The organism is Gordonia sp. JH63, assembly GCF_009856645.1.
In the GTDB taxonomy this organism is placed as follows: domain Bacteria; phylum Actinomycetota; class Actinomycetes; order Mycobacteriales; family Mycobacteriaceae; genus Gordonia; species Gordonia hongkongensis.
The window spans coordinates 1,086,854-1,144,524 of record NZ_CP047235.1; the positions used below are offsets into that span (position 1 = coordinate 1,086,854).

General features: G+C 69.1%; 41 protein-coding genes, 4 tRNA genes and 1 riboswitch (2 of these 46 running past the window's edge). Of the genes, 26 read left to right on the forward strand and 19 right to left on the reverse strand.

Annotated features, from left to right (window positions below; translation table 11 throughout):
• Both GR168_RS04940 and GR168_RS04945 read right to left on the reverse strand, forming a co-directional pair.
• Nucleotides 1–517: the 5' portion of a GDP-mannose 4,6-dehydratase gene (locus tag GR168_RS04940; protein ID WP_159370181.1), read on the reverse strand. Its footprint begins 473 nt before the window's first position; only the first 517 of its 990 coding nucleotides appear in the window; the start codon lies at nt 515–517; its stop codon lies off the left edge, out of view.
• Nucleotides 514–1,509: a GDP-mannose 4,6-dehydratase gene (locus GR168_RS04945; protein ID WP_159370182.1), complete on the reverse strand. Its 996-nt coding sequence runs from the start codon at nt 1,507–1,509 to the stop codon at nt 514–516. Before GR168_RS04945 ends, GR168_RS04940 begins: the two co-directional genes overlap by 4 nt.
• 229 nt (nt 1,510–1,738) lie before the next feature.
• Here GR168_RS04945 and GR168_RS04950 point away from each other — a divergent pair, with 229 nt between their 5' ends.
• From GR168_RS04950 to GR168_RS04990, 9 genes are all read left to right on the forward strand, one after another.
• Nucleotides 1,739–2,749 (forward strand): hypothetical protein, encoded by a 1,011-nt coding sequence (locus GR168_RS04950; RefSeq protein ID WP_203235895.1) that lies wholly within the window; start codon nt 1,739–1,741, stop codon nt 2,747–2,749.
• Between the two features lie 198 nt (nt 2,750–2,947).
• Nucleotides 2,948–4,093 (forward strand): glycosyltransferase, encoded by a 1,146-nt coding sequence (locus GR168_RS04955; protein WP_159371831.1) that lies wholly within the window; start codon nt 2,948–2,950, stop codon nt 4,091–4,093.
• A 2-nt stretch (nt 4,094–4,095) separates the two neighbouring features.
• Complete coding sequence (locus GR168_RS04960) at nt 4,096–4,734, forward strand: acyltransferase (RefSeq protein WP_159371832.1); 639 nt, start codon at nt 4,096–4,098, stop codon at nt 4,732–4,734.
• Nucleotides 4,734–5,900, forward strand: a complete 1,167-nt coding sequence (locus GR168_RS04965; protein WP_159370184.1) for a glycosyltransferase — start codon at nt 4,734–4,736, stop codon at nt 5,898–5,900. The genes GR168_RS04960 and GR168_RS04965 overlap by 1 nt, the downstream gene beginning before the upstream one ends.
• Entirely contained in the window at nt 5,897–7,111 is a 1,215-nt protein-coding gene (locus tag GR168_RS04970) for a hypothetical protein (protein ID WP_203235930.1), read from the forward strand. Before GR168_RS04965 ends, GR168_RS04970 begins: the two co-directional genes overlap by 4 nt.
• Entirely contained in the window at nt 7,108–8,253 is a 1,146-nt protein-coding gene (locus GR168_RS04975) for a glycosyltransferase family 4 protein (protein WP_159370185.1), read from the forward strand. Before GR168_RS04970 ends, GR168_RS04975 begins: the two co-directional genes overlap by 4 nt.
• 643 nt (nt 8,254–8,896) lie before the next feature.
• The gene (locus GR168_RS04980) at nt 8,897–23,797 is read left to right on the forward strand and encodes a non-ribosomal peptide synthetase (RefSeq protein WP_159370186.1); all 14,901 of its coding nucleotides are present in this window, start codon (nt 8,897–8,899) and stop codon (nt 23,795–23,797) included.
• Nucleotides 23,791–24,414 (forward strand): low molecular weight phosphotyrosine protein phosphatase, encoded by a 624-nt coding sequence (locus GR168_RS04985; RefSeq protein ID WP_238995022.1) that lies wholly within the window; start codon nt 23,791–23,793, stop codon nt 24,412–24,414. The genes GR168_RS04980 and GR168_RS04985 overlap by 7 nt, the downstream gene beginning before the upstream one ends.
• On the forward strand, nt 24,411–26,171 hold the full coding sequence (locus tag GR168_RS04990) for a DUF4012 domain-containing protein (RefSeq protein ID WP_159370187.1): 1,761 nt from the start codon (nt 24,411–24,413) through the stop codon (nt 26,169–26,171). Before GR168_RS04985 ends, GR168_RS04990 begins: the two co-directional genes overlap by 4 nt.
• 474 nt (nt 26,172–26,645) lie before the next feature.
• Here the strand turns inward: GR168_RS04990 and GR168_RS04995 are convergent, their stop codons facing one another.
• Both GR168_RS04995 and GR168_RS05000 read right to left on the reverse strand, forming a co-directional pair.
• The gene (locus GR168_RS04995) at nt 26,646–27,905 is read right to left on the reverse strand and encodes an HNH endonuclease signature motif containing protein (RefSeq protein ID WP_159370188.1); all 1,260 of its coding nucleotides are present in this window, start codon (nt 27,903–27,905) and stop codon (nt 26,646–26,648) included.
• Nucleotides 27,906–28,786: 881 nt separating this feature from the next.
• Nucleotides 28,787–29,761: a 1,4-dihydroxy-2-naphthoyl-CoA synthase gene (locus tag GR168_RS05000; RefSeq protein ID WP_159370189.1), complete on the reverse strand. Its 975-nt coding sequence runs from the start codon at nt 29,759–29,761 to the stop codon at nt 28,787–28,789.
• 178 nt (nt 29,762–29,939) lie between these two features.
• Here GR168_RS05000 and GR168_RS05005 point away from each other — a divergent pair, with 178 nt between their 5' ends.
• Both GR168_RS05005 and GR168_RS05010 read left to right on the forward strand, forming a co-directional pair.
• Nucleotides 29,940–30,173 (forward strand): hypothetical protein, encoded by a 234-nt coding sequence (locus tag GR168_RS05005; protein WP_175401057.1) that lies wholly within the window; start codon nt 29,940–29,942, stop codon nt 30,171–30,173.
• Nucleotides 30,174–30,207: 34 nt separating this feature from the next.
• Nucleotides 30,208–30,858 (forward strand): PaaI family thioesterase, encoded by a 651-nt coding sequence (locus GR168_RS05010; protein ID WP_065629233.1) that lies wholly within the window; start codon nt 30,208–30,210, stop codon nt 30,856–30,858.
• Here the strand turns inward: GR168_RS05010 and GR168_RS05015 are convergent.
• Nucleotides 30,849–32,996, reverse strand: a complete 2,148-nt coding sequence (locus tag GR168_RS05015) for an Rv1355c family protein (protein ID WP_159370190.1) — start codon at nt 32,994–32,996, stop codon at nt 30,849–30,851. The genes GR168_RS05010 and GR168_RS05015 overlap by 10 nt on opposite strands.
• A gap of 213 nt (nt 32,997–33,209) precedes the next feature.
• Here GR168_RS05015 and GR168_RS05020 point away from each other — a divergent pair, with 213 nt between their 5' ends.
• Nucleotides 33,210–33,926, forward strand: a complete 717-nt coding sequence (locus GR168_RS05020; RefSeq protein ID WP_189340026.1) for a hypothetical protein — start codon at nt 33,210–33,212, stop codon at nt 33,924–33,926.
• Here GR168_RS05020 and GR168_RS05025 read toward each other — a convergent pair.
• The gene (locus GR168_RS05025) at nt 33,872–35,077 is read right to left on the reverse strand and encodes a GGDEF domain-containing protein (protein WP_223258822.1); all 1,206 of its coding nucleotides are present in this window, start codon (nt 35,075–35,077) and stop codon (nt 33,872–33,874) included. The genes GR168_RS05020 and GR168_RS05025 overlap by 55 nt on opposite strands.
• A gap of 462 nt (nt 35,078–35,539) precedes the next feature.
• Between GR168_RS05025 and GR168_RS05030 the strand changes: the two genes are divergently transcribed.
• On the forward strand, nt 35,540–36,745 hold the full coding sequence (locus GR168_RS05030; RefSeq protein ID WP_159371834.1) for an EAL domain-containing protein: 1,206 nt from the start codon (nt 35,540–35,542) through the stop codon (nt 36,743–36,745).
• Between the two features lie 356 nt (nt 36,746–37,101).
• On the opposite strand, the gene GR168_RS05035 is transcribed toward GR168_RS05030, so the two are convergent.
• From GR168_RS05035 to GR168_RS05050, 4 genes are all read right to left on the reverse strand, one after another.
• Nucleotides 37,102–37,548 (reverse strand): Hsp20/alpha crystallin family protein, encoded by a 447-nt coding sequence (locus GR168_RS05035; RefSeq protein WP_058253341.1) that lies wholly within the window; start codon nt 37,546–37,548, stop codon nt 37,102–37,104.
• A 251-nt stretch (nt 37,549–37,799) separates the two neighbouring features.
• Complete coding sequence (locus tag GR168_RS05040; protein WP_159370191.1) at nt 37,800–39,092, reverse strand: saccharopine dehydrogenase NADP-binding domain-containing protein; 1,293 nt, start codon at nt 39,090–39,092, stop codon at nt 37,800–37,802.
• Between the two features lie 57 nt (nt 39,093–39,149).
• Nucleotides 39,150–40,235 (reverse strand): AbrB family transcriptional regulator, encoded by a 1,086-nt coding sequence (locus GR168_RS05045; RefSeq protein WP_159370192.1) that lies wholly within the window; start codon nt 40,233–40,235, stop codon nt 39,150–39,152.
• Between the two features lie 45 nt (nt 40,236–40,280).
• Nucleotides 40,281–40,898: a class I SAM-dependent methyltransferase gene (locus GR168_RS05050; protein ID WP_159370193.1), complete on the reverse strand. Its 618-nt coding sequence runs from the start codon at nt 40,896–40,898 to the stop codon at nt 40,281–40,283.
• A gap of 64 nt (nt 40,899–40,962) precedes the next feature.
• On the opposite strand from GR168_RS05050, the gene menD reads away from it, so the two are divergent.
• Together menD and GR168_RS05060 are read left to right on the forward strand one after the other, a co-directional pair.
• Nucleotides 40,963–42,666: a 2-succinyl-5-enolpyruvyl-6-hydroxy-3-cyclohexene-1-carboxylic-acid synthase gene (menD, locus tag GR168_RS05055; RefSeq protein ID WP_159370194.1), complete on the forward strand. Its 1,704-nt coding sequence runs from the start codon at nt 40,963–40,965 to the stop codon at nt 42,664–42,666.
• Between the two features lie 77 nt (nt 42,667–42,743).
• On the forward strand, nt 42,744–43,301 hold the full coding sequence (locus GR168_RS05060; RefSeq protein WP_159370195.1) for a hypothetical protein: 558 nt from the start codon (nt 42,744–42,746) through the stop codon (nt 43,299–43,301).
• Here GR168_RS05060 and GR168_RS05065 read toward each other — a convergent pair.
• Nucleotides 43,282–43,902, reverse strand: coding sequence for a Type 1 glutamine amidotransferase-like domain-containing protein (locus tag GR168_RS05065; RefSeq protein WP_065629241.1), 621 nt, complete (start codon nt 43,900–43,902; stop codon nt 43,282–43,284). The genes GR168_RS05060 and GR168_RS05065 overlap by 20 nt on opposite strands.
• 107 nt (nt 43,903–44,009) lie before the next feature.
• Here GR168_RS05065 and GR168_RS05070 point away from each other — a divergent pair, with 107 nt between their 5' ends.
• Complete coding sequence (locus GR168_RS05070; RefSeq protein WP_159370196.1) at nt 44,010–45,164, forward strand: glycosyltransferase family 1 protein; 1,155 nt, start codon at nt 44,010–44,012, stop codon at nt 45,162–45,164.
• 75 nt (nt 45,165–45,239) lie between these two features.
• Complete coding sequence (locus tag GR168_RS05075) at nt 45,240–45,974, forward strand: demethylmenaquinone methyltransferase (RefSeq protein WP_058253357.1); 735 nt, start codon at nt 45,240–45,242, stop codon at nt 45,972–45,974.
• Here the strand turns inward: GR168_RS05075 and GR168_RS05080 are convergent.
• Complete coding sequence (locus GR168_RS05080) at nt 45,971–46,927, reverse strand: oxygenase MpaB family protein (protein ID WP_159370197.1); 957 nt, start codon at nt 46,925–46,927, stop codon at nt 45,971–45,973. The genes GR168_RS05075 and GR168_RS05080 overlap by 4 nt on opposite strands.
• A gap of 124 nt (nt 46,928–47,051) precedes the next feature.
• A complete protein-coding gene (locus GR168_RS05085) occupies nt 47,052–48,311 on the reverse strand; it encodes a geranylgeranyl reductase family protein (RefSeq protein ID WP_159370198.1) in 1,260 nt (419 codons plus the stop codon).
• A 117-nt stretch (nt 48,312–48,428) separates the two neighbouring features.
• Between GR168_RS05085 and GR168_RS05090 the strand changes: the two genes are divergently transcribed.
• Entirely contained in the window at nt 48,429–49,445 is a 1,017-nt protein-coding gene (locus GR168_RS05090; RefSeq protein WP_159370199.1) for a polyprenyl synthetase family protein, read from the forward strand.
• A gap of 33 nt (nt 49,446–49,478) precedes the next feature.
• Here the strand turns inward: GR168_RS05090 and htpX are convergent, their stop codons facing one another.
• From htpX to GR168_RS05120, 6 genes are all read right to left on the reverse strand, one after another.
• Nucleotides 49,479–50,336 (reverse strand): zinc metalloprotease HtpX, encoded by an 858-nt coding sequence (gene htpX, locus GR168_RS05095; RefSeq protein WP_058253356.1) that lies wholly within the window; start codon nt 50,334–50,336, stop codon nt 49,479–49,481.
• A 166-nt stretch (nt 50,337–50,502) separates the two neighbouring features.
• Nucleotides 50,503–50,994, reverse strand: coding sequence for a YajQ family cyclic di-GMP-binding protein (locus tag GR168_RS05100; RefSeq protein WP_058253332.1), 492 nt, complete (start codon nt 50,992–50,994; stop codon nt 50,503–50,505).
• A 51-nt stretch (nt 50,995–51,045) separates the two neighbouring features.
• Nucleotides 51,046–51,873, reverse strand: coding sequence for an ABC transporter ATP-binding protein (locus tag GR168_RS05105; protein WP_159370200.1), 828 nt, complete (start codon nt 51,871–51,873; stop codon nt 51,046–51,048).
• The gene (locus tag GR168_RS05110) at nt 51,866–52,660 is read right to left on the reverse strand and encodes an ABC transporter permease (RefSeq protein ID WP_058253330.1); all 795 of its coding nucleotides are present in this window, start codon (nt 52,658–52,660) and stop codon (nt 51,866–51,868) included. Before GR168_RS05110 ends, GR168_RS05105 begins: the two co-directional genes overlap by 8 nt.
• Entirely contained in the window at nt 52,635–53,672 is a 1,038-nt protein-coding gene (locus GR168_RS05115; protein ID WP_159370201.1) for an ABC transporter substrate-binding protein, read from the reverse strand. The genes GR168_RS05110 and GR168_RS05115 overlap by 26 nt, the downstream gene beginning before the upstream one ends.
• Nucleotides 53,669–54,379 carry a TenA family protein gene (locus GR168_RS05120; protein ID WP_159370202.1) on the reverse strand — a complete coding sequence of 237 codons (711 nt, stop codon included), beginning with the start codon at nt 54,377–54,379 and terminating at the stop codon, nt 53,669–53,671. The genes GR168_RS05115 and GR168_RS05120 overlap by 4 nt, the downstream gene beginning before the upstream one ends.
• Nucleotides 54,367–54,461: riboswitch (TPP riboswitch) on the reverse strand. Its footprint overlaps the gene before it by 13 nt.
• A 155-nt stretch (nt 54,462–54,616) precedes the next feature.
• Here GR168_RS05120 and GR168_RS05125 point away from each other — a divergent pair.
• The 8 genes from GR168_RS05125 to nusG form a co-directional block, all read left to right on the forward strand.
• A tRNA-Tyr gene (locus GR168_RS05125) sits at nt 54,617–54,697 on the forward strand.
• A 117-nt stretch (nt 54,698–54,814) separates the two neighbouring features.
• Nucleotides 54,815–54,887 (forward strand) — tRNA-Thr (locus GR168_RS05130).
• Nucleotides 54,888–54,908: 21 nt separating this feature from the next.
• Nucleotides 54,909–54,982: transfer RNA gene (locus GR168_RS05135), tRNA-Met, on the forward strand.
• A gap of 93 nt (nt 54,983–55,075) precedes the next feature.
• Nucleotides 55,076–55,243, forward strand: coding sequence for a 50S ribosomal protein L33 (rpmG, locus tag GR168_RS05140; RefSeq protein ID WP_045823858.1), 168 nt, complete (start codon nt 55,076–55,078; stop codon nt 55,241–55,243).
• A 94-nt stretch (nt 55,244–55,337) separates the two neighbouring features.
• Nucleotides 55,338–56,435 carry a fused (3R)-hydroxyacyl-ACP dehydratase subunits HadA/HadB gene (locus GR168_RS05145; protein ID WP_058253328.1) on the forward strand — a complete coding sequence of 366 codons (1,098 nt, stop codon included), beginning with the start codon at nt 55,338–55,340 and terminating at the stop codon, nt 56,433–56,435.
• Between the two features lie 246 nt (nt 56,436–56,681).
• A tRNA-Trp gene (locus tag GR168_RS05150) sits at nt 56,682–56,754 on the forward strand.
• Nucleotides 56,755–56,793: 39 nt separating this feature from the next.
• Nucleotides 56,794–57,267, forward strand: a complete 474-nt coding sequence (gene secE, locus GR168_RS05155) for a preprotein translocase subunit SecE (protein WP_137809758.1) — start codon at nt 56,794–56,796, stop codon at nt 57,265–57,267.
• A 70-nt stretch (nt 57,268–57,337) separates the two neighbouring features.
• Nucleotides 57,338–57,671, forward strand: partial view of a transcription termination/antitermination protein NusG gene (gene nusG / locus GR168_RS05160; protein WP_159370203.1) — the start only. 545 nt of this gene lie beyond the right edge of the window; 334 of the gene's 879 nt are visible here — the first part of the coding sequence; the start codon lies at nt 57,338–57,340; its stop codon lies off the right edge, out of view.

A 57,671-nucleotide genomic window follows, 5' to 3' on the forward strand; every position in this document is an offset into this window, starting at 1 on the left:
TGGCGTTCGCGACCTCGACGCCTCTCGCCCGTGCGACCGCTCCCATCGTGTGGCCGTAGGCCTTTGCGGCGCCGTACGGTGAGTTCGGCGCGATGGGGGTTCTCTCGTCCTGCGGAGTCACCGCCGCTCCCGCGAAGATCTCGGCGCTCGACGCGTTCACGACATGCACCGGGTGGCCCCGGTCGCCGAGATCCGCAGCGGCTTCGAGCACCGCGACCGTCGACATCCCGTTCACCCGGGTCGTGGTCAGGGGATCGGCCCAACTCTGCGCCACCGAGGACACTGCCCCGAGGTGAAAGATGTGGTCCGGGGCATGATCCAGGATCACCCGACGGGTCGCCTCGGCGTCGCCGAGGTCGACCGGGCTCGTCGCCACGATGCCCTCGGCCGGAGGGCCCCCTGCGTGCCCGGGCCTCACCACGGCGATGACGTCCCATCCCCGGGCGACCAAGGTGCCGGTCAGAAGCCGCCCGTCCTGCCCGTTCGCGCCGGTGACAAGCGCACGTGGCGGGGTCATGCGACCTTGCCGGCCAGCTTCTCCGACTCGAGGCCGAGGTCGGCTTCGACCATCATCGTGACGAGGTCGGTGAATCCGACCTCCGGCTTCCAGTCGAGGATCTCGCGCGCCTTGGTGCTGTCACCGATCAGCAGATCGACCTCGGCGGGCCGGAAGAAACGCGGATCGAGATGGACGAACGGCTCCCAGTCGTCGATGCCCGCGACCCGGAAGGCGACATCGAGTAGTTCGCGGATCGAGTGGGTCTCTCCGGTGGAGATCACGTAGTCGTCGGCGACGTCCTGCTGCAACATCAACCACATCGCTCGCACATAGTCACCGGCGAAACCCCAGTCCCGCTTCGCATCCAGGTTCCCGAGCGCGAGCGAGTCGTCGATCCCGAGCGAGATCCGCGCGACGGCGCGCGTCACCTTACGGGTAACGAACTCCGGGCCACGCCGAGGTGACTCGTGGTTGAACAGAATCCCCGAGCTCGCGTGCATGCCGTAGGACTCGCGGTAGTTGATCGTCATGTAATGACCGAACACCTTCGCCACGCCGTACGGGGACCGCGGCCACAGCAGGGTCGTCTCGCGCTGCGGGACCTCCTGGACCTTGCCGAACATCTCCGAGCTCGACGCCTGGTAGTACCGCACGGCTTTGCCGGACGTATCCTGGTACAGACGAACAGCTTCGAGCATGTTCAGTACGCCCGTACCGGTCACGTCACTGGTGAGGCGCGCGTTCTGCCACGAATAGGCGACGAACGACACCGCGCCGAGGTTGTAGACCTCGTCGGGGTCGGCGTAGTTCATCGCCTGCATCAGACTCGACAGGTCGAGGAGGTTGCCGCTGACGATCTCCACATACGGGTGGGACTCGGCGAGACCCTCCGCCTTCGGATTGTTCTGTCCCCGAACGAGACCCACGACCCGGTAGCCCTTCGAATGGAGGAGTTCGGCGAGGTAGAGGCCGTCTTGTCCGGTGATTCCGGTGATCAACGCTGACTTCATCACACTTCTCCCAGTGCGCGGTGAAGGGACAACGGTGTTCCCCCACCAAGATCCGAACACGCACTGATTCCTCGACCAGAGCGTGTGTGTGTGCGAACATTTCTGAACGCAACCGTGATCAGAGACCGCTACCCGTGTGGGTTCCCCATCCCGGCGGTATCCTCTGCGCATGACAATACGATCCTTTAGGGGATTTTGCTTTCCGAGAACCCGACTCTTCGCCGCAGCTGTGGTGAGTATCTCTTTGGTACTCGGTCTGGCCGTCGCTGCGTCCGTCCCCGGAAAGGCCCCTGCGGCAGTGCCGGCCACGTCCGGTGGCTTCGGATTCGCGGGGGGTTCGGGGTTTCTCTGGGCGACCGATGCCGACCTGAACCGCGAGCTCGACGCCGCGGCGCGCACCGACGCGACCTGGCTGCGGGTCACGCTCGACTGGAATGCGATCGAGGCGACCAAGGGCGCCTACAACTGGTCCGGCCCGGACCGCCTGATCAACGGCGCGCGGGCACGAGGCCTCAAGGTGCTCGCGAACGTCGTGTCCTCGCCGGCATGGGCACGCCCGGCCGGTAGCTTCTTCACCGCGCCCCCGACCCACAATGCCGACCTGAACACGTTCCTGCGCAGGTTCATCGCCCGATACGGGAACGCGGTGACCCATCACCAGATCTGGAACGAACCGAACCTGCCCATCTTCTTCGGTGGAGGGATCGACGCCGTTCGGTACACCTCGCTGCTGAAATCGGCGTACAGCACCATCAAGTCGGCCCAGCCGGGCGCCACGGTGATCAGTGCCGGGATGAGCCGCTCCGCCGGCTGGAACTCGCCGGTCAATTTCCATACCGCGATGTACAACGCCGGCGCAAAGGGCGGTTTCGACGCGCTCGCCATGCACCCGTATGTCTTCCCCTCGGGGCTCCACGCCAACCCGGAGAATGCGATCTCCGACGTCCCGGCGGTGCGGAATCTGATGGTCGCGCGCGGCGACGGGAACAAGAAGATCTGGTTCACCGAACTCGGTGCGCCCACCGGCACCGCACCCGAGGCGGTCTCGGAATGGGAACAGGCCAAAGAGATCACGGATGTACTCGGTTTCGCCTCGTCGGCCGGATACGTAGGACCGACCTTCATCTACAGCATCCGCGACAACGGACCGAACGCCGCCGACCGGGAGCAGAACTTCGGTTCGATCTACAAGCACGACTGGACGCCGAAGTATGCGGCCGGAGTGCTGGGTGCCACCTGACAAGCACGTCCGCCCAACCGTTCTCGCGCCCGTCGCACGTCGGCAAGGTCACATTCGATGATCCTGCCGCGCATGACGCGCGCGAGCGCATTACGATCTGGGCGAGCGGACGTCGACGTCCGTACGAGTGCGTTCACGCGTTAGTCGCGGGAAGAATTCTCGGAGTTCGTCGGGGGGAAAGTGATTGTTGTGGTTCACATGATGGATGCCGGTCGTGGCGGGAGGGGATCGCCGCGCGTGGCGATCGCTCACGATTATCTGACCCAGCGGGGTGGGGCCGAGAAAGTGGTGCTGTCCCTCAGCCGGGCATTCCCCGACGCCCCGATCTACACGCTTCTCTACGAGCCGGACCGGACTTATGAGGAGTTCCGCGACAAGACGATCATCACCTCACCGGTGAACCGGGTCGGCGCCCTTCGCCGCGATCACCGGTCCGCGCTTCCGCTGTTGCCGTCTGCGGCATCGCGTCTGCGCGTGGATGCCGATATCGTCGTGGTGAGCTCGAGTGGTTGGGCACACGGATTCGACATCCCGGGGTACTCGCTCGTCTACTGCTATTCACCTGCCCGCTGGCTGTATCAGACCGAGATCTATCTCGGCGAGTCCGCGAGTACTCTGAAGAAACTCGCGATCCGGGTGCTCGGCGGCCGGATGCGGCGATGGGACCGCGCGGCGGCGCTCGGATGCGACCGCTATCTGGCGATCTCGAGTGCCGTCCGGGATCGCATCCGGGACACGTACGGTCTGGAATCGACCGTCGTTCCGGCGCCGGTGATCCCCCCGGTGGAACCGGCGACCGCTCAGACCCCGCCCGCCGGGGTGCCTCAGCGCCCGTTCCACCTGTGCATCTCTCGCCTGCTGGCCTACAAGAACGTCGACGCCGTCATCGAATCGTTCCGGGGGACAGACGATCACCTCGTCGTCGTCGGTCGTGGGCCGGAGGCCGACCGGCTGCGCGCGAGTGCCCCCGACAACGTGACGATGCTCTGCGACCTCACGGACGCGGAGATGGGATGGTTGTACGAGAACTGCACCGCGGTGGTGGCCGCGAGTTTCGAGGACTACGGTCTCACCCCGCTCGAGGGAGGCATGCGCGGCAAACCCTGTGCCGTGCTCCGCTGGGGCGGGTTCCTCGACACCATCGACGAAGGCGTGAACGGGGTCTTCTTCGATCGACCGGACCCGGCGAGTATCCGTGCGGCCGTGTCGGAGCTGGCGACCCGGGAGTGGGATGCCGAGCAGATCAAGTCGCACGTGGGCCAGTTCGGCGAGGAGACCTTCATCAAGGAAATGAGAAACCTTGTGTCCGCCGTGGCGGGTGTGAGAGAAGCGGAGTGCGCGTGAGCATCGAGAGCGACGACACCACGATACCGGCGGCAGGACCGGCCGGACCGACGGTGCCCCGACGCGCGGACTTCGTACCGCGGCACACCTTCACCGGGATCTCCACCGTCGCCAAGGCGAAGAACCGGGTCGGGATCCTGCTGTACAACAACCTGATCACCTACCTTCCCTCGCATAGCGTTCGTCAGGCGTTCCTGCGTCTGTTCGGCGCGAAGATAGGCAAGGACACCTCGATCCTGCGGGGGTGCCAGGTCTTCGACATCGACCAGATCCGGATCGGCGAGGCGTGCTCCATCGGGTTCCGCGTACTGTTCGACGCCCGGTCGGGAATCTGCATCGGTGACAACGTGGTGATCGCCAGCGACACCCAGATCATCGCGGGCAAGCACGATCCCGCGAGCCCGGAGTTCGCGGCCATCCTCGAACCGGTGTACATCGGCGACTACGCGTGGATCGCCAGCCGCGCCACCGTCACCAGCGGTGTGAGCATCGGCCGCGGCGCGGTCGTCGCCGCCTGTGCGCTCGTCAGCCGCGACGTCGCCGATCTTGACATCGTCGGCGGGGTACCCGCTCGAACCATCTCGCAGCGCCCGGAGTCGGCACTTCGGTACCGGCCCAAGTACCGGCCGCTGTTCTACTGATGGGGAGACCGATCGATGAGCGGAGCCTGACAGCCCGAGGTCCCGAACAGCTCCCGGGCGTGCGGGTCGTCTACGTCGCGGCCGAACATTGCGCCGGCGGGGTCGGTGCGTACGCGCAGGTCTTCGCCGACATGGTGCGCTCGCGCGTCGCCGACTTCCATGAGGTTCGGCACCCCCGGCCCGGGAGCGACTCGATCGGGGACCTGCGTGCGCGTCGGCGAGAGATCGCCGCGATCATCGACGATGCGGGCGCACGACCGGTCGTGGTGCACTGTGAGCTCTCAGGCGGGTCAGTCGAATCCTTCTGGCCGACTGCGGGGCTCGAGCGCCGGCGCCCGAATGTTCTGGTCAGTGCCACCGTCCACGACCCTCCGGGCCTCGTGTGGTGGCCGGGTCGCGTCGCCGCCCTGGCGCAGCGACGGGTCCTCAATCACGCCATCCACTTCCCGCTGCGTCCGCTCTCGCGCGGGATCGAGCGCCGTGTCACGGGGGCGCGGACGTTGTTCGCGATGAGCGACGTGGGGGCGCGGTCGTTGCTGCGGGCCTATCCGGACGCGGATGTGCGGCACGCCTACATGCCGGTGTGGACCCGGGGCGAAGTGGTCCCCGCGCCGGATCGGCCCCGGGCGATCGGACTGTTCGGACTCGTATACCGCGGCAAGGGTTTCGAACATGTGACCCGGCTCCGCCGCGCCGTTCCCGAGGACATCGCGATCCGCATCGCCGGACGCGGGACCGAGGATCTGCCCGCGGTCGACGGGGTAGACATCCTCGGCGGCCTCGACGACGCGGATCTCCCGGACTTCTTCTCGTCGATCCGTGCGCTCGTCGTGCCCTACGGTGCGCGCAGCCCGTACGGTGAGGCGTTCCCGGGGTCGAGCGTCGTCAACGACGCCATTGCTCACCTCACCCCGGTGGTGTGCACCGGTCACGGCGCATTGGCGGAACTTCGCTCGGAGGGTGGCGCTGTCGTCGTCGACGAGGAGGGTCGTACACCCGAGGTCCTGGTCGAGGAGCTCGCGGCCGCGGCCACCGCACTCGTCGGATCGCCCGATCGTCTGTCGGTGATGGTCAACGCCCTGCGGCGGATGCGCGAAGTCCGTCAGCCTGACGCGGTCGTCGACACCTACCTCACCACGTGGTCGGGTGTGCTGTGCCGAAGATGATGGGGCTCACCGAGGCCGAGCCGACCCCGGGGCATGCGAGAACCGGTCGGCAGCAGATCGCGAAGGCGCTGATCGCCGCGGCGTGGACCTATGGCGGCCGGGCCGCGGGTCTGGCCTGGACGCTCGTCCTGACCGTCCATCTCGGTGTCGGTTCCTACGGTGAGTACGCGATGGCCTTCGCCCTCGGCGCGATCATCGCAGCGCCACTGGACAATCCGTTCGCGGTACGTGCCATCCGTGAGTCCGAGCGCGCCTTCGACGGTGAGCGCGTCACCCGGGTGCTGCTGGGGCTCGGTCTCATGGTGGCGGGCGCGGCATGTCTGACGACGTCGTATCTCGTGTGGTTCGCGTTGTTCGTGGCCGGCGGCGAGATCGTCTTTAACGCCGTCAAGAGCCGGGCCCTGCGCGACGGACACCCCGACCGCGTCATGCGGTACGACACCACGAGACAGCTGCTGAGCATCGCACTCGCCGTCGGTTACCTGCAGTTCGCGGAGTCTCCGGATTTGGAGATCGCCAGCTTCTGCTATCTCGCACCGTATCTCGTTGTCGCCGTGTACTCGGTGACCCTCATCCCCGGTCACCGGCCGGCGATCCCCGGGTCGGCCCGGCTCATCGCGATCCTGTTCGGCGAGCATCTCGCCAATGCGCTCTACATGCAGGGCGACATCCTGCTCCTGGGCGCGCTGACCGATGCCGATGTGGCCGGATACTTCGCGATCGCGAGTACGGTGGGCTGGGCCGCCGGACAGGTCGGGATGTCGTTGGCCAACACGTACCACGAGTCGCTGCGCGCTGCCGGCGGCGCCGTGTCGGCGGGGCCACCGAGAAGTCACGTCCTGGTCGTCGCGGCAGTGACGTCGGCACTGGTCATGACGGCCGGCGCTGTTCTCCTGGCGACGTCGATCGCTGATGAACTCGCGTGGGCGCTCGTCGTCATCTCGCTGTTCGTCGGACTGCGCATCGTCAACAACGTACTCACGACCATCCTGTATGTGCAGCGCCGCGACATCGTCCGGAGCGTCGCCGCGGCCGCACTGGTCCCAATCAAACTCGGGATGGTCTGGGCACTGGTCGGTTTCGGCGCCGTAGGAGCGGCAACGGCGTCGGTGATCACCGACGCCGTACTCCTAGTGATCTTCCTGCGATCGGTACGACCGGCGGGACTGTCTCGGGAGAGAACCCGAATAACGAAGGAGGGCAACGCATGACGACCGTGACGTTCATGGTGGCCAAGGACATCGAGCTGGACCACGGTGGCGATGTGGCACTGGCCCGGGTGGTCCTCGACATCGCAGCCGAGTCGTTCGACGTCCGCACGGTGTGCCTGTCCAACCATCTCGCAGCGGGTACGGCGCCGCCCACCTCGTCCGACGGTTCGGTGATCCGGGTGGCGAAACCGCCGGTGAAGGCGCCGGCACTGCTCGCAGACAGTCTCCGGACACGACGCAGCGTGTGCCACACCCGCTTCGACGTCGACGAACTCGTCCGCGTTCTCGACGAACTCGACAGCGACGTCTTCGTCGCCGAGCACTCCTACATGGCCGAGTCCTATCTGCGCTCCTGGCAGGTGGGTCGCAGCGAACTCGTCGTCAACACCGTCAACTCCGAGTCGCTGGTGTGGCGGCTCACCCGCGGACTCCCCGGAAGGATCGAAGCGCCGCGGATACTGGCCGACGAACTCGGGGTTGCCCGAGCGGCGTCCGCGGTCGGTACCTACGACCTCGGTGAAGCGCAGTTCTACCGCGACGAAGGGTGCCCGGGGGCACGCTGGATCGATCTGACCCTCCCGCCCGGCCCGCGTGCCGGCTCCGAGGCGGACGTGCCGCGGCTGGTGTTCATGGGCACGCGGGACTGGCCGCCGAACCAGGAAGGCTTTCTGGAGATCCTCGAACTGTGGCCGCGGATCGGCGACGGGATCGACGGTGCCGAACTGTGCATCATCGGGGCACCCAAGCCCGGCGCAACACCGCCGCCGCTACCCGCGGGAGTCCGCGATCTGGGTTTCGTCGACGACCTCGACTCGTTCCTCGGCTCCTGCCGTGCCCTGGTCGCGCCGATCTCGACCGGCGGCGGGGTCCGGGTGAAGCTTCTCGACGCGGCGAGCCGGGGTCTACCGGTGGTGGGTACGACGGAGGCGATCGGTTCCCTCGGGCCCGTCTTCGGTCTGACCGCCTACGACGATCGGAACGAGTTCGTCGATCGGTGCCGACAGTTCCTGCTCGACGCCGATCTCGCCCGCAAGGAGGGGCAGCGGATCTTCGACACCAACGCCGATCGATGGCAGCAGCGGGTTCCGCAGGAAGCCGTGGAAATGTTGCTGAGTCGCGGCCCCGTGCCTGCCGGTCACTAACAGATGGGGCAATTCCGTGCTCGATTGTCGGCTCTCTCTCGCATGATTCACATACGTTCAACGGCAGTCTGTGAACGCTAATATCGAGCATTGCGCGGGAATTCTTTTACGATAACCAGGGCTGATGTCGGGAATTCTCCCGGAACTCTGCCGGGGGGTTTTTCGATGCGCCCCGCCGAGTTGTGAGCGGACAATGCGTCCCATAGTCTCTTGGTATTCCGCTCGGCGTACCCAGATGGTTTCGCCGAGCGCCGGTCTGACGGTGCAGGCCGGGCGAATGGCTGTTGGCACTCGTACGGCAGATGTCAAGTGAAATGTAGTGCCATGGCGCGCGGTCACGCGACAACAATTACTGTTATCGAGAATCGGGTGCCGGTCGGTGACGACAAACTCGGACAGGAGAAGGCTGCGCGTGGTCAGTGGTGAGGCAAGGCGTTGAATTCTTTCGTGTCGGTGTTTCGATCACAGGGGCGACGCATATGCGTGCGTTTCACCCATGAGTCGGACCAGCGCGAGGTGGGAGTTCGCGCGCGCACACATCGAATGGTGATGAAGTCAGTTACGGGACCGGGGGGATCAGACGGTCGGCCCGGCCCGTGAGCCCGGGTCTGCCCGGCCGTGGCTGTGAACGCCGGGACATCGTATGAACAATTCGTCCAACCCGGAGGTCGCGGCACCGGACGCCCCGCGTCGTTTCACCCTCAGCGCGGCCCAGCGATCGCTGTGGTTCACCCAGCAGGCGGCGCTCGATGTGCCGATCAACGTCGCCCAGTACGTCGAGATCGACGGTCCCATCGACGCCGAGCTCTTCGTGCGGGCGACCAGCACGGTGGTGCAGCGCGCGCAGTTCACCCAGCTCCGGTTCGTCGACACCGAGGACGGGCTGGTCGGCGTGTACGACCCCGCCCTGCACTACTGGGCCGACATCATCGATCTCCGTGACCGGCCGGACCCGCGCGCCGTCGCCGAGGAGATGATGGCGCAGGACTATTCGCGACCCCTCGACCCCCGGGTGGACCGGACCGCACGCGGGTGCCTGTTCCGGCTGTCCGACGACAAGGCGCTGGTCTACAACCGCGGTCATCACCTGCTCTCGGACGGGATGGGCGGCAAGGACCGGATGGTCGAGGCCCTCGCGGCCTATCACGCGGCGGTCACCGGCGAGCCCGCGCCGCCCCAGAAGCCGGTCGACCTGGACCTTCCGGCCCGCGCCGACGCCGAGTATCGCCAGTCGAAGCGCTTCGCCACCGACCGCGCGTACTGGCGGGAGAACATGGCGGGCGTGGGGATCGCCGCGACCCTGGCGCACCGCCCGGGGCGTCCCGCAGCCGTTGCCAGACGCGTCGCCTCCGCGGTGCCCGCCGACACGATGGCGCGGTTACGTGCTGCCGCACAACGCGGTTCGACGATCCTGCCCAACGTTCTCGTCGCCGCCTTCGCGGCCTATTTGGGCCGCGCGGCCGCGCAGGGCGACGAGGTGATCTTCCAGTTCCCGGTCGCCGCGCGCACGACCGCGGCGCTGCGTGCCACCCCGCTCCCGGTCGCCAACATCGTGCCGCTGCGCACCGGGGTCACCGGATCGGGCAGCGTCGCCGACGCGCTCGCGTCCACCCAGGCGGCGCTCATGGGCGCGCTGCGGCACCAGCGCTACCGCGGCGAGGACATCTGGGCCGACCTCGCCGCCGACGAATCCTCCGGGGCGACACCGCGCACGGCGGCTCAGGAACGCTCCGGCCCGATGCTCAACCTGATGCTGTTCGACCGCGAATTCCCCTGCGGCGAAGCACGAGCCACGTTTCACATCCTGACCGTCGGCCCAGCCGACGACCTGACGATCAACATCTACCCGGTACCCGGCGAGGATCAGGATTCCTCGCTGATGATCGGCGTCGAGGCGAACCCCAACCGATACGACGACGCGGAGGTCGCCGGACACCACGGGCAGTTCCTGTCGATGCTCGACACGTTCGCCGATGCGCTCCTCCGGGCGCCGGACACCCGCGTCGACGACCTGCCGCTGCGTTTCTCCGACACCTCGGCCGGAGAGGCGCGTGAGCTGCCGGCGAACGAGGCGCCGGACGCGGGCACCGTCTGGACGGCCCTCACCGACGTCGCGCTGCGGCACCGGCGTGATCCCGCCGTCGAGATCTCTGGAACATCCTCGGACGCAACGCTGCTGACCTTCGAACAGCTGCACGCGCGGGCTCGCGATCTCGGCGCCCGGTTGCGCACGCTCGGAGCGCGACCCGGCTCGGCGGTCGGCGTCTTGGTCGGGTCGGACGCGGACCGGGTGCTGTCGTGGTGGGCCGTCGCGGCGACAGGGGCCGCCGTGATCCTGCTCGATCCCGCAGCACCGCACTCGGTGCCGCCGGATGTCCCTGGGGTGTCCGGCGTGCTGGTGATCGCCGACGACGATGCGGACGTGCCGGCCGGCGTCCGCGCGGAGGACGTGCACACGCTGGCCGGACTGACCGGGGTCGCGCCGTCGGCGGAGCCCGCGTCGCCCCGTCCGGAGGACACCGCCTGCTTCGTCGCCGGCGCCGAGGATGTGGTCGCACTCCCGCAGCGGGCCGTGGCCGCGCTCATCGTTGACGGCCTGTTCGCGCCGGAAGCATTCGGCCACAACGTATCCGACGCGGAACAAGGACAGCTCGCGGTCACGGCGCCGAAGGCCTCCTGGGCGGCCCACCTCGAGATCGTCGCCGGTGCCGCCCACGGGTTGCGGCTCGTCGAGCCCGACGCCGCCGGCGTGACGCACCGGATCGTGCCCTCCGGGCTGCTCGTCGACGACCCGGGGCACGGCGCCGCGACGACGGTGCTGATCGTCGATGCCGGCGCCGCGCCGGCGCCGGCCGTCCGACACGCCGCCGGCCGCGATGTGCGGGCCGGCTACAGCCCTCGGGGCGTGCTGGGCCCCTACACCGCAGCGAACCGGGTCCGTTCCGACCAGCCGATCGACCGGCCCCTCCCGAGCGGACACCCGCGCGACGGCGTCGGCATCGCGATCCTCGACCACCGTCTACGACCCCTGCCGCCCGGCATCACCGGCGACGTGTACGTCGTGGGAAGCGTTGTGCCACAGTACTTCGCCGAGGAAGGCTCGCGTACTTCGACGACGCTCGTCGCCTGTCCGTGGCATCCCGGCCGGCGCATGCTGGTCACCGGCGACCGCGGGCACCGCGAACCGGGGACGGGACTTCTCGTCGTCGATCACCGCGCCGGCGAGATCGTCGAGATCGACGGCATCCGAGTCGATCTCGCGCTGCTCGAACGTGCCGCCACAGAGGTCCCCGGTGTCGCGGCCGCGACCGCGACCGTACTCGGCGACAGCGACGGGCTCGGGCTCGGACTCGTGCCCGCCCGTTCCGCGTCGTCGGCGGCGACCGAACCGACTTATCCGCAACGGATTCGGGCGGCGGTTCGACGCCGGGTCAACTCGGAACTCCCGGCGGTGCTGTGGCTCCGCCGGGTCACGATCCTGGATGCGGTACCGCTCGACGGGTTCGGCGGCGTCGACCGGTCTGCCGCCGCCGGGCTGATCGCCGCGGCGCCCGAAACGCCCGCCGCGCGCCGCCGTCCGTCGACGCCGGTCGAACGCGCCGTTGCCGACGCGGTGACGTCCGTCCTCGGCGTGCCCGAGCCGTCCCTGGACGACGAACTGGTCCAGCTCGGCGCCACGTCACTGGGATTCATGCGACTGGCCACGCACCTCGGTGACACCTTGCAGGTCGTCGTCAGCGTGCGCGATCTCGGTGATGTCACGACCCTCGCCGAACTCGCCGCCGTCCTCGAGGCCTCCGCGCCGCGCCGCGCCGCGCCCGGTGATCCCGCGGGCACCGTCCGCTACCGGCCGACCCGCGCGCAGCAGGAGATCTGGCTGCTCAATCGCGCCGACCGGCAGGCGACCGTTTATCACCTGCCGGTGCATGTCGTTCTCGCCGAGGATATCTCGGCCGAAGTCGTCCGCGCCGCACTCATCGACGTCGCGGCGCGGCACGAGGCGCTGCGGACCGTGTACCCCGACAACGGCGGGGAGCCGGTCGCGGTCGTCCGCGGAGTCGACGAGGCGAGTGTGGCCGCGCCGATGACCGCGGCCACCCTCGACGCGACCGGCATCGACCTCGCCGTCGCGGCCCCCTTCGACCTGACGGTGGACCTGCCGTGGCGTGCGGTCGTCGACGAGACCGGCGAACGGACCGAGCTCGTACTCGTCGCCCACCACATCGCGATCGACGAGTGGTCGCTGCACACCGTCGTCGACGACTTCGCGCATGCACTGCGTGCTCGTCTCGACGGTGCGACTCCGGTGTGGACCGAGGACGCGGTGGCCTTCAGTGCCGCGCTGTCCGCGCGGCCGGCCGCGGTGGATGCGGCGGCCGAGGTCTATTGGGCGAAGACATTGCGGGAGGCCCCTTCTCGCATCGTGCTGCCGGAGCCGGCGCAACCGGTGCCGGCGGGACTCACCTCCGGCCCGGCGACCGTCCTGCGTCGTGACGTCGACCGCGGGGCCCGGGACCGTGCCGCTGCTCGTGCACGCGAGTCCGGGACGACGCTCAACACGATGCTGTGCGTGGCGCTCTCGGCCGTACTGGCCGAGTACTCGGATTCCGACGACTTCGTGCTGTCGGTGCCGGTCTCAGGGCGATTCACCACCGAGGAACTACGCCCGGTCGGCATGTTCGTCGAGACGGTGCCGGTGCGGATCACCGGGGTGCGGCGCAGCAGCGTTGCGGAGGCCCTCGCCCGCGTGGGCGCGGGCCTGACGGCGGCGATCACCCACGCCGACGCGGCACCGACGGGGCTCGCCGATGTCATCTTCGCCTTTCACGCCTCCCGGCCCGACGTCGCCGACCCGGCGGTGTTCGCCGAGGTCCAGACCTTGTCCGCCGGCCAGGCGCGAACCGCGTTGGAAGTAACCGTCTTCGACGAACCGGACGGGTTGTCGGTCGCGCTGACCGTCGCCGAACGCCGGGTCGACACGATGGCTGCCGGCCACCTGCTCGACCGATTCGTCGAGACGGTCGCCGCGCTCGGTGTCGCGACGCACGACTCGGTCGTCGCGGGGTGCATCCCGGTTCCCGCCGACCGGGCGCTCTCCAACCGCAGCCGCCGGACCGCTCCCGTCGACCCGATCGATGCCCTGCGACGCCGTGCGCAGGCGAAGCCGGACGCCGCCGCGGTGATAGACGACGACGCGACTCTGACCTACCGGGATCTGCTCGGTCGCGCCGAGGCCCTCGCGAACACGTTGCGGGAGAACGGGGTACAACCGGGTGACCGAGTCGCGCTGTCGCTGCCCCGGAGCGCCGAGGCCGTGATCGCGATCGTCGCGGTGCTCTTGGCCGACGCGGTGTACGTGCCCATCGAACCCGACGATCCGCCGTCGAGGACGGAGCTGATCGTCGACGCCACCGCTCCCGTCGCGGTCATCGAAGCCGGGCCGGCGGTGCGCGCCGTCGCGACGGGCGAACGTGCACAACCGGTTCCGGGTGGCGCCTACGTGATCCACACCTCCGGCTCCACCGGTGTCCCGAAAGCCGTACTGGTGACCCGCGCGAATCTGGCGGCCATGCTCGGCGCCGCGCTGGACACGATCGCCGCGTCCGACGACGACGTGTGGAGCTGGGTGCACTCCTACGCGTTCGACTTCTCCGTCTGGGAGATCCTGGGGCCGTTGGCCTCCGGTGGTGTGGTCGTCGTGCTGGAGCGCGCCACTGTGCTCGACCCGCGCTTGCTGGCGGCGGCGATCGACCGGTACGGGGTCACCGTCTGCTCGCAGACCCCGACGGCGTTCGGCAACCTCATCGACCCGACGGTGGCGGCCGTCGCCCCGGACGCCGGATCAACCGCGTTGCGCGCCGTCGTCTTCGGTGGCGAACCGTTGTCGCCGGGGCTGTTACGGGAGTGGTCGGCCGCGCATCCGGACGTCCGGCTGGTCAACATGTACGGCATCACCGAGACGACCGTGCACCTCACGGCGGTCGACGTCGACGTCGACGACGCCCGCAGCGACATCGGTGTCCCGCTCGACGGCGTCTCGACGGCGATCCTGGGGCGAGACCTCCGCCCGGTTCCGGTGGGCGCCATCGGCGAACTGTACGTGAGCGGCGATCAGGTCACGCTCGGCTATCACAACGCCCCGGCCACGACCGCCGTGCGATTCGTCGCCGACCCGCGCGGCACCGGCCGCCGGATGTACCGTACCGGCGACCGCGTACGCGAGATCGCCGGCGGCCGCATGGTCTATCTCGGCCGCAGCGACGACCAGGTCCAGATCCGCGGGCATCGCATCGAACTCGGTGAGATCACGTCGGTGCTGCGCGAGCACCCCGGCGTCGGTGACGCGCGCGTGCTCCTCGACCCGGGCAGCCGCCGCGGCGAGGAACGGCTGCTCGCATTCGTCACCGAGGACGGCCTCGCCGACTTCGATGTGCTGGACGCCCTCTCCGCGGAGCAGATCCTCGTGTCCTGTGCGAACAGGCTCCCGGCGCACATGATCCCGGCGCGACTCGCGATCGTCGACGGCTGGCCGATGACCCCGACCGGCAAACTCGACCGCCACCGGCTCACGGGCCTGCTGCCCGAGGTGCCGGCGGGATCGACCCGAGCACTGACACCGGCCGAGCAGACCGTTGCCGACGCCATGCGTGCCGTGATCGGCACGGATGCCGTGCTCGCCGCGGACACCAACTTCTTCGCGACCGGAGGGACGTCGCTGTCGGCAGCGCGACTCGCGGCCACGCTGACGGGCACCGGCGACCATGTCTCCGTCGCCGATGTGTTCGCCCACCCGACGGTGGCCGCGCTCGCCGCGCACATCGAGTCCGCGGCGAGTGCCGGACGCATGACGGCCGACGCCGCCCGGGCCGGTCTCACCGACTTCGCGGCCGCTGACGGGGTGGATCTGCCGCTCACCCCCGAGCAGATGGATCTGTGGCTCCGGTGGCGCACCGAGCCGGACTTCACCGGGTATCTGATGCCGCTCGCCCTCCCCGTCGACGCTGGCCCCGACGAGCTGCGCCGAGCCCTGCTCGCGATCGTGACGCGGCACGACGCGTTGTGCACCGTGTTCCCCTCGGGTCCCGACGGCCCGGTGCAGCGTCGCCGTCCCGACTCCCAGGTCGCAGGTGTACTGAGAGCGCAACTGGCGGAGTCGGTCTCGGTCGCAGACGTCGACTCGGTCGACACCGCGCTGGGTTTGCTGCACACGCCGATCGACCTGGCCGCCGAACTGCCCTGGCGGGTACGGATCTGCGTGGCGGACGGGCAGACCTGGCTTCTCGTCGTCGCGCACCACATCGCGGTCGACGGCGAGTCGTTCGGCATCCTGTTCGCAGAGCTGCGATCCGCCCTGTCCGGAACCCTCTCGGCGCCCGCCGATGTCGACTACCAGGAGTACTCGGCGTGGCGAGCCGGGTCGTTGGCCGCCCGGCGGACCGAGCTCGTCGCGCACTGGGTCTCGGCGTTCGATCGTGCCGTCGAACCGCTGCGCCTCCCCGAACTGAACCCGGCGGCCCCGCGTCCGTCCGCGCGGGAACGAGCGGTGGTGCACCGTGCGCTCCGGACGCTCGACCGCACTGAGACCGGAGCACTCGACGAACTGGCGGTGGCCAGACACAGCACTCCGTTCATCCTCGTGCACACCACGCTCGCGGCGGTGTTGACAAGGCAATCCGACGCCGAGGTGGTCACGATCGGCACCGCCCTGTCCGGGCGGATCGACCCGCGCCTGGTCTCCGTGCCGGGACTGTTCGCCCGTGCCGTACCCCTGCACACCCCGATCGACGTCGACCTACCGTTCGTCGACCTCCTGGCCTCGGTCACCGAGGTCGACCTCGGCGCGTTCGCGCACGCCGACCTCCCGCTCACCGAGATCACCGAGATCGCCGATCCCGGTCGGGTCAAGGCGGGCACCCCGCTGTTCGAGGTCTCCCTCGGCGCCGTCCCGGACGAGCTGGTGGCGGCGAGTCCGGCTGCGGCAGCGAGCGTCCCGTCGGACGCGAGTGCCTTCGGGGGAGTGCCGCTGTTCGGTGTGGACGTGTCGATGTACCGCCGGGACGGTGCGCTGCATCTGATGATGACGTGCACGGATGCGGTGGCGAGTGCCGCGAGACTGGACGCTCTGTGCGACCTCGTCGTCGAGACGATCCGGCGCGGGGTGCGCGAACCGAACCGGACGGTCGCGGCGCTGCTCGCCCCGTCGGACCCGACGTCGGTGCCGGACATCGCGCCGGAGAATCGGATTCGCGAGTTCGAGACGCTCGACGAGCTGCTGACCGGTGGGCTCGCTGACGATCCGGATGCGATCGCGGTCGTCGACCGGCGCCATCCGGTGCCCGGGCCGGGTGTCTCGCTCACCAATTCCGACCTCGACCGGCTCGCGACGTTCACGGCTCGCTCGCTCATCGAGGCGGGAATCGGTCCGGGGGACGTGGTGGTCGCCCTGCTGCCGCGCTCGGTCTTCGGCGTGCTCGCCACGGTCGCGGTCGCCCGCGCGGGCGCAGCGTTCGTGAACGTCGATCCGGCCGACCCAGCGGGGCGCCGGCAGATGATCATCGAGCGGTGCCGACCGCGTGCCGTTGTCACCCTCGCGGCGACCGCGGAATCCGTGACCGGCGGCATCCCGGTGCTCGCCCTTGACGAGTTGCTCGCCCGACATACCGATTCCGTTGCGAATGCGCCGGATTCGCTGCCGTTCGCCGCCGCCGAGCGGGTGCGCCCGCTGTCGGTGGACGACGTCGCCTACATCACCTTCACCTCGGGGACGACCGGACTGCCCAAGGGTGTGCAGGTGACCCATCGGGGCCTCACGGACTGGGCGCGCGACACCGTGGCCCGATTGCGGCTCGACTCGTCGGACGCGGTGTTGCACACGTATGCAACCGGATTCGACGCCCACCTGATGGGGCTCGTGCCCCCGCGGGTCGCCGGCGCCACGATCGTCGTGTGCCCGCCCGATGTCATCGCCGCGGACGAGCTCGCCGAGTTCGTCGACGCCGAACGGGTCAGCGTCCTGCTGACCACCCCGTCGGTGCTCGCGACCCTGCGGCCCGACGAACTCCCCGGTGTTCGTCACGTGGCGGTCGGCGGTGAACCCCTCGGCGCCGGGCTGGTCCGGGAGTGGACGGCCGGCCACACGCTGAGCAACGAGTACGGCCCGACCGAGGCGACCGTGGCGGTGAGCAGCGCGCGGTACACGGCGACTCCGGGCGGACCGATTCACATGGGCGCGCCGCTGGTGGGTGTGGGGATGTATGTGCTCGACCGTGCGCTGCGACGGGTGCCCGACCACACCGTCGGCGAACTGTACCTCTCCGGGAACTGCCTTGCCCGAGGGTATCTCGACGACCCGGCGACGACGGCCGGGGCGTTCGTCGCCGACCCGTTCAGCGCCGGCGGGCGGATGTACCGGACCGGTGACCTCGTCCACCGTCGTCCCGACGGCACGTTCGTGATCCACGGTCGCACCGACGATCAGGTGAAGATCCGCGGCGTGCGGCTGGAGCCGGGTGAGGTCGATGCGGCGCTGTCGGGGCTGCCCGGCGTGGCGACCTCGGTGACCGCGACGAGGACCACCCCGGCGGGCGAGAAGATCCTCGTGTCGTGGGTCGTGGTCGACGGAGACGATGCGGAAGTGGCCGACCTGCCTCGTCAGCTCGCGCACCTGTTGCCGCGCAGCATGATCCCGAGTGCGATCGTCGGTGTCCCGGCGTTGCCGTTCGGACGCAACGGGAAGATCGACGTGGCGGCGCTGCCCGATCCCGATTTCGCCGGTGCGGCAGCGGGTTCGGATGTCCGCCCCGGGCGGCCGCCGTCGGGGGCCACCGAGGAACTGGTGACCGCGGTGTGGGCGGAGGTCCTCGACCGTCCCGTTCAGTCGCTGGACGCCGATTCCGATTTCTTCACCGAGGGTGGTACCTCGCTGTCGGCCACGCAGGTGACGTCGAGGCTGACGGCGGCGACCGGTGCGGACATCGGGGTCCGCGAGATCTTCGAAGCACGCACGGTCGCGGGAGTCGCGCGACGTGTCGACGAACTGCTGGCCGGGCCGGGTGATACCGGCGCCGGAAGCGGAGTGGAGTCCGGCGCGGCACCCACCCGACTCCCGGTGCCGGAGTTCCTGCCGCTCGCATATCCGCAGCGCCGCATGTGGATTCACCATCAGTTCGATCCGCGTTCGACGGCTTACCATGTTCCGCTCGTGTTGCGGATGAGTGGCCGTGTCGACCTCGCCCGCCTGCGGAAGGCGGTCGACGAGGTGGTCGCGGCTCATGCCGTCCTCCGGACGGTCCACCCGGATTCGCCGTCGGGTCCACGGCAGCGCCGGATCGAGCATCGGAGTCCGGTGCTACGGCATCGCCTCGTCGACGCCGCGACGGGTCCCGAGGGTCTCCGTCGTGACATCGACGACTTCCTGCGCCGGCCGTTCGATCTGGAGTCCGAGACCGGGTTCCGGGCCGCGGTCTTCGAGCTCGACTCGGCGGAGGATCCGCACACCCATCTGGCGGTGGTCCTGCATCACGTCGCGATCGACGGGTGGTCGATCCGGGTGCTGCTCACGGACCTGCTCCGTGCCTACGACGGCCAGCGGCTCTCGGTCCCCGCCGACGAGGCGTTCACCTATGCCGACTTCACGCAGTGGCAGATCGCCCGCCTCGGCGACCCGTCCGATCCGCGCAGCAGATACGCACGGCAACTGCGTTTCTGGACGTCGACGCTCGCCGATGCCCCCGGCCCGCTCCGGTTGCCGGGAATCGCGGACACCGGCGGTCGGCCGCGCGACGCTGCGACCGGGCGGTTGTCGGCGTCGATCGTCGGCACGGATTCACTGCACCAGACCGCGAAAGCGATGTCGGCGAGTGTGTTCCAGGTGGCGCACGCCGCGCTCGCGACGGTGTTGGGCCGGTGGACCGGTGAGTGGGACCTGCTGATCGGCGTGCCGGTGCACGGCCGGCACGCGCCGGAGTGGGAGTCGGTGGTCGGCATGTTCGTCAACACCGTGGCCCTGCGGACACGGCTGCATCCGGGGCTCCCGATCCGCGAGGCCGTCGTGCGGGCTCGCGATGCCGCCCTGGCCGCCCAACCGCACAGTGAGGTCCCCTATGAGGACGTCGCCCGTATGGTCCGTCCCGACGGCCGGGAGGCCGGGGACCCGCTGATCTCGGTACTGCTGGTCAACCAGGACGTCGTGCCCCAGTCCTCCGGCGAGGTGGTGCTGGGCGGAGCGTCGGCGGGTGGCCCGGGTCCCGAGGCGGATGCCGTGATCGCCAGGCTGGTCCCGGAGTACACCGCGACCGTGGACGCCAAGTTCGACGTCGAGGTCGTTCTCGCCGAACGCGACGACGAGTTGCACATCACGGTGGTGCACTCCGCCGCCGTCCCGACCGTGGTCGCGCAGGCGCTTCTCGACGACTTCCGCAGATCGGTCGTCGCGGCGGCAACCGATGCCGATCAGCCGTTCCCGGAGGTCGACGGTCCGACCGTCGACATCGTTGCGGCCGAACGGGTATCGGGCACCGCGGTGGCGCCGGCTGGTGCCGGGGCGCCGTCGCATGCGGTGTCCTCGGCTCCACTCGTCGCGGCGATCGCCGACGCGATGGCCGAGGTGCTGGAGGTCTCACCGGGTTCGGTGGGGGACGCCGACGACTTCTTCACGATGGGCGGTACCTCACTCTCGGCGACACGGGTGACCTCCGCGCTGGGGCGCCGGCTCGGCGTCCGCGTGCCCACCCGGTTGCTCTTCGAGAACCCCAACCCGGTCGCGCTCGCGCGGGCGGTGACCGAACTCCCCGCGGAGGGGACGGATGCGGGAGGCGGCGCGCCGGCCGGCGCGTCGGAGTCCGACCTCGGCGACCTCCCACTCGCTCCGACGCAGCGCCGGATGTGGGTGGGCGCGCAGATGCTCGGAGCGGTGCCGATCTACGCCGTGCCCGCGGTGGTGCCCGTGCCGCCCGGAACCGACGAGTCCGCGGTCATCGGCGCGGTCGAGGCCCTCGTCGACCGCCATCCCGCGCTCCGTACCCGGTATCTCACGACACCTGACGGTCCCCGGCAGCGTGTTCTCGACGCCTGGCGCCCGTCCCTGCGGCGGGTGGGTGCGGCCGAGCTCACGACGCCCGCGGGGATCGGGATGCTCGGGGAGGCTTTCGATCTCACCGGTGAGCCACCGGTCCGGGTGTGGCTGGTCATCGGCGACGATCAGGTGACCCCGGTGGCGGTCGTGGTGATCGCGCACCACATCACCATGGACGGTGAATCCGCCGGCATCGTGCAGCGTGAGCTCGCGTCGCTGCTGGCGGGTCTCGACCTCGGCCCGGCGCCGACGGGTTTCGCGGCGGTCGCCCGGCAGATGGCGGCCGACGACGAGCGATCCCGGGTTGCACTGATGGACTTCTGGCGGCGCGCGCTCGAGGGGCACAGCGGCGAGCTCGACCTCGCCCAGCGCCGCCCCGTCGTTCGGGACCTGCGGACCTCGACGACCGAGTATCTGCTGGAAGATGCGATGGGACAGGCAATTCCGGCGGCCGCGCGCCGGTCGTCGGCGAGCGAGTTCCACATCCTGCACGCGGCGCTGGTGCTGGCCCTCGCGGTGCAGTCGGGGTCCGATGACATCGCGCTGGCCACGCCCGCCTCGATGCGCCGCGACTCCGACACCGCCGGCACGGTCGGCATGCTCATCTCCACCGTCGTGTTACGCACCCGGATTCGCCCCGGCATGACCGTCGGCGAGCTGATCACGGCGGTCCGCGACGACGACCTGGCGGCGCTCGATCATGCTGCGATCGCCTTCGACGATGTGGTCGCCCTGATCGATGCGCCGCGCGTCCCCGGGCGGCATCCGCTGGTACAGGTGGCGTTCTCGGTGGCCGATCCGGAGATGCCCGGGCCCGACCCGGCAGACACCGGCGCGCCGACGTGGATGTCGCCGCGCAGCGAGTTCGACATCCACGTCGAGGCGGTGCCCGACGCCGGCGCCTGGCGGTTGCGGGTCCACCACGGCCGGGAACTGTTCGACGAGGGCACGATCCGCGCTCTCGGCGAGCGAGTGGTCGCCGCGGTCGCCGCCGTCGTGGGAGAGCCGTCACGTCGCCTCGCGGCCATCGAGCCGCTGACCGGCGCCGAACGACGCTTCGTCGCCGACCGGGCGCGGGCGTCCTCGACGACGGGGGCCGAACCGCTGCTGGCCGAGCTGTTCACGACGGCTGTCGCGGCGTACGGCGACCGTCTCGGCATCGCCGACGAGCACCGGTCCCTGACCTACCGCGAATTCGACGGGTGGGTCTCGGTGACCGCCCGCGCGATGCGACGTCGCGGGCTCGGTGCCGGTGACGCGGTGGCCGTCGTGGTGCCGCGGTCGATCGAGTCGGTCGTCGCCATCTGGGCGGTGAGCCGGATCGGCGCGGTGTGCGTACCGGTTGACGTCACCTACCCGACGGCCCGGATCGACCACGTGGTCGCCGGCGCGTCCGCGAGTGTGATCACGCCCGCCGACATCCCCGCACAACCGACGGAACCCGTTGTGTCCGAACCCGTCACACCGGTGTCGCGCGACGCGCTGGCCTACGTCATCACCACGTCGGGTACCACCGGGACCCCGAACATCGTCGGGGTCACCCATCGCGGTGTACACCGCGTGGCCTCGCTCGGCGACGTCGAACCAGACGACCGCGTCGGGATGGCCATCAGTCCGGGATTCGACGCCACGTTCCACGACATGCTGTTGCCACTCGCCGCCGGCGCCACCCTGGTGGTGGTCCCGGCCGGGATCACCGGCGGGGACGACCTCACCCGGTTCCTCGACCGCACCGGGGTCAGGGTCTTCACGGCGACGCCTTCGGTCGTCCGCACACTGCGACCGGCGGCGATCGGTGCGCTGCGCCTGGTGTACATCGGCGGCGAGGCGCTCTCGGCCGATCTGGCCGCGGTGTGGTCGGAGCATGCCCAGGTCCTCAACATCTACGGCCCCACCGAGACGACGGTGACCGTGTCCACCAGTGCATACCGGCGCGGCGACCCGATCCGGCTGGGGCATCCGCGCCCGGGCATCGGCGCCGAGGTGCTCGACGCCCAGCTGCGCCACGTCCCGCCGGGTGTCGTCGGCGAGTTGTACATCGGCGGAACCGGGGTCGCCCGTGGCTATCTCGGTGACCCGGCGCTCACCCCTGCGACGTTCGTCGCCGGCGCCGACGGCGTGCGCCGCTACCGCACCGGGGACCTGGTGCGGTGGGATCGCGACACCGGCGAGCTGGTCTACGTCGGCCGGGCGGACCGTCAGGTCAAGATCCGGGGTCAGCGGGTGGAACCCGCCGAGATCGACGCGGTGATCGTGCGGGCGGGCGCCGAGCGCTCGGTGACCGTCCTGCGGCCGGGTCCGGTCGGACCAGCGCTCGTGTCCTATGTGGTGGCACCGTCGGTGCCGGCCACCGAGCTCCGGGCCGAGTGCCGATCGTCGCTGCCGCGGCACATGGTGCCGAGCCGGATCGTCGTACTCGACGACCTGCCGCTCAGCGGCGCGGGCAAGATCGACGTACGCCGACTGCCCGAACCGGCTTGGTCGGAGTCCGTGCGCGAACCGGGAACCGCCACCGAGGCAGCGGTTCTCGACGCCTTCCGGGCCGTGCTGGGCGACGCGGCGGCCGGTCCGCACGCGGGCGCAGACGGTGCCGGGACACCCATCGGCATGGACGACGACTTCTTCGCCGCCGGTGGGCATTCGCTCGCCCTGCTGCAGTTGCGGGACGAACTGGCCCGCCGGACGGGCCGGGTCGTCGACGCGGCGGAACTCTTCGGTCATCGCACCCCGGCCGAGATCGCACGGCTGCTCGACGACCCGGAAGGCGGCGTTAGCGGCCGACGCGTCGTGCCGCTGTCGCCCGACGGCACCGGCCGACGACCCGAGATCTGGTGTGTGCACACCGCGACCGGGATCGTCGAACCGTTCCGGGCGCTGGGTGACTCCCTGCCGTCGGCATCGGTGTTCGGCCTGCAACTGCCCGAACTCGTACTCGCCGAACGGGATCTGCCGACGACCATCGAGGGCATCGCGGCACTGCACGTCGAGGCCATCCGGGCGACTCAGCCGCAGGGTCCGTATCGGGTCGTCGGCTGGTCCGTCGGAGGTGTCGTCGCCCACGAGATCGCACGCCGGCTCGTCGAACTCGGCGAAGAGGTCGCGCTGCTGGTGCTGCTCGACGCGCGGACGCCGGCCGAACTGGCCATGGTGGACGACGCGGAGCTGCGAGCCGCCGATCACCCCCTGCGTGCCCTGGCCGAGCAGCACGACGCCGACGCACTGCGGCGCTTCGAGGACCGGACGAGGGGCCTGGCCGCGGCGGCGCGCTCCTACGACCTGCGTCCGGTGGCCGCCGGTAAGGTCCTCTACGTTGCGGCGCAGGACCACCCGGACCCGGACGCCTGGACGCGTGCGGTCGATCCGGACGGACGGGCCGTCGTCGACGTGCTGCACGCCGGCACGACGCACGCAGAGCTGGGGCATCCGGACGTATTGGCGCGGGTTGCCCGCAGAATCGAGGAGGAATGGTGACCGGATCCGAAGCGGCGACGCCGCAGATGTCGATCCTGTTCGTGTGCACGGGCAACATCTGTCGTTCACCGATCGGCGAACGCGTGCTGACCGGCCTCGCCGGCCGGGCGGGTGTCCCCGTGACGTCGTCGAGCGCCGGTGTCGGAGCGCTCAACGGGCAGCCCATCCATCCGCACGCCTCCGCCGTCCTGGTCGAGAACGGTTACGACGCATCGGGGTTCGAGTCCCGGTATCTGCGTCCGCCGATGCTCACCGAGGCCGACCTCGTGCTGTGCATGAGCCGCGAACACCGTGCCGCCGCGCAGCAGATGGCCCCGGCACGCTGGAAGCGGGTGTTCACGCTGACCGAGTTCGCCGCACTCTGCGACCTCGGCCCGCTGCCGGAGATCATCGCCGGACGCGGACGCCTGGATCCGAACTCGGACCTCCTCGACATCGTCGACCCGATGGGCCGTCCGCGCGAGGACTTCGACCGGGTCTTCGCCGAGGTCGAACCGAAGGTCGAGGCGTTGGTCACGTGGCTGGCGGCGCCGGGAGCGAAGCGAGCGGGCCAATCGTCCGCCGAGCAGGCCTCCGCCACTCGAGCGGGCCGGCACGCGACGGGGGAGAGCCGATGATCCGGCGGCTGGCGGGCAACCGCGCCGTCCAGGTCGTCGCGGTGGTGCTGCTGCTCGTCGCCGCCGCGCTGATCTGGCTGGCGTACTCGGCATTCCAGGTCCGCGACGACCTGGAATCGGTGCGCGCGGATGCGAGCAGGGCCCGGGCGTTGATGCTCGACGGCGATCAGGCCGGCGCCCGTCAGGCGGCCGAGGCGGCGTCGGTGCGGGCCGAGGACGCCCAGGACCGTGCGAACGGTTTCCTGTGGTCGGCTGCTGCGGCGGTGCCGGTCGTCGGATCGCCGCTGAAGTCGGTGCAGCAGATGAGCGATGCCGTCGCGGCGCTCTCGGCCGACGTGCTGGTGCCGGCTGCCGACCTCGCCACCGTGCTCGACCCGAATCGCCTGCGCACCGGCAACACCGTGAACCTGGCACTGCTGCGGGATGCGCAGCCGGCGCTGAAGTCGGTCGCGGAGGAGTCGGCGGCCGTGGCCGCCCAGGTCTCGGCGATCGAACCGAGTTGGCTGGGCGTCGTGGCCGATGCCCGGGATCAGCTCGCCGAGCAGGTCGAGGCTGCCGACTCGACGGTGCAGGCGACGAGCATCGCGGCCGAACTCGTCCCGTCGATGCTCGGCGCCGACGGTCCGCGCAACTACTTCATGGCGTTCCAGACACCGTCCGAGGCCCGTGGCACCGGTGGCCTCGTCGGCGGTTTCGCGGTACTGAACGCCACCGGGGGCCGGGTGACCATCCCTGAGCTCGGTGCGAATTCGGAGTTCCGCGACCCGGCCACCCCGCAGATCAACCTCGGCCCCGAGTACGACGCGATCTACTCCTACTACCGCCCCTACACCGACTTCCGGAACGGCAACCTCAGCGCCCATTTCCCTGACGCCGCGCAGATCTGGCTGGCGAACTGGCGCGCCCAGACCGGCCGCCAACTCGACGGGGCGATCGCGCTGGATCCGATCGCGCTGAAGTATGTCCTCGAGGTCGTCGGCCCGGTGTCGGTGGGACGGGAGAAGATCACCGCCGACAACGTCGTCCCGATCACGCTGTCGACGGCATACCAGCGCTTCGCCGACGACAACGCCGCGCGAAAGGACTACTTGCAGGCCATCTCCCAGGCCGTGGTGAACAAACTCGTCACGTCCGGCGGCAGCACGCGGGATCTGCTCGAGGCGCTCGGTCGCGGCGTGCACGAGCGGCGGATCATGGTGTACAGCACCGATGCCGAGGATCAGAAGATCCTCGAGTCGACGAAGCTGGGTCACCAGATCTCCGACACGTCGTCGCCCTATCTGCAGGTGGCCATCGGCAATGCGTCCGGAACGAAGCTGGACTATTACCTGCGGCGCGAGATCAGCTACACCTCGGGCGGGTGCGAGGGTGACACCAGAGAGTCGACGATCACGGTGAAGCTCACCAACACCCTCGACACCACGGACACCACCGACTACGTCGCCGGCAACCTCGGGACCGAACTGTCGGTGAAGAAGGGAACCAACCTCGCCAACGTCGAGTTCCTGGCGACGAAGGGCGCGGTCCTCAAGGAGATGACCCTCGGCGAGGGCGGGGCCTTCTACGTCGAGCAGGCCCTGCACGGTCGGCCGTACTACTCGACCCGCGTGGGCATCGCACCGGGCGAGACCGCCACCATCGTGCTGAAGATCGACGAGCCGACCTCGGCACACGGGGACGCCGAGGTCCCGATCCAGCCGCTCGTCGACGACCCGACCGTCACCGTCGACGTCCCGGCGTGCGGGCCGGAGAACTGAGCACCCGGAGCTTGCGGAGGGCGCGTCCGCCCCTGCTCCCTGAGGAGCGTCCGGAGCTTGCGGAGGGCGCGTCACCCCGCTCCCTAATCCGAAGAACCACAAAACCGCTGTTCTAGGGGGTGCAAGCGATGGCCCCTTCTGCTCCCTGAGGTGCGAGGAGCGTTAGCCGCCGGGCCGAGCAAGCGACGAAGGAGCGCGTCGAGGTCGACGAGCCTCGAAGGGTTGGCGACGCAACTCGCCAGGACCCTTCGTGACGGCCTCCGCAAGCTCCGGCCTCCTCAGGGAGCAGTAGTGGGGCTCGCCCCGTGCACAACGGGTTTCTTCGTGGTCCCGACGGCCCGTCCCCGGCCGACGATCTGACCGGGAACGGAGCCGACTGGGGTGTCACTGTGGAGTTGTCAAGGGACAGATGCGATCCCGGGCGATGGCCGGGTGCGAAAAGGTGCTGCGCGAAAGTGTGTGTCGGAGGGCCGGTCAGGCTGCGTCGTCGAGTCGCATGGTGCGGCGGTTGTAGGCGGGTAGTGGTCGGCGTTGCGGATCGATGGTCGCGGGTGGGACGAGCCAGGGGTGTCGGTCGAAACCCATCACGATGTCCCAGCCGTGGTGGTGGACCTGGGTGTGGCAGCGCTGGCAGAGCAGGCAGCCGTTGTCGAGGTCGGTGGGTCCGCCGTCGGCCCACGACTTGATGTGATGCACCTGCGTATGGGACGGCGGTGCACCACATTTGACGCAGCACGTGTCGCGGACGATGATCGCTTTGCGTAAGTGTGACGGATACAACCGGCGGGTGTGACCCATCTGCAGCGGTACGCCCTCACTATCGAGGATGATCTCCGTGAGCGAGCCGTCGCACGACACCTGTTTCGCGGTGGCATGGCTGACCGATCCGGTCCACGGCAGTGTTGCGAGGTCTCCCGTGGCGGGGATGGTCAGCATCAGTTGCGTGCGTGGGCTTCCGACGGTGTTGATGCTCGCGCCGATCGCGGCTTGGTCGAGGATCAGTTCGAAGGCGTCGGCGCGGCGTTGCTCGGCGGTGCGTCGATCCTGTGCGCCGTCGGGTTCGGGCCTGGGGCAGGAGCGTTCGTCGATCATGGCCTGGAACTTCTCTCCCACGATTTGGGTGAGGTCGGCATGTACTTCGACGCGGCCGTCGTCGGTGGTGTGGGCGTTGACCGCGTTCAGCGATGGGTCGTCGGCGGCCGGTACACCGGTGTCGGCGGTGTCGGCGAGTGTGTTGCCGATAGTCCGCGCATGCTTGAACACGTCTGTCGGTGTTGCGCCCGAGAGTGCTTGGGCAATCAGTTCGATCTCATAGCGGGAGCGCTCATCCTCGGAAAGCGCCTCACCACAACGCTTGTCGATCTCATTCATGCCGCGGACGATGGCATCGACGATCTCGCTCGACAGTCGCCCGTCGGCAGCGTGACGCGCCACAGCGGGCAGAGTGGGCAGGACGTCGACACTGCGCATGGTGCGAAGAGCGGCGGCCGGTGCATGTCCTGACTCGATCAGCAGTCTCTTGGTGGTGCTACCGGCCTTCTGGGCGACGCCTAGTTCGTCGAGTTGCGCTGCGTGCGTGGCGATCTGATGATCTGCAAGGTTGCGGATCAGACGCCACGTGTCAAGGGCGTCGAATGTTGCTCTGCCCGTGGGATCGTCGGCGGGTGGGGCGGTCTCGACGAGCTGATCGAGGAGCGTGGTGAGCTCTGGCATGACTCCAAGGTACAGGAACATGGGTTCTATTTCGAGGAGTTTCCACAGGCTCGGAAATCGCGAAACTGGCTACTGTGCAGCATGTTTCGTTGATTGTGCCTCGATCGTCGTCAGTAGTCTAATCCTGTCACATACGTACCGTATTCTGTCCCAGAACGGTAGATGTGCTGCTGACCGACGACGGTCGTGTGACCGAATGTCGCGCGTCGTCCTGCTGCAGAGGTATCTGCTTGGTCAGGAAGCGGTCGATTACTCCTGAGCACAGGCGCTGCTCGTCGGGTGATTGATGGTGGACGGCCGGCCACCGAGGTGGCACGGGAACTCAACGTCCACGAGATCGCAAGGTGCCGCCCGACCGAGGCGGCGGGTGAGCGCGCGGAACGGACCAGACTGCGTGCCGAGCTCGCCGAGAGGGACCGTGACGTCGCGCTACGGAAGAAAGTTTCGGCGTACTATGCGGTGCAGCATCATCGGTGAGTCGTTCGAACTCATCGCCGCGGAGTGCCGACCACCATGTCATGAAATACGTTGCGCCGCGTATTGTTTCGCGGCCTGGAGTTTCTGCTTGTGCAGATCGGCAACGCCGCGTCGAGTTGACGCCTCGACAGCGGCGGCGCCGCGATCTGGAAGTGTCTGGCGCGCTGGCAGGCCACGCGATGCACCTACGGTTCACCGCGTACTACTGCCGCACGCCGAGGCGGGTGTGATCTCTCAGCTCGATTCGGCGGCGCCGTTCGCACCGGACCTGGTTTGGCCGCCGGTTCGATCAGGGCATCGACGGGGTCGAACCCGCTGAAGAATGATCGCCCACATCCAACATCGATCTACGTCAGACGAGCGACGCTGGTCGTCACCCGCCCTCAATGAATGCTCTGTGCGTTCGACACTCTCGGGCACCCGGCTCAGTAGTAGTACGGGTAATCGTCCCAGCGCGGGTCGCGCTTCTCGAGGAACGCATCACGCCCTTCGACGGCTTCGTCGGTCATGTAGGCCAGGCGGGTCGCCTCACCGGCGAACACCTGCTGGCCCATGAGGCCGTCGTCGGTGAGGTTGAACGCGAACTTGAGCATGCGCTGGGCCGTCGGCGACTTGCTGTTGATCCGGCGCGCCCAGTCGATCGCGGTGGCCTCCAGCTCGGCGTGCGGGGCGACGCGGTTGACCGCGCCCATCCGGTGCATGGTCTCGGCGTCGTAGGCCTCCCCGAGGAAGAAGATCTCGCGCGCGAACTTCTGCCCGACCTGCTTGGCGAGGTAGGCGCTGCCGTAACCGGCGTCGAAGGAACCCACATCGGCGTCGGTCTGCTTGAACCGGGCGTGCTCGGCCGAGGCGAGGGTCAGGTCGCACACGACGTGCAGGGAATGCCCGCCGCCGGCCGCCCAGCCGTTGACGACCGCGATCACGACCTTGGGCATCGTCCGGATCAGGCGCTGGACCTCCAGGATGTGCAGCCGCCCGCCCTCGGCCTTCACCCGCGCCGCGTCGACCGTCTCGGCGCCGGCCGCAGCGACGTCGTCATCGTGTGTCGTGGCGTACTGATAACCGCTACGCCCGCGGATGCGCTGATCGCCGCCGCTGCAGAACGCCCACCCGCCGTCCTTGGGGCTCGGGCCGTTGCCGGTCAGCAGGATCGTGCCGACGTCGGGTGACCGCCGCGCATGGTCGAGGACGCGGTACAGCTCGTCGACCGTGTGCGGGCGGAAGGCGTTGCGGACCTCGGGACGGTCGAATGCGACGCGCACGATCCCGTACTCGCGGCCCTCGCCGACGTGGCGGTGATAGGTGATGTCGGTCAGGTCCTCGAAGCCGGGCACCACCGCCCACGATGCCGGGTCGAAGGGTTGGCCGGAGGGTCCCTGGGTGTCGGGCGTCGCACTCATGGGACCAGCCTATCGACGGGGCGACCGGTCGCTCCGCACGCCTGCAAGCGTCGGATTGGTCGGAAGAGATCACGAAGTCGTGACGGGTTCGACGCGGATTGCATTCAACCATTGGATGCCGGCCGGTCTTCGGCTCGAACATCACCGAAATCTCAGTTTCGGATGCTTAGCTGTCCGTATGGCTGTATGGGGGTGGATTCTGATCCTCGGGGGCGCGTGGTGTGTCGTGTCCGCGGCGGTCGCGATGATCGTCGGGAGGGCGGTCCGGATCCGAGACGAGAAGGAACGCGGTCCGCGTGGCGTGCCGGACTACATACCCGAGTCCACGCGCCGGCTGGCCCGGGGCGGGGTGTGTGTGGATCTCGCCGACCGCCGTCGTACCGATCGGCACACCGACACCGACACCGGCTAGGGCGCGGCACCGCCGGCTCTTATACGGTTGGCCGGTGAGCGAAGCGAACGATCGCGCCGTCGAGACCGTCGACGAGGACCCGCACGAGGGTGGCTTCCGGGCCCATGCGGCCATCACCACCGACCGCGGCGGACCCCGCTACGGCGAGTTCAGTGAGCAGGTCCGCCTGCTGATGGACAACGCCCGCTACGCCTGTCCCGACGACGAGCTCGTCGACGAACTCATCGAGTCACTGAGGGCGCTCAACGACCGGCTCGCCGATTCCCGGATCGACGAGTGGCACTCACCGGCGGGGACCCGCATCGACCTCCCGTCGCGCGGCAACATCACCCTGCCGCCGTATGTGGTCACCGAGGTGAACGACAACGGGGTCGTCGCCGAACTGACGTTCCGCGATTTCCACCTCGGCGGGAACAACGCCGCGCACGGCGGTCATGTCGCGGTCGCCTTCGACGACGTGGGCGGCTTCGCGTCGGCGGTCGCGATCCAGCATGTCAGCCGGACCGCGTACCTGACCGTGCAATACCGGTCGATCACACCGCTGAACACGCCGCTGCGAATCCACGCCTGGGCGGACCGGATCGAGGGGCGCAAGGTCTTCATCAAGGGCACCCTGTACGACGGCGACCGCCTCTGTGCGGAGATGGATGCCCTGTTCATCAAGCTCAACCCCGGTCAGGCCTGACCAGCACTCGTCGGCGGGCGCACGGGCAGCCGACGGCTCACCTCCACCGGCGCATCCGTGCGCGACAGGCGCAGCACGATGGTCGGCGCCTCGCCGGCATCGAGGGGCCACGTCTCGAGCATCTCGTCGCGCAGGGCGGCCAGTTCGTCGCCGTGATTGCTCGACAGCGTTCGCGCGGTCGCGTCGTCCCCGGCGTAGAGGAACGTCGGTGTCATGGGGTGAACCGCGAAGCCGAGACGCTCGGCGGCCACCCACAGCTGCTGCGCGACGATCCCACCGCGGAGGTAATCGGCGGGGGTCGTGCCCTGCTGCACCAAGACCAGGATCGCCGACGACGAGGCGGCCCGGGCGCCGGCATCGGCACCGAGCGCGGCACCGCCACCCCATTCGTCGAGCAACGCCATGACATCGGCACGCCGCAACACGTCGAGCATCCCCGCCATCGCCGGCGGTAGGTCGAGCGAGGCGACGTCGATGCCCTCGGCGGCGGCCGGATCGGTGGTGAGCTCGGCGAACATCTCCCGATGCAGTTCGGGCGTCAGGAACCGGGCGCGATCCGATCGGGCGATGATCGAGGCATATCGGTCGATGTCCGCGCGGTCGTCGAGCGCCACCAACCGGGTCCGATCACTCGTGGCGGCATCGTGCAGTCGGACGAGATCGGAGGCCGACAGCGGTGATCCGTCCCCGACTCCACGTCGGGTGCCGCGGGCGAGCAATGCGTCGAGTTCGGTCTCCGCGTCCGCGGAGCGCGACCCGGTGTCGATGCCCTTGAGGCGTGCCCGGCCGGCCAGCGTGTCGGCCGTGTCGACGATCTCGATGTCGTCGAGCACCCCGCGCGCGACGGCCGCGACCTGCGCGTTGTACAGGGCGGCGCCGACCGCCACCGCGGATGCCCGGTGCTCGACGTCGAGGGTCGAGGTGCGGCTGCGGTCCAGGACAATGGTGACGGCGTCGTCATCGGCGATGATCTGCCAGGGCTGCTGGTTCCCGGCGGACGGCGCGCGGCTCGCGGCGTACACGACGAGTTCGCGATCGGTCATCGCCGCGACGGCGGGCTGCACCTGCGGACGGAGCGGTTCGGCGTCGGCCGGTGGTTGTGCTGGGGGTGCGGAGGCATGGGTGTCGATCGGGTCCTCGAGGCCGTCCAACCAGGCGTCCCGGTCGAATCGGACGCGACCGGACGGCAGGGACTTGCCTTGCACGAGGCGGCGGACGGCCGCGGCCACGGTGGCGCCGCCCAGGAGGACGTCGCCGCCGAGCTGCGGCCAGGCGGTGACCGTGTGCCCGAGCTCGATGGCTGACGCCGCCATCGGCGCGGTCACCTTCGTCGGCTCGAGTACCCGGACGGCGAGCGGGGTGAGCGACGCGCGGTCGAGTCCGACGAGATCTTCGATGCGCAGGTCGCCGGCCAGGCCGTGGAAAAGGGGCCGATCCGGTTCGAGGTCGAATCTCTCGACATCGAGGGTTCCACCGTCACTCGTCTCCATGAGAACCGGAATTCCTCGCTCGCGACATTTCTGGCGAACGAGGACCTTTACATCGAAGGAATCACATTCTTCGACGACGAGATCCAGGCCGTCGAGGAATTCATCGATGTTCTCGATTGTTATGCCGTCCACATGTACGACGGTGGTGAGATAGGGGTCGATCTCGGAAATGCGTCGAGCGGCGATCACGGCCTTGTTGTCGTGAATATCCATGAGGGTCGCCGGAATTCGATTCATATTCGTGAGTTCGAGATCGTCGAAATCGGCAAGGCGTAATTCGCCGGTAAGGCCTTCGAGTGCGAGCGTGAGTGATATCGCGTGTCCCACACTCAAACCGACGACACCGATCCGGAGCTCGCCCGCAGCGTCTTGCTGCGACGCGGTCAGTTTGTGCCGGTTGCGGTCGAGCCGGAGGCGTCGGAACGTGCGCGGACCGGGGATCTTGACGAGGGCGTTACGCCAGGGAAAGTGCGCGTAACGAGGTGTCTCGTCCCGGAGAGCGGGCTCGGCGGGCGGGAGGAGTTCATCGAGCGCGCGGGCGGCGCCGGCCGTGATGTCGGACACAGTGAGGGACGGCTCCGCGGTCAACGCGGCGGGTAGTTCGTCCGGGAAGTAGAGGGTGGCGGCGGCATCCGGCGGCGTGTGCATAAGCCCATGGTGTCGCACGGGATTGCACGACGCCAACCGTCAAAGCGACGGTCGGGCACAAAGAACTGCGCTTGTGGGAGTGCATAAATGTGGCCTTGTGGCAGCATTACACGCGGGGTCGGGGGAGATCTCGTTCTCTAAATTTACTAATTCCTGGAAGGCAATACTGCGATGAATAAGATGTCAGTCACCAATGATCAGGTTCGCACCGGGATGTTGCGATCGATCGCACCCGAAACCGGGGCGGAGTACTCGGTGGTCGTGGCGAGCCCGCGGTCGGAGCCCGAACTGTGGCGTGAGTACCTCGCCGGCGCGGACGCGTCGTACCACCGCCACGGGTGCGCGGCCGCACTCGAGTACGACGAGGTCGCCGGCGGCGAGGGCACCGCGATGTTCTTCGCGGTGCTCGACAGCGAGGGCAAGGTTGTCGGCGGACTACGGGTCCAACCCCGGTTGGAGGCGGCTGCGCAGTCGCACGCGCTCGTCGAATGGGCGGGTCAGCCCGGTCAGGTGCAGCTCGTCAACGCCATCGAAGAACGTCTGCACGACGGCATCGTCGAGGTCAAGACGGCCTGGGTGGACGAGCGATCGGCGATCGCGGGGTCGGTGGCCGGTCAGTTGTCGCGGTTGGGGCTGGTCATCATGGAGATGTCCGGGGTCGAGGCCATGATGGCGACCGCGGCCGACCACGTTCTGCGCCGTTGGCAATCCGGTGGTGGACGCCTCGACGAGTCGGTGTCCGCAACCCCCTTCCCGGACGACCGGTACCGCACCCGGCTCATGTGGTGGGACCGCGCCCGGCTCGACACCCTCACGAGCCCGGAGACCTGGCGTCGGATGCGCCGGGAGGCCGACGCACTCCAGGCCGCGACGGCTCAGCGCCCGCTGGTCCGGCTGTCGATGTCGACGAAGTCGGCCGGGCGTCGGTAGAAGACCTCGTACAGGCTCGCCGACGGCGGAGACACCGTCCGCTCGGCGTCGGCGGCATGTGCGCTCGGCGCGCCGTCGTTCCAGGTCACTGCGTCGATGGATTTGATGACCGTGGTGTCCCGGCCGTTCTCCTTGGCCTGATACACGCAGGCGTCGGCCTGGCCCAGGAGGTTGCCGATCACGTCGTCGGTCGAATAGGCGGTGTCGAAACGGCCGGAGACCAGCGGGTCGCCGGCGACGCGCAGCGGCGCGCAGACGCCGCCGACGCTGATGGTGACCGGCGCTGCCGCGGCGACGGCGGCCCGTAGGCGTTCGGCGCTGAGCCACAGTTCGTCCGCGTCGTGGACGACGTGGAACATGAGGAACTCCTCGCCGCCGTAGCGGCACACCTCCGAACCCACGGGGGCGTGCTCGCGGATCGCGGCCGATGCCGCCAGCAGCACGCCGTCACCGGCGAGGTGGCCGTACTGGTCGTTGATCTTCTTGAAATGGTCGACGTCGAGCAGCAGGATGCCGATCCAACCGGTGGACGACCGTGCGGCCGAGAGGAGCTGCGATGCGCGGATCAGGAAGCCGCGCCGGTTCAGCAGGCCGGTCAGCGGGTCGATCCCGACCAGGCGGGTCTGCTGATCGAGCACGGCCTCCATCGACTTGCGCAACGCGACGACCAGGAAGACCGGCACCACGATCAGGCCGAGCATCGCGCCGAAGCTGATCAGGTACTCCGGCAGCGAGGGCGTCGTCACCGCGAGGACGGTTGCCGCACAGACGACCGCCAGCGCCAGATGGGACAGGATGAGTCGGGTGGTCGCCGAGATCGCGCCGATCGCCGGGATGACCGCGACGATGGCGAGGACGAGCGTCGACGATCGTGGCGAGGCCAGGATCATCGAGGTGCCGCAGATGCCCACGATCCCCAACCCGCCCAGGAACGCGAACTCGAGGTCGGTCAGCCGGGCGCGGATGGCCGTCACCGCGAAGACGACCGCGATGAACGACCAGATGGTGAGCAGGATGGGCATGCCGCCCGGGTACAGCGTCTCGGGCGCGAGCACGCTGATGACCGGCAGCGGGATGACACCGCCGGTGCTGATCAGTGTCGCCATCGACCGGGCGTCGTAGCGCCGGAGCACCCTCCTGATCAACGACATCTACCACGACCGCTTTCCGTCGGCGGCTGTGGGGACAGCCGCTTGTTCGCCGAGATTCGCATTAATGCCACTGCGACTGCATTGGCGGAAACCGCGTAATCTTTCGTGTCCTACGCATAGGCAATGAAAGCACCTTACCAGCAGTTTTGCCGCACCTCGCGGAATCGTTAGCAGCGCTGCCGAGAATAGTGGCGAATCGCCGGCCGCGTCGGTCTCAGATTTTGTGAACATCTGTCAAAAGAAATCGATGTCTCGACCCGGGCCCACGAAAATTGCACACGGTTTCGTCGAACCGTCGCGGCGGGCATTTGTGAGAACGGTCATGACGGCCGGTCCTGGTCCGCCAGCGGTGGCGCCTCGTCCTCCTTCCCGGAAGCGGACCGGCTGAGTAGTATCTCCGCGATGGAGAACTGCGGCGCCCCCGGCGTCGCCCTGGGGGGGATCGGACCAGCGAATGACGTCGTGTTGACGTTCGGCACCTCGGTGATCGCGGTGTCGGTCGACCCGTACCACCGAGCCGTCGTCGCGTATGGCTACGAGACGTCGGCCGCGGCCGCCGAGCGCTTCATCGAACAGGTGCTGATGCCCATCAGTCCGCGGGCGCGTTTCCAGCGGCGGTCGGACTTCGACTGGCTCATCCACCTCCCGTGGACCGGCGCCGGTGACGACGAGAGCGGACGCAACGCACTGATCGAGGCGGCCCGTACCAAACTCGGTGCGCACACCGTGAGCGACGGGGAACGCAACTGGTTCCTCGACGTGTGCATGGGCGTCGCCGTCGGCGATGTGCACCTCGCCGCCGAGTCCGAGGACGATCTGGTCCGCCACGCCGATGCCGCCCTGTGCATCGCGCTGAGCAGCCGCACCGCCGTCGCATTCGCATCGCCGACGATGCTGCGCCACATCCGGGCCGAGGTCGACCTCGCGGGTTGGCTCACCAGATCGGTCGAGCGCGACTTCTCGGTCTTCTATCAGCCGATCGTCGCGGTACCCGACCGGCGGGTCGTCGGTTACGAGTCGCTGCTCCGGTGGCACACCGAGTCCGGGGTGCTGGCCCCGGACGCGTTCCTGTCTGTGGCCGAGGGGATCTCGCTGCTCGCCCCCATCGGACGGCATGCCATCGGCGAGGCCATCCGGGACCTGTCGGGGGCGATCACCCGGAACGTCGGGGCGAGCACGTTCGTCTCCCTCAACCTGTCCGGGCAGCAGTTGTGGGACGACGGGCTCGTCTCGTACGTCCACGGCCTGATCGACGGTCACGGTGTCGAGCCGTCGAGGGTCTGGGTCGAGGTGCGGGAGGACCAGGCGATCCGGGTCGACACATCCGCGTCGCGAGCGATCAACGCGCTCCACGACCTCGGGTGCACGATCTGCATCGACGACCTCGGGGCCGGCTTCTCGGCCCTGCGCTACGTCCGCGATCTCCCGGTCGACGTCCTGAAGGTCGATCGGACGCTCATCGCGCAACTGGCCGACAGCTCGCCCGACCGCGCCGTGGTCCGCGCGATCGGTGAGATGGCCGCCGCCACCGGGGTGAAGATGGTCGCCGAGGGTATCGAATCCGAGGCGGTGCTCCCGATGCTCGAGGAGTTCGGGTTCGACTACGCCCAGGGCTTCCTGTTCGGCCGCCCGGCGCCGCTGGTCGAACTGTTCGGGTCTGACCGGTAGCGAAGGCTAGGTGCCCGATTTCGTTGTGGCGCAGCGTATTGCTCCCTGGGGTGCGAAGCGTGGCCGATCCTGCTCCCTGAGGTGCGAGCGAAGCGAGCCTCGAAGGGCGTGGTGAACATTTCTTGCCAGGCCCTTCGAGGCTCGTCGCTATCGCTCCTCGCACCTCAGGGAGCGAAAGGCTGTCGCTATCGCTCCTCGCACCTCAGGGAGCAGAGAGAGACAGCGCCTCTCTACCCGACAGATCAACAGTTCTGCGGTTTGTTCGGACTAGTGAGCGGAATGATTCGTCGTCGATGGCACCTCCCGTTCGAAATGCGGTTGTTTCTTCAGAAGTGTTGCGGTCGTTGACGATCGGCTCATGTGACCGTACTGGTCTCGATCGCCTGTGGTCGGCCGGCCGACTCCACCTCGATCCGCCGCGGCTTGGCCTTCTCGGCGACCGGGATGGTCACGGTGAGAACGCCGTTGTCGTAGCGCGCCGAGATGGCCGCGCTGTCGATGGCGTCGCCGAGAGTCAGTTGGCGGCGGTAGGTTCCGGAGAATCGTTCGCTCGTCAGCCACTGCACGCCCTCGTCGGACGGCGTGCTCCGCTGGGCGGAGAGGGTGAGGACCCCGTTGTCGACGCTGACGTCGATGGAACCGGGATCGGCGCCGGGCAGATCGGCGATGAGCAGGTAGTGGTCCTCGACCTTGTACAGGTCCAGGGGCATGAAGCGGGGAGTGCGGGCAGTTCCGGCCGCTGAACCGGTCATCATGCCTCGGGTCCAGGCATCCATGTCGGAAAAGGGATCGAAACGAAGCACAGCAGTTCACCTCCTGATTCTCAAGGCTGCTCGCCACCCGTTAGACGAGCAGTTCATCGCTGTACTGCCAACGAAGATAGCACCGGATCCGGCACTCGTCTAGCACTCTGGAGGTGAGAGTGCCAGATTTTTCCGGGGCCCGAAGACGACGCCGCCCGACCGCGAGTTCGACTGTGCCGGAGTGGGTCCGGTCTGCGCCGGCGTGGCTGCCGGAGGGTCGAACGACGCAATCGGGCGGGATCGGGTCAGGGTCAGTCGGTGAGCTCGGTGGCGTCGATGCTGAACCCGGCGTTGCGGAGACGGTCGATGAGGGCGTCGCCCATCGCCACGGCAGTCGTCAGCACTCCGGCCCGCTTGGGCAGGTGGTCGCGGTCGAGGGCCAATGCCAGTGCGCTCTCGGCGAGCATCACCGCGGTGGCCTTGTAGCCGGGGTCGCCCTGGGCGCGCATCCGGGCCTTGTAGCGTCGTCCGGTGGTGGTCCGCGTGAACGTGTCGACCACGAAATAACCGTTCTCGCGGGCCTTTTCGCTGGGTCCGTCACCGGGCTTCGGCAACACGCGGTCGAGGACACGTCGCGTGGGGCCGAAACTCATCGCCCCCATGAACGCGCCGGTGCCGACCGCGACGGCGCCGGCGACGAGGGTGGACACCGCGGGGACGCCGCCGACGCTCATCGTCTCCGCGTAGTGGAAGTCCTTGCCGTAGGCGTTGTCCAACAACGCATTCGAGCGCCGCACGATCCGGGTGTTGTGAGCGGCCATGAAGAAGGGGGCCAGGGTGCCGCGCAGCGACGGGTCGACCTTCTTGGCGTTGATGATGGACAGATCGCTCGGCTCGTCGGACAGGCTGACCCGCGGGACCTCACCGGGGCCGCCCGAGAGGGCCTGCGGGTTGAGCATGAGCCGCCGGGTCTGGGTGTTGCGGGCCTCCTCGGCGATGACCCGCATGGAGTCGATCGTCCCGCCGGAGATCCCGCCGCGCATCGACGTCACCACGAGGGTCGTGTCGGTCATCTCGCCGGCGGCGTCCTCGGAGACCTTTCGATGCAGCGCGTAGGTGGTGATGTCGGAGGGCACGGAGTCGAAGCCGCAGGAGGGCACGATGCGGGCCCCCGAGGCGGCGGCGACGTCGTGGACCTTGTCGATCGCGTACCGCACGAACGGCACCTCGCCGGTGAGGTCGACGTAGTCGGTTCCGGCGGTGGCCGCCGCCACGATGAGGGCCTCGCCGTACTTGAGGTAGGGGCCGACGGTGGTGCAGACGACCTGGGTGCGCGCGACCATCGCGTCGAGCGCCGCGGGTGATTCCGCGTCGGCGATGATCAGCGGCCAGTCGTGTGCGCGCAACGGCAGCCGCTTGCGGGCGTCGGTCAGCTTCGACTCGTTGCGGCCCGCCAGCGCGATCTTCGTACCGATCGGCGCGTGGTCGGCCAGATACCGTGCCGTGAGTTCGCCGACGAAGCCGCTGGCGCCGTAGACCACGACGTCGAATTCGCGGCCGTGGGAGGTGGATGATGTCGTGTCGGTGTTCGATTCCCCGCTCATCTTCCCGACCTTACGTGGGACCGGGGTCACACGTAACCGTCGAGTCGGGCGAGACGGTCACGACGCCCGCCGAGCGGCGAGGCGCGCGGCGAAGGGCGCCACGAACAGCATGAGCAGGACGCGCAGGATCTGGGCGGCCACGACGAACGCGACGTTCCCGCCCGCCCCGGTGGCGGCGGCGAGGACGGCGTAGATCCCGCCCGGAGTGGTCGCGAGATAGCAGTCGAACATCGACTCGCCGGTCCACGCGGACAGCACGACGCCCAGCAGGGCGCAGCCGGCGCCGATGACGAGGATCAAGACCAGCGCCAGTGGCAGGACACGGCCGATCGCACGCAAGCGCGGCATCGTGAATCCGAGACCCGCCTGCCAGCCGATCACCGCGTAGGCGACCGCGAGCAGTGCGGGGGACACCTCGGCGGAACCGGCGATCCCGGTCAGTTCGGCCGCGGTGGCCAGCGCCAGCGGACCCAGTAGACCGGCTGCGGGCATGCGCAGCAACCGGCCGAGCGGAATCCCGACGCCCAGGCATACCGCCAGCAGCAACAGTCCCCAGCCCTGGATCTGCAGCGTTTCCGCCGACCACGTGTCGGGTCCCGGTGCGACGGCTGCGTTTTCGGCACCGAACACGAGCGAGGCGACCACCGGGATGGTGACGGTGACCAGCGCGACGCGCAGGTACTGGATGACCGCGACCATCCGTTCGTCGCCGCCGAACTCGCGGGTCAGCGCCACCAGCCCGGACGCGCCGCCCGCGACGAGTGCCAGCGAGCCGGTCAGGGAGTCGACGTCTCGGTGCAGCCCGAGCAGGGCGCCGCAGGCGATCGAGATGACCAGTGTCCCCAGGCCGATGACGAGCACCGGGAACCACGACGACCCGAGTCCGCCGACGGTCTCGGGCTCGGCCATCGTGCCGATGAAGACGCCGAGGACGCCCTGCGACGCCACGAACGCCCATCGCGGGACGATCGGGTCGTCGGATTCGTCGGCGTCGGTGTTCGTCCGGCCGGGCGCGCGGCCGGCGATCGCGAGAGCACCCGCGACCACGAGCCCCGCGAACAGGGCGGCGGCGTCGACCTCGAGGAGCTCCAGAACGAGCGTCGCGACCGCGGTGAGGAGAATCAGCACTGTCCAGCGACGCACTGGCTCCACAGTAGGCCCGCCGCCGGGAGCGGAGCGAGCGGGACCTCAGACCGGCCGGGCGGTCCCGACGGTCAGCGCGCCGAACGGCTTCGGTACGCCGGGCTGATAGAGCGCATCGACCGGCCCGAGTGCGAAGCCGGCGGCGGTGAGCTCGGCGCGTACGTCGCGGGTGAGATGGCAGCCGCCTGCGACGCGTTTCTGGATCGGTTCGAGTCGGCGCTGCCACCGCCGGACGCGGGCGTCGGGGGCGGAACCGTGTTCGAGGAATCCGAGTTGTCCGTCCGGACGCAGCACGCGGCGGAGTTCGGCGAGCGCCGCCTGGTGGTCGGGGATGGTGCACAGGGTGAAGGTGGTGAGCGCGGCGTCGAACGAGTCGTCGTCGAACGGCAGTCGTTGGCCGTCGAGTCCGGCACGTTCGATGGGCACCGGGGAGGTGGCGACGCGGTCGGCGGCCATCGACCATCCGACGGTCGACGGTTCGACGGCCGCGACCTCGGTGAGCCCGGCCGGGTAGACGCCGACGTTGAGGCCCGAGCCGAAGCCGATCTCGATCATCCGGCCGGACAACGACGCGCAGGCCCGCGCCCGCAGCGGGGTCAACGCCGCCATGCCGCAGGTGCGCTCGATGAGGTGCGGCAGGACTCGATCGTCGTAAAAGCCCACGTGACGAGGGTAACCCCGCTCCCCGCCGCGATGTGTGGACTCGGGAGAGCACTAGGCTTGTGGGATGAACCGACCGGCCCAGAACGCCCCCGGGCCCAACCCGTCCACACTGCAGGCCCGGGTCATCGTCGACGAGATGATCCGCGGCGGTGTCCGCGAGGCCGTGCTGTGTCCGGGGTCGCGCAACGCGCCGCTCGCCTTCGCCCTCCACGCCGCCGACGCCGCCGGGCGATTGCGTCTGCACGTGCGGATCGACGAGCGCTCGGCGGGTTATCTGGCTCTGGGGCTCGCGGTGTCGTCTGGACAGCCCGTCCCCATCGTGATGACCAGCGGCACCGCCGTGGCGAACATGGGACCGGCGGTCTTCGAGGCCAACTATGCGCGGGTGCCCCTGGTCGTCGTCAGCGCCAACCGGCCGTACGAGCTGCTCGGTTCCGGCGCCAACCAGACCGTCGAACAGTTCGGCATCTTCGGGACCCAGGTGCGCGCGGCGATCAGTCTCGGCCTCGCCGAACAGGATCTCGACACCAACAGCCAGTGGCGCTCGGCGGTCGGTCGCGTGCTCGCCGCCGCCCGGGGCGCGCGTACCGGCAACGCCGGACCCGTTCAGTTCGACATCCCGCTGCGCGAACCGCTGGTCCCCGACCCGGACGAACTGGCCGGCCCCGACCCGTCGACCGACCTCGGCTCCTTCTCCGGCCGGCCCGGCGGACTGCCCTGGACGCAGGCGCCCGTCGGCAAGCTCGACGTCCCGCTGCCGATCGACCTGTCGCTGGACACCGTGGTCGTGTCGGGGCACGGGTCGGGTGTCCATCCGGGCCTCGCTGGGATCCCCACGGTCGCCGAACCGACGGCACCGCGGCCGGTGACGCCGCTGCATCCGCTGGGCCTGAACTCCGTCCGGCCCCAGCAGGCGATCATCTGCGGTCGGCCGACGCTGCACCGCGGGGTGTCCCGCCTGCTCGCCGACCCCGAGGTCCGCGTCTACGCGCTGACCACCGGTCCGCGCTGGCCCGACGTCTCCGGCAACGTCTACGCGACCGGCACCCGGATCGAGGTCGTCGGCGAGCCGCGCGAGGACTGGCTCAAGGAGTGCGCGGCGGTACAGGAGCGGGCGGCCTTCGCCGTCACCGCCGAACTCGACGAGCCGGGCCCGGCCACCGGGCTCCACGTCGCACGGGCGGTCAGCGACGCCATGGCCGCCGGCGACCAACTCGTCGTCGGCGCCAGCAACCCCATCCGGGACATCGCCCTGGCCGGCCGGATCACCGACGGGGTGCGGGTCCTCTCGAACCGCGGGGTCGCGGGTATCGACGGGACCAATTCGACGGCGATCGGTGCCGCCATGGCACGTGACCGGGATCAGGCCGGCGCGCGGACCATCGCCCTGATGGGCGACCTGACCTTCGTGCACGACGCGACCGGTCTGGTCATCGGCCCGGGCGAGCCGCGCCCGTCGTCGCTGCGGATCGTGGTCGCCAACGACGACGGCGGCGGGATCTTCGGTCTGCTCGAACAGGGCGACCCGCGCTACAACACCGGGCTGTACGCCGGGGCCTACGAGCGGGTCTTCGGGACCCCGCATCGGACCGACATCGCGTCGATGTGCGCGGGTTTCCACATCCCGCATCGTCGGGTCGGGGTCGGTGAGCTCGGCGCGGTGCTCGCCGAGGATCCTGCTCCCGGCGGGATCGAGGTCGTCGAGGTCGCCACCGACCGCGAACGGCTGCGATCCGTGCACGCGGCGATCGCAGCGCGACTGCGGTAGGGCTGTCGGTGCGTCCCGGCGGTGCGCGACCGGTCGGTCCGGCCACCGGCGGATCGGTGCCCGCTAGTCTGAACGGCATGAATCCGGTGATCCAGCGACGCGTGCAGCTCGGCCTGCTCGTCGTCGGCGTGACGATCACCTTCATGGCGATGACACTCATCGCCAGTTGTTTCAAGAACGATGCGACGATCGAGGCCAGCAAGGCGACCGTGATGGCCGAGGTCGTGTCCGTGGACAGCCTGCACGCCGCGGTGAATTTCCAGACACCCGACGGCTCGTTCCACAGTCCCCGCTTCGGGCTGCTGTATCCGACCGAGCTGAGCGAGGGACAGCGCATCAGCGTCGACTACGCGGTCTACAACCCGGATCTCGCCCGCCCGACCGGCCGCACCGCGGTGCTGTCGATCATCCCCGCCCTGTCGGTGATGGTCGGAGCGTGGCTCGTGATCGGCCTGCTGATGGTCGGGGTCGCGGAGTCCAGTCGCCGCTGGGCCCGCCGCGGCACCGCCGACGATGCTGTCGCCGAGGACTCCGACGCCGAGGACTCCGACGCCGAGGACTCCGGCAGCGACGCGGCAGACCGGGACCCGGCCGCGGCCGACCGGGACGAGACGGTCAGCCCGGGATCACCCTGAGGTCTCCGCCGGCGACGACGATCGCCTCGGCGTCGGTCAGGAAGTGCAGCCGGTGCTCGGCGCCGAACCGTTGCCTCGTCGCCTCGATCGGTCCGCGGCCGCCGACGGTGCCCTCCGCGTGCGGGATCACCGTGGCGTCGATGAGGCCGAGGCCCGCGGTCGAGGCCAGGGGCGCGGCCTCGGCGGGATCGTCGAGCAGCGCCAGGGGAGCGATGTCGGGGCCGACGACCGCGGCGCCCGCGCTGACCCCGATGTAGGGGAGGCCGGCGCGGACCGCGTCGACGAGGGTGCGGTCGGCACCCGCCAGGCGCAGCGCCCCGAGTAGATGGAAGGTGTTGCCGCCGGCGACGAACACCGCGTCGACCCCGGCGAGCTCCCGGGCGAAGACGGCTGACCCGGTCAGTTCCGGATCGAGGTCGGTCACCTCGAAACCCTGCTGCCGAAGGGTGTCCCGCTCGAGGTCGAGCCACGCGTGATCGGGATAGATCGACGACGCGGTGGGGACGTAACCGATGCGGCAGCCCGGCCCGGTCAACGGGGCGAGGAACTGCGGCACGGGGGTGAGCCAGCGGCTCAGCAGCAGGAGGTGGGTGTCGGCCACCCCTCCACTCTGCCCGGTGGCCGGGCAACGCACCGTTCATCCTGAATTGGGTGGGCCGACACGTGCGCCGTGTGGTCCGGTCAATTCTGCGGGGGACGATCGCGATCATGCGCGTCGCGATCGTCGCCGAGAGCTTCCTGCCCCAGATGAACGGGGTGGTCAATTCCGTCCTCCGGGTTGTCGACCATCTCGAGTCCACCGGCCACACCGTGGTCGTCATCGCACCCGACACCCCGCGCGGCGTGCCGGGCGGGCCGCGGATGGTCGGCCGCCGGACCCCCGTGCACATGCTGCCCGCGGTGCAGGTGCCGCGGGTGACCTCGCTCCCGGTGGGCGTGCCGTCGCCGCTGCTGTACCGCACCCTGCGCGACTTCGAACCGGATGTCGTCCACCTGGCGTCACCGTTCGTGGTGGGTGCCGCGGGCGCCGTCGCCGCCCGGGCGCTCGGCGTGCCCGTGGTGGCCGTGTTCCAGACCGACGTCGCCGGGTTTGCGGCAGCCTATCGGCTGGGCGCGGTGGAGAAGCTGGCCTGGCGCTACACACGCCGGCTGCACGAGATGTGCGACCTCACCCTCGCGCCGTCGACCGCGACGCTGGAGGTCCTCGCCGCCCACGGCATACCGCGACTCGCCCGCTGGGGTCGCGGCGTCGACGTCGGACTCTTCTCGCCGGACAAGCGCGACCCGTCGCTGCGCGCGGACTGGCTGGGTGCCGCCCGCGACGCACTGGTGGTCGGGTTCGTGGGTCGGCTCGCGCCGGAGAAGCACGTCGAACGCCTGGCCGGACTGTCGGGGAACCCGCGCGTGCAGATGGTGATCGTCGGGGACGGCCCCGAGCGGGACCGTCTCCAGCGCGCGATGCCGGATGCGGTGTTCACCGGTGAACTGCGCGGGGAGGCGCTGGCCCGCGCGTACGCGAGCTTCGACGTCTTCGTGCACGCCGGCGAACACGAGACGTTCTGTCAGGCCATCCAGGAAGCGATGGCCAGTGGCCTGCCCGTGATCGGTCCCGACGCTGGCGGCCCCCGCGACCTGGTGTCGGCGTTCCGGACCGGATATCTGCTGGAGGTCGGACGCTTCGCCGAGGAGCTGCCCGCGATCGTCGAATCCCTGCACGACGAGTCGGTCCGGGCGGCGTTCGGCCGAGCCGCGGTACAGGCCGTGCGTGCGCGCACCTGGCCGTCGGTGTGCGCGGAGCTCGTCGGCCACTACGCGCGCGTGACGGGCCGCGGAGTCGTCACCGAGGTGGGGCGGCCCGCCTGAGGTGGCGGCCGACCGCCCGGCGAGGCGACGCACCTCACGGCGGTCCTGGCCCGAACGACCGGTAGCGTGATCGGCATGTCATCGACGGGCGCGACACCACCGGAACGAGCGGGTCTGGGCCGGAGTGTCGGCCGGGCAAGTCTGGAGAAGGACCCGGCCGAGGTCGCGGCCATGTTCGACGGCGTCGCACGCCGCTACGACCTCACCAACACGGTCCTGTCGTTCGGCCGGGATCGCGGCTGGCGCAAGAAGACTCGTAGGGCACTCGACCTGCGTCCGGGCGACGTCGTCCTCGACCTCGCGGCGGGCACCGCGGTGTCGACCGTCGAACTCGCCTCCTCGGGGGCGCACTGCATCGCCGCGGACTTCTCGCTCGGCATGCTCAAGGCCGGTGCGCATCGGGACGTGCCGAAGGTCGCCGCCGACGCCCTGTCGCTCCCGTTCGCCGACGATTCGTTCGACGCCGCCACCATCTCCTTCGGTCTGCGCAACGTCAACGACGTCCCGACGGCGCTCGCCGAGCTCCGCCGGGTACTCAAACCCGGCGGACGACTGGTGATCTGCGAGTTCTCCACGCCGACGCTGAAGCCGTTCCGCACGGTGTACATGGAGTACCTGATGAAGGCGCTGCCCGCAGTCGCGACGAAGGTCTCGAGCAGCCCGGCCGCGTATGTCTATCTCGCCGAGTCGATCCGGGCGTGGCCGGACCAGTTCGCGCTGGGCGACCTCATCCGCGACGCCGGGTTCACCGGGGTGCGATGGGAGAACATGACCGGTGGGATCGCCGCGATCCACTCGGCGCGGGCCTAGTGGTTCGCGGCCCGCGGGGTCTCGTCGTGCGACACCGGGCACCCGGGCGCGAAGGTGCCGAGGTCGTCGATGCGGAAACCGCCGGGGTAGCTGCGAACCTGCTTCGTCTGGCGACCGAAGAGCGGTTCGGTGCGGGGTGACGCGAAGAGGCGGATCGCGAGCCCGCGAGCCTTGAGGCCGCCGCGCACCAGGACCCGTTCGACCGCGGTCGGTTTCGGGTAGCCGAATGCCCCGAGAAGCCGATCGTCCATGAGCGCGAACGACATCCGACGCACCACCGCCCGCGGCAACAGCTTGTACGGCATGAACGTGCCCAGCAGGTCCAGGGTGGCGTCGGCGACGGCGAGGGAATCGGGACTGAAGGCGAAATGGGCGGTCTCGTACTCGTCGTAGAACTTCTTGAAGTCGTCGTAGGTCTCGGGGATGTCCTTGATGCCCATCAGCTGACCGAGCCGACGGTAGTAATTGGTGAGACCGAGGATCTCGTGGTTGGTCAGTGAGCGCCACTCATAGGAGTTGACCCACTCGACCGGGCAGACCACGAAAGTGGCCAGCACATAGAGGAAATCGCTGTTCGGGATGTCGTACATGCCGTGCATCTGGTTGATGCGCCGGATACCGGCCCGTCCGGCCGGGCTGTCGACCCCGTGCTCGATCGGGGCGTCGAGCAGCAGGACCGTGTCGTCGTAGCGCTTCTGCGTCGACTCGGTGAACTGGCTGGTCTTGTAGAGAAGGTCGCCGATCGACGGCACCGCGTAGGTGCGGAACAGGGCGAAGCTCAACGCCTGTGTGATGCCCCACGGGAATTCCTGCGTGCCCAGGGCGCGGGCGATCGCGGTCGGGTCACCGACGGCATCCATGCGGTCGATCTCGCCGCGCAGGTGGTAGCGCTGTGCCAGTCGGTTCTGGACGGCGTGCTTGGCTCGGGTGGCGAGAGTGGATGCGGCGGACATCTTCCATCTCCTGGGTCGACGGGTGGCCTGATTCTGTCACAGCTGTGGCCGCGGCCACACGTGTTGGAACACTACAGCCCGATCGTCTCAACGCGCCACCGGGATGGCGGCCCGGCGGCCCCTCTCAGGAGAACGGCGGCCGCGGGTCGACCTGCCGGGAGACCCGCCCGGCGGTGCGCCAGGCCCGGGCCACGAGGTCGGCATCCTCGGCGGTGATCAGGTTGCCCATGACCCGCACCACCATGGACATCAGTTGCGGCGACCGGATGCCGGGCCGGCCCAGGGTGGGGACGGTCCTGGGCATGGTGAGCAGGCCGGCGAGACGTCGGGCGGCGGAGAACGCGAGCCCGTAGTGCTCCACCAGCACATCGCGCCACCGGTCGGTGTAGTCGTCCGTGCCGAGGAGTTCGACGGCGAGCCGGGCGGTCTCCAGGGCGTAGTCGATGCCCTCGCCGTTGAGCGGATTGACGCACGCGGCGGCGTCGCCGATCAGCATCCAGTTGCGACCCGCGACACCGGACACCGCACCACCCATGGGCAGCAGGGCGGACGTGATCCGGACGGGTGGGCCGTCGAGAGCCCACTCGTCGCGCACCATCGCGGCGTAGTGCTCGAGGATCGGTCGAAGTGCCATGTGCGCCGGACGTTTCGACGTCGCGAGCGCCCCGACGCCGACGTTGACCTGTCCGCCCCCGGCCGACCCGAGGGGGAAGACCCAGCCGTACCCGGGCAGCAGTGCGTCGTCGGGTCCCCGGAGTTCGAGGTGCGACCCCATCCAGTGCGAGTCGGCGCGCGCCGACGGTGCGTACGCCCGGGCGGCGACTCCGTAGGCGGTGTTCCGATGCCATTGTCGCCCCAGCGATTTGCCGATTCCCGAACGGACGCCGTCGGCGACGACGAGGTCGGTGACCCGCATCGTGTGTGTGCCCGCCGGCGTCGCGAAGGTCACCGCGCCCACCCGGTCGCCGTCCATCTCGACGCCGATGGCCTTGGCGCCCTCGATCATTCGCGCTCCCACCGACACCGCATGCGTACGGATGGCGTCGTCGAACTCGGTGCGCGCCACCGCGCTGCCGTAGGCGGGGAACCGGCCCGAGGGCCACCGGACCTGCTGGCGTGCGCCCCAGCCGTTGAGCAGGAGTCCGTCGATGCGCGGACGGTCGTCGAGGAGTGCGCCGAGCCCCAGCGCGTCGAGTTCGGCGACGGCCCGCGGCGTGAGGCCGTCGCCACACGTCTTGTCGCGCGGGAACACCGCGGCGTCGGCGAGGACCACATCCCGGCCGGCGGCGACGGCATGGGCGGCCGCCGCCGATCCACCCGGTCCGGCGCCGACGACAAGGACATCGGCGGAATCGGGGAAAGTAGGCGTCGTGTTCGTGCTCACCCGACCAGTATGTCCGGACCCCCGACGGGCTAGGCTCGCAGCAGGTGGGGTCTACGCGGCAGTCGCGTGTCCGCCGTCGAGTAGTTGCCGGATCAGACGAGATGGGGCCGCGTTTCCGTGAAGTCCACATTCGCCGGGGTTGACCTGGTGTCGGATGAGTTCGCCGATACGGTGCGCTCGTCGCTGCAGCGGGTCGAGGATCTGTTGCTCGCCGAACTCTCTTCGGGTGACGAGGTCATGACCGAGGCGGCGACCCACCTCGCGAAGGCCGGGGGCAAACGGTTCCGGCCCATGTTCGCGATCCTGGCCGCCCAGTTCGGTCCGCGCCCGGATTCCGACGATGTCATCACCTCGGCGACGGTGGTGGAGATGATCCACCTCGCCACGCTCTATCACGACGACGTGATGGACGAGGCCGCGATGCGCCGCGGTGCGGCGAGTGCCAACGCGCGCTGGACGAACAGCGTGGCCATCCTGTCCGGAGACTTCCTGTTCGCGCGCGCCTCGCGACTCGTCTCGACGCTGGGCCCCGAGGCGGTGCGCATCATCGCCGAGACGTTCGCCGAACTCGTCACCGGCCAGATGCGGGAGACGGTCGGGGTCAAACCCGGCGCCGACCCCATCGAGCACTACCTGCAGGTCGTCTGGGAGAAGACCGGCTCGCTGATCGCCGCCGCCGCCCGCTTCGGCGCGATGGCCTCCGGGGCCGAGCCCGACGACATCGAGCGGCTCTCCCGCATCGGCGACATCGTGGGAGTCGCCTTCCAGGTGTCCGACGACATCATCGACATCAGCTCGGTGTCGGTGGAGTCGGGCAAGACCCCGGGCACCGACCTTCGCGAAGGCGTCCACACGCTGCCGGTCCTCTACGCGCTCACGGGCGACGACGCGACGTCGGCCCGGTTGCGCGAACTCCTGGTGGCCGCCGACGGCGCCGCCCGGCCGCTCACCGACGACGCCGAGGTTGCCGAGGCGATCGAACTGCTCGGTTCGTCGGCGGGTATGACCGCCGCCCGGGCGAAGTTGCAGGAGTTCGCCGACGAGGCGCACGCGATGCTGGCCGAACTCCCCGAGTCGCCGGCCCACCGTGCCCTGGCGTCGCTCGTGGACTACACGATCGAACGCGTGGGCTGAGGGGTCGACCGGCAGGATCTCTGCTCAGCCGGCTCAGCGACCGTCGCGGGCCATCTCCTGCAGGCGGCGGATGCGTTCCGCGGTCGGCGGGTGGGTGGCGAACATCTTGGCCATCCGGTCGGTCGCGCGGAACGGACTCTCGATCATCATGTGCGACTGGGCCGCGATGTCGGGCTGCGGCGGCAGCGGCGCGGCCTGCACCCCGCCGGAGATCTTCGCCAGCGCCGATGCGAGTGCGAGCGGATCCCCGGTGAGTTCGGCCCCGGACTGGTCGGCCTGGAACTCGCGTGAGCGGGAGACGGCCAGCTTCACCAGGGTGGCCGCGATCGGTCCCAGCAACGCGATGAGCAGCATCGCCAGCGGGTTCGGCGCGTTGTCCCGCCCGCCGAACGCGCCCATGAACATCGCGAAGTTGGCCAGGCCGCTGATCACCGCCGCCATCGCGCCGGCGATCGAGCTGATGAGGATGTCGCGGTTGTACACGTGGGACAGCTCGTGGCCCAGCACGGCGCGCAGCTCGCGCTCGTCGAGCAGGTGCAGGATGCCGGTGGTGCAACACACCGCGGCGTTCTTCGGGTTGCGGCCGGTCGCAAACGCGTTGGGCGACTCGGTGGGGGAGATGTAGAGGGCGGGCATCGGCTGGTGTGCCGTGGTCGCCAGCTCACGCACGATCCGGTACATGACCGGAGCCTGCAGTTCGGTGACCGGTTGCGCGTGCATCGCCTTCAGCGACATCTTGGCGCTGTTGAAGTAGACGTAGGCGTTCATGCCGACGGCGACGATCACCGATCCCCACAGGATCAGCGGGCTCTGGAACAGAGCGCCGATGCCGACGATGATCGCCGACATCAGACCCAGCAGAGCCGCCGTCTTCAATCCGTTGAAATGCATCGGGTCCTCGTCTGTCCGGCGCCGCGGGTCTCGGGCTCCGCGGGCGGCCCGGGCGAACCCGGTGCCGGCGGCGGAGTGCAGGCGCCTCATCCGGTCAAACGACGCAGCGCCCGTCTGGGTTTCCGACGGTCGGGGTTCGGTGCCGCCGACCCACCGACCGGGCGGGTCAGCGGTAGTTGACGAACTGCAGGGCGATGCCGAAGTCCTCGCCCTTGAGCAGCGAGATGACGGCCTGCAGGTCGTCGCGCTTCTTGCTGGACACGCGCAGCTCGTCGCCCTGGATCTGCGCCTTGACGCCCTTCGGCCCCTCGTCGCGGATCTTCTTGGAGATCTTCTTGGCGTGCTCGGAGTCGATGCCCTGCACCAGCGAGCCGGTGATCTTGAAGGTCTTGCCCGAGCCGACGACCTCGCCGGCGTCGAAGGCCTTGAGCGAGATGTCGCGTCGGATCAGCTTCTCCTTGAACACCTCGAGGCCCGCCTGCGCGCGCTCCTCGGCGTCCGAGGTGATCACGATGTTCTCCTCGCCGGACCACTCGATGCCGGTGTTGGTGCCGCGGAAGTCGTACCGCTGCGACAACTCCTTGGCAGCCTGGTTCAGGGCGTTGTCGACCTCTTGCCGGTCGACCTTGCTCACCACGTCGAAGGATGAATCAGCCATGTCCGACAGGGTATGTCATGGCGATCAGCGACAGTGGGCGGCCGCGGGAGTCTACCGGGGCGTCCGACGCTGTGCCTGCTCGGCGAGGGCACGACGTGACTCGTCGTGGAGCACCTCGAGCAATTCTCGCTCGAGGGCGACGAACTCGGGAGCGGTGAGCCCCGCCGGATCGCGCGGGCGCGGGAGGTCGACACGCACCTCGTGGACCACGGTGGCCGGGCGGGCGGACAGCACGATCACGCGGTCGGAGAGGTGGACGGCCTCGCGGACGTCGTGGGTGATCATCAGCACGGTCCACCGGTAGCGCTGCCACACCGACTGCAACCACGTCTGCATCTCGGTTCGGGTGAGTGAGTCGAGGGCGCCGAACGGTTCATCGAGCAGCACGAGGTCGCGATTCTGGACGACGGTGCGCAGCAGTGCGGCGCGCTGCCGCATCCCGCCGGACAGCTGGAACGGGCGGGCGTCTTCGAATCCGGCGAGTCCGAAGGCGGGGAACAGGTCCGCGGCCCGGCGTCGGGCCTCCTTCGTCGGCACGCCCTGCACCTGGAGGCCGAGGATGGTGTTGTCCAGCACGGTGCGCCATGGGAACAGCAGGTCCTTCTGCGGCATGTACGCGCAGTGTCCGGCGATGGCGGGTTCGGAGCCGACGGACGCGCTGCCGGAATCGGGGACGTCGAGTCCGGCCAGCAGGCCGAAGACGGTGCTCTTGCCACATCCGCTGGGCCCGATGACGGAGACGAACTCGCCGGGCTCGGCGGTGAACGACACCCCGTCGAGGACCTCCCGGCGAGGTTGTCCGCGTCCGGGTCGGGGATAGGACTTGGTGAGCCGGTCGACGACAAGTCGGTGGTCCGGGACCAGCCGGTGGTCAGTCATGGTGGTTCCGGTCCTCGGCGCGGGCCCAGGGCGCGACGATCCGCTCGACGGCGAAGGTGAGCAGGTACAGCGTGACGCTCAGGAGCGCGGTCACCAGCACTGCCGCGAGCACCAGGTCCGTGCGGAACGAGTTCTTCTGCAGGCTCATGTAGATGCCGAGCCCCTGGGTGGCGCCGACGTACTCGGCGAACACGGCGCCCACCACCGCATAGGTGATGCCGATCCGCAGCGCGGTGAAGAACCTCGGTAGCGCGGACGGGAGCCGCACGTACCGGAAGACCTGGCGGCGGGTGGCCCCCATGCTGCGCATCAGCGCGCCGGCCTCGCGGTCGGTGGCGGCGAATCCCTCGATCAGGCCGATCGCCACCGGAAAGAACGTGACCAGGGCGATGACCAGCACCTTCGGGAGTAGGCCGAAGCCGAACCAGATGATCATCAGCGGTGCGATCGCGATGATCGGCAGGGTCTGGGAGGCGACGAACAACGGCACGAACGCCCGTCGCAGCGCCGGCGAGAAGTCGACGACGATGGCCAGCAGCCAGGCCAGGACCAACGAGACCGTGAACCCGATCAGGGTCACCTGCAGCGTCGCCGCGGCGTGCACCCCGATCTCTGCGCGGTGCGACCAACCCTGCGCGACGACGCGCGACGGCGACGGCAGCACCTGCGGCCGGATTCCGCTGACGTCGACGTAGACCTGCCAGACCGCCACCAGGACGACCACCGCGACGAGCGCGGGCGCGATGCGACGCAGGCCGGTGCTACCGAGGGGTGTCGAGGTAGTCATTGGTGAAGTACGTCGACCAGTCCGGCTCGGTCGTGAGCGGCGCCCCGTCCGGGCCGGTCAGCAGACCGCTGCGGTACAGGAACCCGGAGTTCCCGGCCCACTGTTCGAGCGTCTGTCGCCCGACCCGGCCTTCGGCGTCCTTCATGTACTGACCGGCGAGCATGCGCTGGCTCTCGAACACCAACTGCTCGTCGTTGAACGCACCGGGGTTGGCGGCGAGGAGGTCGCGGGCCGCCGCGTCCGGGTCGTCGGCCGCTGCCTGGTAACCGCGCTGCAGCGCCGTCACGAAGGCCGCCGCGCGGTCCGGGTTGTCCGCCAGCCAGTCCTCGTTGGCGTCGACGACGATCGCGTATGCCTCCGGGAAACCGAAGTCGGTGTAGTGGAAGTACCTCATCGGGGTTCCGCGATGCTCGGCCTCGATGCCCTCCCACGCGAGATAGGAGACGGTGAAGTCGGCCTGACCGGAGTAGACCGCCTCGTATGCCGAGGTCCCGAGGGTCACCGAGGTGAACTCGCCGGTGCCGCCGTCGTTTCGGATCACCTGCTCGAGGGTCTTCTCCTCGCCCGGGTCGCCGAAACCGGCGTATGTCTTCCCGTCGAGGTCCTTCGGGCTCGTGATGTCGCGGCGGTCGGCGCGGACACCGATGCCGGTGGCCCACTTCTGCAGCGGCGCGAACACGGAGATGGTGTGCGCGCCCGATGCCCGCGAGAAGGTCGACGAGTTGTGGGTGCTGATCCCGAACTCGGCGTTGCCCGCGTCCACGATGGTGTCCACGGCGGTGTTGTTGTACGGCAGGATCTCGACGTCGAGTCCGGCCTCCTCGAACCAGCCGCGCTGCTGCGCCACGAACAATCCCGTGTGGTTGGTGTTCGGGGACCAGTCGAGCGCGAATCGGATGGTGCCGTCCGAACCGGCGCCCGAACCGCACGCGGTGATCGCCGACGACGCGACGACCGCGGCGGCGAGCGCGGTGAGGAGGCGGCGCGCGCGGGCGCTCATGCGGGCGCTCATGCGGCGGGCCACGGTTGCGGGTTCAGCGCGGTGTCCCAGAACAGAAGCTCGAACCGGGTGGCGACGGTGAACGCCGTGGCCATCGCGGCCCGCTCCCGCTCGCCGGCGTGCGCCGCGGCCTCGTCCACGAGTTCCCTTGCCCGCGAAGCGGATTCCTGGAACTCCGGGGCGTCGTAGGTGGTCACCCACTGCGCGTAGGGGTGGTTTGGGTCGGCGGCGAGTACCTGGGCCGCACTCGCGGCCAGGGCCCGGCCGACTTCCGCGTAGATCCAGAAGCAGGGCAGGGCCGCGGCGGCGCCGACCGCATACGATTCGGTCGCGGCGACGGCGGTCAGGTAGGACACGTACCCCAGGCACGCCGGCGACGGCTCGGGTTCGCCCTCACGCGGAGGCAGCTGGCCGCCGTTGAGCAGGTCGCCGTGCAGCGCCGACTCGACGGTGGCCGCGGTGGCCGACGAGTTCGCCCAGAACCCCGCGGTCTGCGGGTCGGGGGACTTCGACGCCAGGATGGCGAGGGCCTTCGCGTACCCGGCCAGGTACAGCGAGTCCTGCTCCATGTAGGTGCGGAACACCTCGAGTGGCAGCGTCCCGTCGCCGAGCCGCCGCAGGAACTCGAGGTCGTCGATCGCCGTCCGCAACCCCTTCGTCTCCTCCCAGAGGTGGTCGGAGAATCGGCCGGAGACCGGCACGTGCGCATGCACAGACATGACATCCCTTCGTCAGCATTACCTGGACAGGTTCTCGGGTCTCATCTCAGCCCCGCGTCGCGGAGCACCCCGTGTCAGAACGCAGCCACAGTAGCAGGAGTGGGGGTCGCAGTGGGACGCCTGTGCCACGACCATGTCCCGGCCTGTTGACCAGCCGGTTTGCGCGTTGATGCGGTGTTCGTTGTATTCTTCACGGCGTTGTTCGTACGGCCGTCACGGTGGCCGGAAGAGCGGCACGGCAGGTTGCCCGAGCGGCCAAAGGGAGCGGATTGTAAATCCGTCGCGCAAGCTACATAGGTTCGAATCCTATACCTGCCACAGCGTGGTCCAATCTCGCGAAACTGCTCTACAGACGGTCTCCGACCAGCGATTTGTCTAGCGCAGACGCGAGTGTGTAACCTCGTTAGGGCTCTCGGGCACAACCGCCCGGGGCACGCCCCCTTAGCTCAGTCGGCAGAGCGTTTCCATGGTAAGGAAAAGGTCGACGGTTCGATTCCGTCAGGGGGCTCGCTGGACGAGAAGTCCGCGGGGCGGTGTAGCTCAGCTGGTTAGAGCGCACGACTCATAATCGTGAGGTCGAGGGATCGAGTCCCTCCACCGCTACACATCGGGTCCGACCGGAACCGAGCGCAAGGGTCGCAAGCCCTGAGGGAACTTCCGAACCCGACCACGTACCACCCGAAAGAAGGCAATCAAGTGGCCTCCTCAACAGATGTTCGCCCCAAGATCACCTTGGCCTGCGAGGTGTGCAAGCACCGTAACTACATCACGAAGAAGAACCGCCGCAACGATCCCGATCGCCTCGAGATCAAGAAGTTCTGCCCGAACTGCGGCAAGCATCAGGGGCACAAGGAATCGCGCTGACGCCGTCGTCGGCCGTTTCGAAGTACCACCAGCAACGGGCTGCCTCTCGATGAGGCAGCCCGTCTTGCTGTGTCGGCCGAAGGAGTAGAGCTCAATGTCACAGGTAAGCGGAGCCGAGATCCAGGATCGTCCGGACGAGGCGTCGAGCGGTGGTGCGAAGCCGACCCCCGACGAGATCGCCGCCCACACGCAGAGCCTCGTCGGCTTCCACTACACGGTCGACGACTATTACGAGATCGGCCGCGAGGAGATCCGTAAGCACGCGATGGCGGTGCAGGATGCGCACCCGACCCACTGGAGCGAGGAGGGCGCCCGGGCCTTCGGCCACGACCGCCTGATCGCCGCGCCCACCTACGTGTCGGTGCTCGGGATCATCGCCCAGCGCAAGCTCTTCGAAGACGTCGTCACCGGCTACGACATGTGGCAGATCATGCAGACCGACCAGCGGCTGGTCTACCACCAGCCGATGAAGGTCGGGGACCGCCTGATCTGCGACGTCTCGCTCGAGTCGTTCCGGCACGTGAGCAGTCCCGAGATGATCGACCTGATGGTCACCAAGAACGTCATCTGGAACCAGCACGACGAGCCGGTCATGACCACGTGGACCTCCCTGGCCGCGCGTCCCGGCATGGATGTCGACCCGGAACTCGAGGCCTCCCTCGACCACGTGATGATCAAGGTCGACGCCATCGGCGAATCCGGGCACACCGTCGAGCCGAAGGCGGGTCGCTACGACCTCCCCGACCCGACGCAGTCGCCGGGCGCCTTCGGTGCCGTCGACTTCGACACGCTCACGGTGGGTCAGGAACTCACGCCCAAGCGCTACCTGTTGACGCGCGGCAATCTCGCGAACTATGCGGGCGTGGCCGGCGACCCCAACCCGATCCACTTCTCCGACCACGTCGTGAACGCGGCCGGCATGGACGACGTCGTCGCGCACGGCATGCAGACGATGGGGCTCGGCGCGAGCTTCGTCTCCGAGTTCATCGGTGACCCGGCGGCTTTCTGCGAGTACAACGTGCGCTTCACCAGCCCGGTGTACGTCCCGGCCGACGACAGCGCGGCCGTCGACTTCACCGGCAAGGTGAAGTCGCTCGATCCCGCGACCCGCCGCGGGACCATCGCCATCACCGCCAAGCAGGGCGATCGCCGCATCTTCGGACGCGCGCAGGCCGTCATCCAGTTCAACTGATCGACCGGTCGCGAGCCGTTCGGGCGGCTCACGGACGGGTGGCGTGTACGGTCGTCGGGGGAGCGGAGGCGAGCCCGTTTTGGGTCCACCGCCCCGGTGATCTACACTGAAGTGTCTGATTGATTCAGACTTGCGCGCTACCCATAGGGTGGCGCGTTGGTTTTGTCGGCGACGAAACGTCGACGGGCCGCGAGGCCGGATCGAGAAGGACGGCAACGCCGACCACTCCGGTGGCGGGCGTCGCAAAGGGGCGTAGCTCAATTGGCAGAGCAGCGGTCTCCAAAACCGCAGGTTGCAGGTTCAAGTCCTGTCGCCCCTGCCCTGGTGAAGGGCACACGCTGACGAGAGGACCGCGAAGTTGAGCAAGCGAGACCGGGCCGCCCGCGCCAAAGACGCCGCAGAGGGTTCTGCGGCCGATTCGGCTGCGGCTGAGCTCGACGGTCGCGACGAGGCCACCGACGCGGGTACGGACGACGGCACGTCGACCGAAGCCGCGAAGGAGCTGCGTCCGTCCGGTAAGCGCTCGGCTCGCGGACGTCGCTCGGCGGCGGGTGCAACCGACGGTGACGCCGACTCCGACACGGGGTCGGTCGCCGTCAAGGAACGCAAGACCAAGAAGAAGGCGTCTGCCGAGGAGAGCCGGAATCCGTTCGTACGGATCTGGGTCTTTCTGACGCAGGTCGTCGCCGAGCTGAAGAAGGTCATCTGGCCTACGCGGCGCGAGATGATCACCTACACGATCGTCGTGCTCGTGTTCGTCATCGTGATGACCGCGTTCATTGCCGGCCTCGACCTCGCCTTCGCCAAGGGCGTGCTCTGGTTGTTCGGCTGACCCACGCGGTGGGCTCGGCCGGCGACGAGGAACACGACCGCCAGATGAACCATAAGGAGCGTGGGCTGCAGTGAGCACCCCGGAGAACGAACTCGCCTCGACCGATTCCGTCGACGTGGCTGCTGCCGACGTCGACGCTGTCGACGCGGCCGTGACCGACGCGGTGGACACCGAGGGTGACGCGGTCGCCGACGACGCGGTCGTCGAGGGTGACGAGGCCCCCGCCGAGGACACCGTCTCCGAGGATGCCGACGAGGTCCCGGTTGACGAGGCCGCCGCCGACGAGGCCCCTGTCGAAGAGGCCGAGGTCGAAGCGGTTGAGGTCGATCCGGTCGAGGAACTGCGCACGCAGCTCCGGCGCGCGCCCGGCGACTGGTACGTGATCCACAGCTACGCCGGTTACG

Excerpts from the sequence above, each read along its gene's own strand:
- GR168_RS04945 (WP_159370182.1), bottom strand. The coding sequence starts at position 1,509 with ATGAAGTCAGCGTTGATCACCGGAATCACCGGACAAGACGGCCTCTAC.
- GR168_RS04955 (WP_159371831.1), top strand. The coding sequence starts at position 2,948 with ATGATGGATGCCGGTCGTGGCGGGAGGGGATCGCCGCGCGTGGCGATC.
- GR168_RS04965 (WP_159370184.1), top strand. The coding sequence starts at position 4,734 with ATGGGGAGACCGATCGATGAGCGGAGCCTGACAGCCCGAGGTCCCGAA.
- GR168_RS04970 (WP_203235930.1), top strand. The coding sequence starts at position 5,897 with ATGATGGGGCTCACCGAGGCCGAGCCGACCCCGGGGCATGCGAGAACC.
- GR168_RS04975 (WP_159370185.1), top strand. The coding sequence starts at position 7,108 with ATGACGACCGTGACGTTCATGGTGGCCAAGGACATCGAGCTGGACCAC.
- GR168_RS04980 (WP_159370186.1), top strand. The coding sequence starts at position 8,897 with ATGAACAATTCGTCCAACCCGGAGGTCGCGGCACCGGACGCCCCGCGT.
- GR168_RS04985 (WP_238995022.1), top strand. The coding sequence starts at position 23,791 with ATGGTGACCGGATCCGAAGCGGCGACGCCGCAGATGTCGATCCTGTTC.
- GR168_RS04990 (WP_159370187.1), top strand. The coding sequence starts at position 24,411 with ATGATCCGGCGGCTGGCGGGCAACCGCGCCGTCCAGGTCGTCGCGGTG.
- GR168_RS04995 (WP_159370188.1), bottom strand. The coding sequence starts at position 27,905 with ATGTTCCTGTACCTTGGAGTCATGCCAGAGCTCACCACGCTCCTCGAT.
- GR168_RS05000 (WP_159370189.1), bottom strand. The coding sequence starts at position 29,761 with ATGAGTGCGACGCCCGACACCCAGGGACCCTCCGGCCAACCCTTCGAC.
- GR168_RS05005 (WP_175401057.1), top strand. The coding sequence starts at position 29,940 with ATGGCTGTATGGGGGTGGATTCTGATCCTCGGGGGCGCGTGGTGTGTC.
- GR168_RS05015 (WP_159370190.1), bottom strand. The coding sequence starts at position 32,996 with ATGCACACGCCGCCGGATGCCGCCGCCACCCTCTACTTCCCGGACGAA.
- GR168_RS05020 (WP_189340026.1), top strand. The coding sequence starts at position 33,210 with ATGTTGCGATCGATCGCACCCGAAACCGGGGCGGAGTACTCGGTGGTC.
- GR168_RS05025 (WP_223258822.1), bottom strand. The coding sequence starts at position 35,077 with ATGTCGTTGATCAGGAGGGTGCTCCGGCGCTACGACGCCCGGTCGATG.
- GR168_RS05040 (WP_159370191.1), bottom strand. The coding sequence starts at position 39,092 with ATGAGCGGGGAATCGAACACCGACACGACATCATCCACCTCCCACGGC.
- menD (WP_159370194.1), top strand. The coding sequence starts at position 40,963 with ATGAACCGACCGGCCCAGAACGCCCCCGGGCCCAACCCGTCCACACTG.
- GR168_RS05060 (WP_159370195.1), top strand. The coding sequence starts at position 42,744 with ATGAATCCGGTGATCCAGCGACGCGTGCAGCTCGGCCTGCTCGTCGTC.
- GR168_RS05070 (WP_159370196.1), top strand. The coding sequence starts at position 44,010 with ATGCGCGTCGCGATCGTCGCCGAGAGCTTCCTGCCCCAGATGAACGGG.
- GR168_RS05075 (WP_058253357.1), top strand. The coding sequence starts at position 45,240 with ATGTCATCGACGGGCGCGACACCACCGGAACGAGCGGGTCTGGGCCGG.
- GR168_RS05080 (WP_159370197.1), bottom strand. The coding sequence starts at position 46,927 with ATGTCCGCCGCATCCACTCTCGCCACCCGAGCCAAGCACGCCGTCCAG.
- htpX (WP_058253356.1), bottom strand. The coding sequence starts at position 50,336 with ATGCATTTCAACGGATTGAAGACGGCGGCTCTGCTGGGTCTGATGTCG.
- GR168_RS05100 (WP_058253332.1), bottom strand. The coding sequence starts at position 50,994 with ATGGCTGATTCATCCTTCGACGTGGTGAGCAAGGTCGACCGGCAAGAG.
- GR168_RS05105 (WP_159370200.1), bottom strand. The coding sequence starts at position 51,873 with ATGACTGACCACCGGCTGGTCCCGGACCACCGACTTGTCGTCGACCGG.
- GR168_RS05110 (WP_058253330.1), bottom strand. The coding sequence starts at position 52,660 with ATGACTACCTCGACACCCCTCGGTAGCACCGGCCTGCGTCGCATCGCG.
- GR168_RS05115 (WP_159370201.1), bottom strand. The coding sequence starts at position 53,672 with ATGAGCGCCCGCATGAGCGCCCGCGCGCGCCGCCTCCTCACCGCGCTC.
- GR168_RS05120 (WP_159370202.1), bottom strand. The coding sequence starts at position 54,379 with ATGTCTGTGCATGCGCACGTGCCGGTCTCCGGCCGATTCTCCGACCAC.
- GR168_RS05145 (WP_058253328.1), top strand. The coding sequence starts at position 55,338 with ATGTCACAGGTAAGCGGAGCCGAGATCCAGGATCGTCCGGACGAGGCG.